39 protein-coding genes and 2 tRNA genes (2 of these 41 only partly in view) are annotated in these 57,671 nt (G+C 53.2%); 18 read left to right on the top strand and 23 right to left on the bottom strand.

Annotated elements, in window-relative coordinates; all coding sequences use genetic code 11:
• Positions 1–301 carry the 3' end of a TIGR04211 family SH3 domain-containing protein gene (locus RG807_RS00745; RefSeq protein ID WP_309043139.1) on the top strand. Its footprint begins 371 nt before the window's first position, so only the last 301 of its 672 coding nucleotides appear in the window; the start codon falls outside the window, past its left edge; the stop codon is at positions 299–301.
• Positions 302–306: 5 nt separating this feature from the next.
• Positions 307–597, top strand: a complete 291-nt coding sequence (locus RG807_RS00740) for a PilZ domain-containing protein (protein ID WP_309043138.1) — start codon at positions 307–309, stop codon at positions 595–597.
• A 16-nt stretch (positions 598–613) separates the two neighbouring features.
• Here RG807_RS00740 and rraA read toward each other — a convergent pair whose 3' ends face one another.
• Both rraA and ppsA read right to left on the bottom strand, forming a co-directional pair.
• Positions 614–1,093: a ribonuclease E activity regulator RraA gene (gene rraA / locus RG807_RS00735; protein ID WP_309043137.1), complete on the bottom strand. Its 480-nt coding sequence runs from the start codon at positions 1,091–1,093 to the stop codon at positions 614–616.
• 42 nt (positions 1,094–1,135) lie between these two features.
• The gene (gene ppsA, locus RG807_RS00730; protein ID WP_298447869.1) at positions 1,136–3,508 is read right to left on the bottom strand and encodes a phosphoenolpyruvate synthase; all 2,373 of its coding nucleotides are present in this window, start codon (positions 3,506–3,508) and stop codon (positions 1,136–1,138) included.
• A 224-nt stretch (positions 3,509–3,732) separates the two neighbouring features.
• On the opposite strand from ppsA, the gene ppsR reads away from it, so the two are divergent.
• The gene (gene ppsR / locus RG807_RS00725; RefSeq protein WP_309043136.1) at positions 3,733–4,548 is read left to right on the top strand and encodes a posphoenolpyruvate synthetase regulatory kinase/phosphorylase PpsR; all 816 of its coding nucleotides are present in this window, start codon (positions 3,733–3,735) and stop codon (positions 4,546–4,548) included.
• A 55-nt stretch (positions 4,549–4,603) separates the two neighbouring features.
• Here ppsR and RG807_RS00720 read toward each other — a convergent pair whose 3' ends face one another.
• Complete coding sequence (locus RG807_RS00720) at positions 4,604–7,528, bottom strand: insulinase family protein (RefSeq protein ID WP_309043135.1); 2,925 nt, start codon at positions 7,526–7,528, stop codon at positions 4,604–4,606.
• 102 nt (positions 7,529–7,630) lie between these two features.
• Here RG807_RS00720 and RG807_RS00715 point away from each other — a divergent pair, with 102 nt between their 5' ends.
• The 3 genes from RG807_RS00715 (at position 7,631) to RG807_RS00705 (ending at position 10,708) form a co-directional block, all read left to right on the top strand.
• Positions 7,631–8,092 carry a hypothetical protein gene (locus RG807_RS00715; protein ID WP_309043134.1) on the top strand — a complete coding sequence of 154 codons (462 nt, stop codon included), beginning with the start codon at positions 7,631–7,633 and terminating at the stop codon, positions 8,090–8,092.
• A gap of 113 nt (positions 8,093–8,205) precedes the next feature.
• Positions 8,206–9,555 (top strand): MORN repeat-containing protein, encoded by a 1,350-nt coding sequence (locus tag RG807_RS00710; protein ID WP_309043133.1) that lies wholly within the window; start codon positions 8,206–8,208, stop codon positions 9,553–9,555.
• Positions 9,556–9,616: 61 nt separating this feature from the next.
• A complete protein-coding gene (locus tag RG807_RS00705; protein ID WP_309043132.1) occupies positions 9,617–10,708 on the top strand; it encodes a response regulator in 1,092 nt (363 codons plus the stop codon).
• On the opposite strand, the gene RG807_RS00700 is transcribed toward RG807_RS00705, so the two are convergent.
• A complete protein-coding gene (locus RG807_RS00700; RefSeq protein WP_309043130.1) occupies positions 10,668–11,273 on the bottom strand; it encodes a nucleotidyltransferase family protein in 606 nt (201 codons plus the stop codon). The genes RG807_RS00705 and RG807_RS00700 overlap by 41 nt on opposite strands.
• A 182-nt stretch (positions 11,274–11,455) precedes the next feature.
• Here RG807_RS00700 and RG807_RS00695 point away from each other — a divergent pair, with 182 nt between their 5' ends.
• A complete protein-coding gene (locus tag RG807_RS00695) occupies positions 11,456–12,304 on the top strand; it encodes a 6-carboxytetrahydropterin synthase (protein WP_309043129.1) in 849 nt (282 codons plus the stop codon).
• 237 nt (positions 12,305–12,541) lie between these two features.
• Here RG807_RS00695 and RG807_RS00690 read toward each other — a convergent pair.
• The 3 genes from RG807_RS00690 to gltX form a co-directional block, all read right to left on the bottom strand.
• Positions 12,542–12,617, bottom strand: a tRNA-Glu gene (locus RG807_RS00690).
• An 8-nt stretch (positions 12,618–12,625) separates the two neighbouring features.
• Positions 12,626–12,701, bottom strand: a tRNA-Ala gene (locus RG807_RS00685).
• 113 nt (positions 12,702–12,814) lie between these two features.
• Positions 12,815–14,296 carry a glutamate--tRNA ligase gene (gene gltX, locus RG807_RS00680; RefSeq protein WP_309043128.1) on the bottom strand — a complete coding sequence of 494 codons (1,482 nt, stop codon included), beginning with the start codon at positions 14,294–14,296 and terminating at the stop codon, positions 12,815–12,817.
• A gap of 185 nt (positions 14,297–14,481) precedes the next feature.
• Between gltX and RG807_RS00675 the strand changes: the two genes are divergently transcribed.
• Positions 14,482–15,408, top strand: coding sequence for a zinc ABC transporter substrate-binding protein (locus tag RG807_RS00675; RefSeq protein ID WP_309043127.1), 927 nt, complete (start codon positions 14,482–14,484; stop codon positions 15,406–15,408).
• Here the strand turns inward: RG807_RS00675 and RG807_RS00670 are convergent.
• A complete protein-coding gene (locus RG807_RS00670; RefSeq protein ID WP_309043126.1) occupies positions 15,385–16,299 on the bottom strand; it encodes an AEC family transporter in 915 nt (304 codons plus the stop codon). The genes RG807_RS00675 and RG807_RS00670 overlap by 24 nt on opposite strands.
• 232 nt (positions 16,300–16,531) lie before the next feature.
• Here RG807_RS00670 and RG807_RS00665 point away from each other — a divergent pair, with 232 nt between their 5' ends.
• A complete protein-coding gene (locus tag RG807_RS00665; protein WP_309043125.1) occupies positions 16,532–17,710 on the top strand; it encodes a trans-sulfuration enzyme family protein in 1,179 nt (392 codons plus the stop codon).
• Here the strand turns inward: RG807_RS00665 and RG807_RS00660 are convergent.
• Genes RG807_RS00660 through RG807_RS00650 form a run of 3 tightly spaced genes read right to left on the bottom strand, consistent with a single transcriptional unit; the run spans position 17,705 to position 21,222 of the window.
• Positions 17,705–18,079 carry a DUF488 domain-containing protein gene (locus tag RG807_RS00660; protein WP_435404644.1) on the bottom strand — a complete coding sequence of 125 codons (375 nt, stop codon included), beginning with the start codon at positions 18,077–18,079 and terminating at the stop codon, positions 17,705–17,707. The genes RG807_RS00665 and RG807_RS00660 overlap by 6 nt on opposite strands.
• An 18-nt stretch (positions 18,080–18,097) precedes the next feature.
• The gene (locus RG807_RS00655) at positions 18,098–19,240 is read right to left on the bottom strand and encodes an L-lactate dehydrogenase (RefSeq protein ID WP_309043124.1); all 1,143 of its coding nucleotides are present in this window, start codon (positions 19,238–19,240) and stop codon (positions 18,098–18,100) included.
• A complete protein-coding gene (locus RG807_RS00650) occupies positions 19,240–21,222 on the bottom strand; it encodes a putative bifunctional diguanylate cyclase/phosphodiesterase (RefSeq protein WP_309043122.1) in 1,983 nt (660 codons plus the stop codon). Before RG807_RS00650 ends, RG807_RS00655 begins: the two co-directional genes overlap by 1 nt.
• Before the next feature lie 258 nt (positions 21,223–21,480).
• Between RG807_RS00650 and RG807_RS00645 the strand changes: the two genes are divergently transcribed.
• The 3 genes from RG807_RS00645 (at position 21,481) to RG807_RS00635 (ending at position 23,628) form a co-directional block, all read left to right on the top strand.
• Complete coding sequence (locus RG807_RS00645) at positions 21,481–22,194, top strand: succinate dehydrogenase iron-sulfur subunit (protein ID WP_200369324.1); 714 nt, start codon at positions 21,481–21,483, stop codon at positions 22,192–22,194.
• A 118-nt stretch (positions 22,195–22,312) separates the two neighbouring features.
• Positions 22,313–22,714, top strand: a complete 402-nt coding sequence (locus tag RG807_RS00640; RefSeq protein WP_200369323.1) for a PA2779 family protein — start codon at positions 22,313–22,315, stop codon at positions 22,712–22,714.
• A gap of 50 nt (positions 22,715–22,764) precedes the next feature.
• Entirely contained in the window at positions 22,765–23,628 is an 864-nt protein-coding gene (locus RG807_RS00635; RefSeq protein ID WP_309043121.1) for a PA2778 family cysteine peptidase, read from the top strand.
• Here RG807_RS00635 and RG807_RS00630 read toward each other — a convergent pair.
• The 6 genes from RG807_RS00630 to RG807_RS00605 form a co-directional block, all read right to left on the bottom strand.
• Positions 23,625–24,170 carry a DUF5610 domain-containing protein gene (locus tag RG807_RS00630; protein WP_309043120.1) on the bottom strand — a complete coding sequence of 182 codons (546 nt, stop codon included), beginning with the start codon at positions 24,168–24,170 and terminating at the stop codon, positions 23,625–23,627. The two genes, RG807_RS00635 and RG807_RS00630, sit on opposite strands and share 4 nt — an antisense overlap.
• Before the next feature lie 105 nt (positions 24,171–24,275).
• Entirely contained in the window at positions 24,276–24,620 is a 345-nt protein-coding gene (locus RG807_RS00625; protein ID WP_309043119.1) for a YdbL family probable chaperone protein, read from the bottom strand.
• A gap of 44 nt (positions 24,621–24,664) precedes the next feature.
• Positions 24,665–24,820, bottom strand: a complete 156-nt coding sequence (locus RG807_RS00620) for a YnbE family lipoprotein (protein WP_309043476.1) — start codon at positions 24,818–24,820, stop codon at positions 24,665–24,667.
• An 84-nt stretch (positions 24,821–24,904) separates the two neighbouring features.
• The gene (locus tag RG807_RS00615; RefSeq protein ID WP_309043118.1) at positions 24,905–27,580 is read right to left on the bottom strand and encodes an intermembrane phospholipid transport YdbH family protein; all 2,676 of its coding nucleotides are present in this window, start codon (positions 27,578–27,580) and stop codon (positions 24,905–24,907) included.
• Between the two features lie 4 nt (positions 27,581–27,584).
• A complete protein-coding gene (locus tag RG807_RS00610) occupies positions 27,585–28,778 on the bottom strand; it encodes an MFS transporter (protein WP_309043475.1) in 1,194 nt (397 codons plus the stop codon).
• An 83-nt stretch (positions 28,779–28,861) separates the two neighbouring features.
• The gene (locus tag RG807_RS00605) at positions 28,862–29,788 is read right to left on the bottom strand and encodes a DMT family transporter (protein WP_309043117.1); all 927 of its coding nucleotides are present in this window, start codon (positions 29,786–29,788) and stop codon (positions 28,862–28,864) included.
• Positions 29,789–29,902: 114 nt separating this feature from the next.
• Between RG807_RS00605 and RG807_RS00600 the strand changes: the two genes are divergently transcribed.
• Entirely contained in the window at positions 29,903–30,778 is an 876-nt protein-coding gene (locus RG807_RS00600) for a LysR substrate-binding domain-containing protein (RefSeq protein ID WP_309043116.1), read from the top strand.
• Between the two features lie 66 nt (positions 30,779–30,844).
• On the opposite strand, the gene RG807_RS00595 is transcribed toward RG807_RS00600, so the two are convergent.
• Positions 30,845–31,396, bottom strand: coding sequence for a hemerythrin domain-containing protein (locus RG807_RS00595; RefSeq protein ID WP_309043115.1), 552 nt, complete (start codon positions 31,394–31,396; stop codon positions 30,845–30,847).
• A gap of 246 nt (positions 31,397–31,642) precedes the next feature.
• Between RG807_RS00595 and RG807_RS00590 the strand changes: the two genes are divergently transcribed.
• Positions 31,643–32,527, top strand: coding sequence for an alpha/beta hydrolase family protein (locus RG807_RS00590; protein ID WP_309043114.1), 885 nt, complete (start codon positions 31,643–31,645; stop codon positions 32,525–32,527).
• 27 nt (positions 32,528–32,554) lie between these two features.
• Positions 32,555–33,487: a 5'-nucleotidase gene (locus RG807_RS00585; protein WP_309043113.1), complete on the top strand. Its 933-nt coding sequence runs from the start codon at positions 32,555–32,557 to the stop codon at positions 33,485–33,487.
• A gap of 2 nt (positions 33,488–33,489) precedes the next feature.
• Here RG807_RS00585 and RG807_RS00580 read toward each other — a convergent pair whose 3' ends face one another.
• From RG807_RS00580 to RG807_RS00565, 4 genes are read right to left on the bottom strand one after another with little or no spacing between them, the layout of a single operon-like run.
• Entirely contained in the window at positions 33,490–47,292 is a 13,803-nt protein-coding gene (locus RG807_RS00580; RefSeq protein ID WP_309043112.1) for an immunoglobulin-like domain-containing protein, read from the bottom strand.
• A gap of 23 nt (positions 47,293–47,315) precedes the next feature.
• Positions 47,316–48,770: an HlyD family type I secretion periplasmic adaptor subunit gene (locus tag RG807_RS00575; protein ID WP_309043111.1), complete on the bottom strand. Its 1,455-nt coding sequence runs from the start codon at positions 48,768–48,770 to the stop codon at positions 47,316–47,318.
• Positions 48,767–50,896 carry a type I secretion system permease/ATPase gene (locus RG807_RS00570; protein ID WP_309043110.1) on the bottom strand — a complete coding sequence of 710 codons (2,130 nt, stop codon included), beginning with the start codon at positions 50,894–50,896 and terminating at the stop codon, positions 48,767–48,769. Before RG807_RS00570 ends, RG807_RS00575 begins: the two co-directional genes overlap by 4 nt.
• A 15-nt stretch (positions 50,897–50,911) precedes the next feature.
• Positions 50,912–52,699 (bottom strand): TolC family outer membrane protein, encoded by a 1,788-nt coding sequence (locus RG807_RS00565; RefSeq protein WP_309043109.1) that lies wholly within the window; start codon positions 52,697–52,699, stop codon positions 50,912–50,914.
• 369 nt (positions 52,700–53,068) lie between these two features.
• Here RG807_RS00565 and RG807_RS00560 point away from each other — a divergent pair, with 369 nt between their 5' ends.
• From RG807_RS00560 to RG807_RS00550, 3 genes are all read left to right on the top strand, one after another.
• Positions 53,069–53,830: a response regulator gene (locus tag RG807_RS00560; protein WP_309043108.1), complete on the top strand. Its 762-nt coding sequence runs from the start codon at positions 53,069–53,071 to the stop codon at positions 53,828–53,830.
• Positions 53,831–53,848: 18 nt separating this feature from the next.
• A complete protein-coding gene (locus RG807_RS00555) occupies positions 53,849–56,287 on the top strand; it encodes a hybrid sensor histidine kinase/response regulator (RefSeq protein WP_309043107.1) in 2,439 nt (812 codons plus the stop codon).
• Positions 56,288–56,367: 80 nt separating this feature from the next.
• Positions 56,368–56,544: an alpha/beta fold hydrolase gene (locus RG807_RS00550; RefSeq protein WP_309043106.1), complete on the top strand. Its 177-nt coding sequence runs from the start codon at positions 56,368–56,370 to the stop codon at positions 56,542–56,544.
• On the opposite strand, the gene RG807_RS00545 is transcribed toward RG807_RS00550, so the two are convergent.
• Positions 56,531–57,671: the 3' portion of a tetratricopeptide repeat protein gene (locus tag RG807_RS00545; protein WP_309043105.1), read on the bottom strand. Its footprint extends 1,166 nt past the window's final position; the window shows 1,141 of its 2,307 coding nt (coding positions 1,167–2,307); the start codon falls outside the window, past its right edge; it ends in the stop codon at positions 56,531–56,533. The two genes, RG807_RS00550 and RG807_RS00545, sit on opposite strands and share 14 nt — an antisense overlap.

Raw genomic sequence — 57,671 nt, 5'->3', positions numbered from 1 at the left:
ATTGAGTTCGGCAGAATCGACGCTCTCGACCCAGACAGAGGAATTGCAGCAGGAACTCAGACGTATCAAAAGCATAGCTTCAGATTCAATCAATCTGGCTCGCCGAAATCGTGAGCTACTGGAGGAGAATCAGAAGCTGCGCAACGACCTGGAAGTACTAACCGCTGAGAACGAGCGGCTGGAAGCCGGCAAGGAATCTGATTTCATGCTGGTTGGTGCCGGCCTTGTACTTGGAGGTGTTCTTCTGGCTCTGCTTATACCGATGCTCAAACCCACAAGAAAAACTGATAACTGGGCGTGAATTATATGAAGGACTATTCGGAGAAGCGCGATTTTCATCGCATGCAGGTTGAGTCAGAAATAGAGATCACTGATAGCAAAGGAAGAACGTTTGCTGGAATTTGCAGAGATCTCAGTGCTACGGGCATGCAATTGCTTGTCCGAGACCCCGTAGCCGTCGGAGAGGAACTGAGCACGGTGCTACACCCGAGCAACGATCAGTTCCCTCCACTGGAAACAATATGCGAGGTTATCCGTTGCGAACCTGAGGGTGACGGCTTTCTGCTGGGGGCCAACATCAGCGAAGTCACCCGCTAGGCGCACTCCCCTGGCGCTATACCAGGGATTTCTCTGACACGATGATGCCGTTGTTGTCAGCATACACGTAGTGGCCTGGACGGAAGGTCACGCCGTGGAACGTTACTGGCACATCCAGGTCGCCAAGACCGCGCTTTTCACTTTTCCGGGGATAGGTAGCCAGCGCCTGCACCCCCAGATCCGTTTTCCCGATCTCATCAACATCCCGCACACAGCCGTAAATGATTAAGCCTGCCCAGCCATTACTGGCGGCCTTCTCAGCCAGCATATCGCCAAGCAGCGCATGGCGCATTGAGCCGCCACCATCTACCACCATCACACGCCCCTTACCAGGCAGGCCAACCTGCTCCTTAACTACAGAGTTGTCTTCAAAGCACTTTACAGTGACGATTTCGCCACCGAAGGCCTTGATTCCGCCATAGTTATTGAAGCCGGGTGCTGCCACCTCAACTTCCGGAAACTCATCACACAAATCCGGAGTAATAATCGTTGTCACCTTATTGCTCTCCTTAATTGCCAAAGTAAGTGCAAGAAACAGTCAGTCGATTTTTTCGTCTGCGAGGAAGAACCAGGTATCCAGCACCGAATCCGGGTTAAGAGATACGGTATCAATACCCTGATCCATCAGCCATTTTGCAAGATCCGGGTGATCAGATGGCCCCTGACCACAGATGCCAATGTACTTACCTGCCTTTTTGCAGGCCTGGATGGCACTGGACAAAAGAATCTTGACGGCTTCATCCCGCTCGTCGAACAGGTGCGCAATAATACCCGAGTCACGATCCAACCCAAGCGTAAGCTGGGTCAAGTCGTTGGAGCCGATAGAGAAACCATCAAAGTGCTCAAGAAACCTTTCCGCCAGCAATGCGTTGCCCGGCAGCTCACACATCATGATCACCCGCAGGCCATTCTCGCCGCGCTTAAGACCGTTTTCAGCCAGCAACTTGACCACTTGCTCTGCTTCACCCACGGTGCGCACGAAGGGCACCATAATTTCTACGTTGGTCAGCCCCATTTCATTGCGCACTCTCTTGAGCGCGCGGCACTCCAGTTCGAAACAATCACGGAAAGTTTCAGAGATGTAGCGAGATGCCCCACGGAAACCCAACATCGGGTTTTCTTCGTCTGGCTCGTACAAAGTGCCACCAATCAAATTGGCGTACTCATTGGATTTAAAATCAGACAAGCGCACGATGACCTTCTTGGGTGAGAAAGCAGCGGCCAGGGTAGAGATTCCTTCCACCAGCTTATCTACATAAAAATCAACGGGTGAGCTATAACCGGAAATACGCTTTTCTACAGTCTGCTTTATATCCCGGGGCAGACTGTCAAAATTAAGAAGCGCTTTGGGATGCACACCAATCATACGGTTAATAATAAACTCGAGGCGTGCAAGGCCAACGCCTTCATTGGGCAGCGACTGGAAATCGAAGGCACGATCCGGGTTGCCCACGTTCATCATGATCTTGAACGGTATATTGGGCATGGAATCTACGGTATTTTCACGCAGCTCAAAGTCCAGTGCACCTTCGTAAATCAGCCCCGTGTCGCCTTCAGCGCACGAAACTGTTACTTCCTGCCCGTTCGTCAGTACTTCGGTGGCATCCCCACAGCCTACAACCGCTGGTATACCCATCTCCCTGGCAATAATGGCTGCGTGACAAGTACGGCCACCGCGATCTGTAATAATGGCAGAAGCCCGTTTCATAACAGGCTCCCAGTCCGGATCTGTCATATCCGTTACCAGCACATCGCCATCCTGCACCAGATCCATTTCCTTGATGCTGGTAATAATTTTGACAGGGCCTGCACCGATTTTGTGACCAATGCTACGGCCTTCCACCAGCACCGTACCGGTTTCATTGAGCAGGTAACGCTCCATCACGTTTGCAGACGCCCGGCTTTTAACCGTCTCCGGCCGAGCCTGCACGATGTAGATTTTTCCGTCGTCGCCATCTTTGGCCCATTCGATATCCATGGGCCTCTGATAATGTTTCTCGATGATCATGGCCTGCTTGGCCAGCTCTTCAACTTCTGCATCCGTAATGCAGAACCGACCGCGCTCTTCCGGATCTACCTTAATGGTCTCTACAAGCTGGCCCGTGTCCGGCTCTGAGTGATAAACCATTTTGATGGCTTTACTACCCAGGTTACGGCGCAGAACAGCGGGCCTGCCTGCGGCCAGTGTGGGCTTGTGAACGTAGAACTCGTCCGGGTTTACCGCACCCTGCACTACCGTTTCACCAAGGCCATAAGAACCAGTGATGAACACCACATCACGGAAGCCAGACTCTGTATCCAGCGTAAACATTACGCCACTGGCTGCAGTTTCACTGCGTACCATCTTCTGAATGCCGGCAGACAAGGCTACAAGCTTGTGATCAAAGCCGTGATGGACGCGGTAGGAAATAGCACGATCGTTAAACAGTGACGCAAACACCTCCTTGACCGAGGTACGAACCTGCTCCAGGCCAACCACGTTCAGGAAGGTTTCCTGCTGGCCAGCAAACGAGGCGTCCGGCAGATCTTCAGCGGTTGCAGACGAGCGCACGGCTACCGCCATACTCTCATTACCGTCCTGCATTTGTACGTAAGCTTCCTTGAGAGACTCTTCCAACGCATCCGGAAACGGCGTATCAATTATCCACTGGCGGATTTTTGCCCCTACGCGGGCAAGTTCGTTCACATCATTTACATCAAGCGTATCAAGGAGGTTATCAATTTTGTCCTTCAAACCATCCTTAGCGAGAAACTCACGATAGGCATGGGAAGTGGTAGCAAAACCGCCAGGAACGGTTACACCTGCATTGGCGAGATTACTGATCATTTCACCGAGGGAGGCGTTTTTACCGCCTACCCGGTCAACATCGGACATTCCCAGGTGATCAAACCAGATTATGTAATCTTCCAAAGCGCGTCTCCCTCGAATCTGTGTACTGAAGAATAAAACCGTGCCAGCGGCGGCAAGCGTAAAAAGCGGACAACAACCACTGCGGAGTCTCTAACTTGCCGTGTATGATACTGTAACCTTCGGAATTTACCTAGGGAGCCCCTGAGAAAGTACACTGTACGTTGCTGGGAGCCCCTGACAAATGCGCCCCGACATTTCTCCTGACACGGACCCGGAAAAACATCATGAAACGCACAGCCTTCTTCATTTCAGACGGCACCGGCATTACCGCCGAGGCTCTTGGGCACAGCCTTCTGGCCCAATTCGATAAAATTGATTTTGAACGGGTTACCGTACCTTACATAGACGATGTTGAGAAAGCCCGGGACATGGTCAAGCGCATTAACAGTGCAGCGGAAACCGACGGTGCCCGCCCACTGGTCTTTGATACGATCCTCGATAGCTCCATTCGAGAGGTTATCTCTGATGCGCAGGGCTTCATGATAGATATATTCGGGACTTTCCTTAAACCGCTCGAGGCTGAACTCCAATCTTCGTCGTCCTACTCTGTCGGCAAATCCCACTCTATCAATAACGAAGGGGTTTATGAGCGACGTATCGCCGCGGTGAACTTTGCTCTGGATAACGATGATGGTGCACGTACACGACATTACGATGAAGCAGACCTGATTCTGGTTGGTGCGTCCCGTAGCGGAAAAACCCCAACCTGCCTGTACCTGGCACTTCAGTATGGCGTAAAAGCCGCCAACTACCCGATCACTGAAGACGACCTGTCAGACCAACAGATGCCCAATGCTCTGCGGCCGCACAAGGAAAAGATTTTTGGACTGACAATTGAACCAGAAAGACTGGCCACCATTCGTAATGAGCGGAGGCCGAATTCACGCTACGCCTCGATTCAGCAATGCATGCATGAAATTGAAGAGATTGAGCTTATGTACCGGAGGGAGCGCATTCCATTCCTGAATACGACCGCTTACTCCGTGGAAGAAATTTCGACCCGCATTATAGTTACCACGGGGCTTAAGAGAAACCGCTGAAATCTAGCCTGTTGAATTAGCAGGCAGGCCGTTACCGGCCCGCCTGCCCTGCAACTTACAGCTCCTGAACAGCCAGACCCAGGCCTTCAACCAGGGCGCGATTTTCAGACCCAGTAACAACTGCAGTGCTGGCCTTTTCAGCCTGCAGCCAGGTTGTCGCAACCCGCTTGAGATCATCAAGCGTCACTGACAGCACCCGCTCACGGAAACGCGCACGCTGCTCAGCACTGCGCCCAAACAGCTTGTTGTGGAACGCATGTCGCGCCGCACCCGCCGGAGACCGTGGGCGGTCTAGCTGGCCAATCACTCCAAGAATGGATTCCTCGAGCTCCTGATACTCATGCTCGGTCTCCTGAAGCCATATCAAGGCCTTATCGAAGTCTTCGAGGGTTTCGGTCAGGCGCGGATCCCGGTATGAGAAAAAGCGGAAAGTGCCATTCACACTGTCCTGAGATGCGCCACCACCATAAGCACCACCCTTCTCCCGGATAGCCCGGTGCAGATACCCGTTGCGCAAGAAGCCGCCCAGCACCGTGAGTGCCGCCGCATCCGGATGATCAATCGGAACAGTGCTGTAGGCGCGTGCGCAGAAGTTGACTTGAGTGGAGGTCAGCCAGGCTTCGCGGGTTACGAAGTTCACAGGCTCCATGGACCAGCTGGATGAAGCTGTTCCTTCATCGCCTTGCCAGCAGGATTTGAGGTCATCAATCAATGCAGGAAGATGCTCATCCTCACCAATGAGCAGGAATTCGCGAGCCTGCTGGCGAATTCGGTCGTGCAGACTTGCCAACTGCTTACAAAAAGCATCAAGTGCTGCCGGGTCTTTCAGGGACTGATCCAGCTCTTTGGTGCCACGAATACCTGCCAACCCTCCAAGACGGAAACTCAGCCAGGCGCCAGGCCCCATACCCTGGGATGCGGCCCCCATGGCCAATGCGTGGCCACTGCCGGTGACCGACTGCTCCCGACGGGCGCGGATCTGGGCAATAATCTCCCGAATACGGTCTTTTTCATCAAACCGCGCATTGGTGTAGACATCACGGAGCAGTGTCGTCAGCGCTGTTCGGTTTCGGGCAAGCGCCTTACCACTGAATATCACGTAGCCAGAAAGACTCTGAACATCATCAATGCGGCCTTTGGCGCTGAACGACGCTCCAATACCACCGGATTCCGCCGAAATCCGATCCTGCATCTGCAAATAATCCAGATCACCGCAGCCAACTTCGGAAATCAGAGCACCGTAATACGGCAGGAGCAGGAGCTCATCGTCAGTCAGGTCTGGCAGCGGCAGCACAACCTGCTGATAAATCAGCCCATTGGTTCCCCGTGCATAAACCGTTGCTGAAATGTCCCCGTCAAAACGCCCCTCCGGCTCAGGCATTTGCAGGGGCACATCCGTTAGATCCACTTTCGGCAGAATGGAGTCATCATCCTTACGCATCTGCCGCTCTTCCAACGCTTTAGCCCGCTCAACAATCTGCGTGACCTCTTCGCTGGTAAGCTCTGCCTTGCGTTTCGCCAGGGCTTCACGAATAGCCTGCTGACGACGGCCATCCAACTTGTCGTCTGGTCGCAGAGTGAGCGTTACCCGATGCGGGTTATTCATCAACTTGCGACGAATCAGATCGGGGATATATTGAGGATCGCGAATTTTCTCACGCAATGTAGCCAAAACAGGCTCCAGATCAAGCAGTTCAACCGGATCGCCACCGTGAACCATGGGCGCTATCGCACTCATGATCAATTGAAGACCATAAGGAAAGCTGTCTCCGGCAATTTCGCGTTGATGCAATTCCAGCTGGTGAAGAATCGCTTCCAGTCGCTCTTCACTAACGCCTTCCTCAACCACTTTCTGAAGCGTAGTCTCGATCAAGGCTTCCAGATCTTTCAGTTTCTCTGGCTCGCTGCCCTCTATACCGCAAACAAAGGTCATTTCCCTGTTGGAGTCTTCGAGCCCGCACATAGGCGAAGGTGCATGGCCGATATCCGTGGTTTCCAACGCACGCATCAACGGCGATGCGCTATTTTCCAGCAGCACCGAAGACAACAACTGCCCTTCAAGGTTTTCCTGCAGGTCAAAACTGTGGCCCAACAGCCAGCCCATCACAATATGGGTTTTACCGGCGGTATCTTCGCCCTCGGCAACGCCGTAGCCCTGCTCTACACGAACCGGGGCATACATACGCTTTTCATCACGCACTGGCAGTTCGATATCCAGCTTGTCGAATCGTTTGAGAGCCAGCTCTTCGAAGCGTTCGTGGTGCTCATGGGCCGGAATGTTGCCGTAAGTGGCAAAAATGGCGTTACTTGGGTGGTAGTGGTGCTTATAAAAGCGAATAAGATCGTCATAGCTCAGATCAACAATATGATCCGGCTCGCCGCCGCTGTTGTAATGATAGGTCGTTGTCGGGAACAGGTGGCTGCTCAGGTTCTGCCAGAGCTGAGAGGTTGCCGAACTCATGGCGCCTTTCATCTCGTTATAAACAACGCCCTTGTACACCAGGTCAGTGCTTGGGTCATCGGGCTTTTCAAACTCCAGTCGATGCCCTTCCTGGGCAAAATCCAGCGGATCCAGCTTGGAGAAGAACACTGAATCCAAATAAACCGACAGGAGATTATCGAAATCTTTACGGTTCATGCTCGCGAAGGGGTAAGCCGTCCAGTCGCTGCTGGTGAACGCATTCATGAACGTATTCAGGGAACGTCGAATCATCATGAAAAATGGATCGCGTACCGGGTAACGCTCGCTGCCGCACAGTGCCGTATGTTCAAGAATATGGGCAACGCCGGTAGAATCCATGGGAAAGGTTCTTAGCGCCACAAAAAACACGTTTTCATCGTTATCCGCCGCTAGGTGGAGATGACGGGCACCGGTTTTAATATGACGATACTCTTCAACATCAAGATTAAGCGTGTCAATCCGGTGACTGCGAAGCTTCTCAAAAGCCGGGTGGATTGCGTTATCGATCACTGCAGCCATTCAAACTATTCCTGTCGTTAAACAATTGGAGAATGACAGGGTAACACGTAGTATCGGTTATCCTGTATCCGTCACCCTAGCTATAAGGTAGCTGCCAGGATCATGAGCACATTGTCAGGCCCCAAAAAAACAGCCCAGGCTCCCGAAGTTGCCGCTTACTGGGCAGAACGCCGTCGATACCTTGAGCGCATCCGCAAATCCCCTGAGGTGCGACAGCGCTTCTGGCGAGAGGTGGCCATCTACCTGGCGCGCCGCGTGCTTTGGTCGTTTGGCTTCTTTCCGATATTCATGGCGTTCTGGATTCCGCTGGTGCTGTCCAGCTTCAACCCGGTTGTAATGGCGTCGGATTTGATCCCCCTGCTCCAGGACTTTGTGAGCGGCAACCCGGAAGTACAAGCTACAACGCTCAGCACCCTGACCATCGCCTGGGCATCGGTTGGCTTCTTCTTCCTCATGTTTGATTTTGTGCTGACACCGTTCAAGTCGCCTTACGAATATGAAGCCGATGTCTACATGAGGGCGTGGGAGCAGCTCAACCATGACCAGCTTCCGTCTAAAGTGTGATTTGGCCAGCATTCTCGCCAAGTTCAGACACTTTCTGTTACATAACGCCGCTTTCGCTGGGTAAGATGAAGTTGCTCACGAATCTGTAGAATGCAGGATTAAGAGGTTCCGCCATGGTCGATTTCAGACCACTTTTGTTTTTGAATGCACTGGCTCTTATGCTTCTGGTAACAGCCGGCTTTGCTTCTGTTCTAAGTGAACTGCCGGTCGCCGCTGCCCCTCTGCAATCGTTGCGAGATGAAGCGCCAATTAAGCCCGCCAGGAAACCGGTGGAAACGCAAAGCCCACAAACCGTTGCTGAAGCACCTGAAACTGCACCCACACCTGCACCTGCACCTGCACCTGCACCTGAAACTGTTGCTGAAGCGACCGTGGAAGTGAAAGCCGCGCCTGTGGAACAGCCAGGGAGCACCGAGCAATTCAATATTCCAGATCTTCCGGATAAGGCGGTCATGCTTGCCTCGGCCGAACCTCCAGCAGCAATAGCCACCTATACCGCCAAAGCTGAGCCAGAGCAGCCACCAGCCCCGACTACCGGCGCCCTTACACTGCGCTCTAACGTGGCTGGCGACCGGGTTGAAATTAACGGCAAGGATTACGGCGCAACCCGGCTGGATCTTGAACTGGCCCCAGGCAAATACGATATCACCATCAGTAAAGACGGGTTCCGCCCTTGGCAGCAAAGCGTTGCCCTCGATGCTGGCAACGAGCTGACCCTCGTAGGCAAACTGGAAGCCTACACTACCGTCAATTACCAGAACGGGAATTGGCGAGGCGGCATAAAGACCGGCGACGGAACCTATGAAGACAAAGATGGCCTTAAATACGAAGGTCAATTTGTAGATGGCGCTTTCCACGGTTCTGGCACAGCCTGGTACCCGGATGGAACCCGCTATGAAGGTGACTGGGACACGGGCAAGCGTGCGGGCGAAGGCGTATGGCGCGACGCAGATGGCTCACGTTATACCGGGCAGTTTGCCGCCGATTCGTTCCAGGGCCAGGGCACCCTCACTCTTGCCAACGGTGATATCCTGACCGGAGAGTGGTCACAGGGGCGGCTCAACGGCCACGGTTCCCTGACAACAGCCGACGGGATGCTGTACGTCGGCGGGTTCCGCAACAGCGACTTTCATGGGCGCGGCACTCTCACCTACCCCGATGGCCGTCATTACGAAGGCGACTTTTCAAATGGTACTTTCCATGGTCGCGGCTCGGAAGTTTTTGCCAATGGCAAGAAATACGAAGGTGAGTATATTGAAGGCAAGTTCCACGGAAATGGTTTGCTGCGCAATCCGAATGGCAGCTCCATCGAGGCTACATTCCGCCACGGTGAACCCTATGGTCAGGTTCGCCTGACCACGGCGGCAGGTGAGATTTTCACTGCCCGAACAACAGAGCCCGGCGTGTGTTATCGGGACAAAAGCTACAGGGCCACACAGTGCCCGAAACTCGAAGGCTGGTAGCTCTAACAGTAAAACCAGCCCGATAACCAACGCGAATGAAGTAACAGCTTGAGGTAGTAAGATGGCGATCAAGAACGCTCTTCTGGTGGATGACTCCAAGGTAGCCAGGTTTGCCCTGAGCAAACTGCTGGAAAGCCGCGACATGCATGTCAACATGGCAGGTTCAGCTGAAGAAGCTCTGGATTTTCTGGACAACAATGAACATCCGGACGTCATTTTCATGGATCATCTGATGCCCGGCATGAATGGCGTGGAAGCCACCAAGGCCATCAAGAGCAATCCGAATACCGCGAGTATACCAATCATTATGTGTACGTCTCAGAAGTCGTCATCTTTTACCAAAGAGGCGAAAAACTTCGGGGTATACAACATCCTGACCAAGCCAACTCAGCCCGAAGGTCTTGGCCTGGTGCTTGAGCAACTCGCCAGCGACGTAAAAAGCGGAACCCTGCCCCTTTCTCCTCTATCGGAATCAGGGCTTGACGATCTGGCTGTTGGCACGGCCGAAAGCGACTCGCTGGAAATGTCAGCGGAGCCCTCTGATCTTGAGGCTGCCCTCAACGGCAAGAAAGCATCCAACACCGTGCCACTCACAAGCGATCTGATTGAGCAGATCGCCCGCTCAGCGGCCCATGGCCAGGTTAATAACAATCTGCATGAATTGCTCAGCTCGCTGTTTGATGAGCAGTTTGAAAATCTCAAGCGCGCACTGGATGAATCCCGCGGAAAGCAGGAAAGCATTATTGAAGAACGCTTGGGCGCCATGAGTGCAATGCTAGAGGAGCGAACACGACACCTGCGCGATGATGTCGCCGCTGAGGTAAATCTCAGTCTGGGTCGGGAGCTTGCGGATCTTAAAAAGGATCTCTCACGCAACTCAGGCTTTACCGCCAACCACATGGCTGAACTGAAGGATCACATTACCAGCGTACAGACCATTGATACGGAGTTCTGGCAGACGCTGCAATCTGAAGCCATCCAGCAAGCCCACGAAATCTCCCGCGAAACTGCGGAAGACATCGCCCAGCGCACGATCGACTTGTTTGTAGCGCAGCAGCGTTCCGCATCGTCCAGAATCTACACCGTCGGGCTAGCGGTTAGCCTTGGGGTGTTCAGTCTCGGAATTGCGTGGCTTGCAGGGCTCTTCGGTTAAGTTCCTCCCGAGCCCTCACCCAATCTTCCGGCGTGTCTATGTCGTCATGGACACCCGGAATATTCAGACGCGCTGCATTGGCTTCCGCCAATAAGCGACCAGCACCTCGATCACCCTCCAGTGCCAACACGTCAGGCCAAAGCCATCGCGGCAGATAAGCCGGTACGCCCGGGCGCCGGCCATAATCCGCTGCCGCTGGCACCGTGGGAAAACATCTCGCGGCTTCACCCAACGCCTGAAGGGCTCCTATATCCAGCAGTGGCTGATCCACAACCAACACAAACACGCCCTTTGCCCGAGGCCCCAGGCTTTGGATACCCGCCACTAATGAAGCTGCCATACCCTCGTGCCAGCACGCCACAGGGACCCAACGGGAAGGCTGCTGGCGACAGCGAAAACGAATCAATGGATACCAGGCGCCACATACAACACGCACATCGCGGCTAAGCACCCTGGCCTGCCTTATAGCGTTACTCAGTAACGTATCGTTGGGCCCTTCCATGCCTCCCACGTTTAACAGGGCTTTAGGCCGCCCAAGCCGGCTGGAAGCCCCAGCTGCGAGCACAAGTGCCGGAAAATCCTGATCGAAGTCATGGCGAGAGGCAGTTATGATGTCGCTCCTGATAAGGCAATGAACATGAAAAAGAGTGACGAGGTACGTTTTAGTGCAATAACTCGACAAGACACTCACTAAGGGATTTTTGCTAGAATCCCTCCATCAATCAACTATACCCGCCCGGAAATTTAATGAACCATCTGTTTGTAGACAACCTCACCGTTATTGATTTTGCTTACCTGGACCCTGCCCGTGGGTTAGTAGGGGAAAGCTGGATTGCCGACGTTGTGCTGGGAGGTGAGCTTGATGACCAGGGCATGGTATTCGATTTCAGCAACGTGAAGCGCACCATCAAGCGCATCATCGATGAACGCGTAGATCATCGGCTGGTAATACCCCGGGGTTACGAAGGCCTCTCCTGGAACCAAGACACGCCTGACACCTTCACCTGGGCGCTTACCGATGGCAGTCACATCGTCCACCGGTCCCCCGACGAAGCCGTTGTATGGCTGTCTGCAGACCGGGTTATTCCATCGGCTGTCGCCGCCTTGCTCGAGCGGGAATTGCTGGCCGTTCTTCCTTCGAATGTCACTTCAGTGCAGATCAACCTGCGGGAAGAAGTGCTTGAAGGGGCTTACTATCACTACGTACACGGCCTGAAAAAGCATCTGGGCAACTGCCAGCGCATCGCCCACGGCCACCGCTCACCTATTCGGATAGACCGCAACGGCAAACGTGACGGGGAACTGGAACGCTCTTGGGCCAAGTTATGGCAGGATATTTATGTGGGCTCTGAGGAAGATGTCGTACGCCGCCATGTAGAAGATGGCGTGGCTTACATAACCTTCGAATATGAGTCCAACCAGGGTGAGTTTGCCCTGACCCTGCCCGAGGCGCGGGTTTATATGATGAACACAGATACGACTGTGGAATTCATTGCCGCTCACATTGCAGACGCGCTGAAAGCCAAATTCCCATCTGACACGATTCTCGTAAAAGCCTACGAAGGCGTTGGCAAAGGCGCCATAGCTTCCCGCTAACACTGCCTACTCCGAGCACTGACAAGCAGGGAGAGTGTGCCCCCAAAACACGCCGTGAACCCATCCATGGGGGCTTGGTGTTGCCATCCCTGGCAACACACAGTTTTGGGAGCACACTCTCCCTGCTTGCCACCATAGTTTCTGTATTAGCCTTCAGCTTTTTCTTCAGGCACAAAAAAACCGCCCGAAGGCGGTTTTTTTGATGGCTATCCGGTGGACTAAACCGTCAAGCCGTATTGGCGTCCCCTAGGGGGTTCGAACCCCTGTTGCCGCCGTGAAAGGGCGGAGTCCTAGGCCACTAGACGAAGGGGACTAGAAAATTGGTGGAGCCAGACGGGATCGAACCGTCGACCTCAACACTGCCAGTGTTGCGCTCTCCCAGCTGAGCTATGGCCCCAACGGATGCGTATATTAAGGATCCACCCCATGGTCGTCAACCTTTCGCCCCACTTTTTTCAACTTTTCTGAACTTCCCTGTCCATCGCGTTCATTTCTTGGCCAAACTTGTCATTAAGCGCCCAAAGCCGCGTACTCTTTCTCTACTTTCTTGGTTTCTTTCTTGGAGAAACCACCGAGCACTTCCAGAGCGTGGCGCAAACGGGCGCGAGTCATATCCGGGCCCAACATATCCATGGAATCCATAACAGACCAGGAGTTCGGGGTACCGGCAATGGCCACAAACACAGAAAACATGAAATCGCCCATTTTCAGATCCATGGCTTTCGCCAGGAATTTGATATCGGCAAAAATGGTGTCCTTGCTCCAATGACGCTGAGCTTCCAACTTCCACAGAGTGAACTGCAATACCCGTTTGATTTGCGATTCTTCCAGCTTGTTGTGGGTAAAGTTTTCAGGCTTTAAATCCAGCATGCCGGAGAACATAAACTGAGCCATGGGCGCCACATCGGAGAACACCTCTGCCCTGCCCTGGATATGAGGCACCATTGCCTTGAGTGAATCCTTGTTGAACCACCACTGGCTCATGCGCTCGACAAACTGGTCTTCTGTTAGCTCATCGCGCAGCCACTGGCCGTTAAGCCAGCGCAACTTCTCAACATCAAAAACCGGCCCGCCGAGGGATACCCGCTGAATGTCGAAATTACCGATCATCTCATCCAGAGTGAACTTTTCACGCTCATCCGGCATGGACCAGCCCATTCGGCCAAGGTAGTTGGTTACGGCTTCCGGCAAAAAGCCCATGCGCTCGTAAAAGTTGATACTGGTGGGGTTTTTGCGTTTTGAGAGCTTGCTCTTATCCGGGTTACGCAGCAGCGGCAGATGGCAAAGCACAGGCATATCCCAACCAAAATACTCGTACAGCAGCTTGTGCTTGGGCGCAGAGTTAATCCATTCTTCGCCACGCAATACGTGGGTAATTTCCATTAAGTGGTCATCAACCACGTTGGCCAAATGGTACGTCGGCATACCATCGGACTTCAGCAGGATTTGGCAATCCACCTGCGCCCAGTCGATCTCAATAGTGCCCCGGAGCATGTCATCAATTTCGCAAACACCTTCATCGGGCACTTTCATACGGATAACATAGGATTCACCCGCATCCAAACGGCGCTTGATCTCTTCCTGGGATACTTCAAGGTTTCCCTTGATGCCCGGGTTCAAACCTTGCGCCTTGCGATCTTCGCGAATGGCATCCAGCTCTTCAGCCGTGCGGAAGCAATAGAACGCATGACCCGCCGTTACCAAGTCTTCAGCGTACTGAGCATAGGAGTGCTTGCGCTCTGACTGACGATAAGGACCGTGGGGCCCGCCCACATCGGGACCTTCATCCCAGTTGAGGCCGAGCCAGCGCAGAGCCTTGAGAATATCCTGCTCGGATTCCGCCGTACTGCGAGCCTGGTCGGTATCTTCAATGCGCAGGATAAACTTGCCACCGTGCTGTCGGGCAAAACAAAGGTTAAACAGGGCCACGTAGGCGGTACCAACGTGTGGGTCACCGGTGGGTGATGGGGCAATTCGGGTACGTACAGTCATGGAACCTTCCTGAAAATCGGTGGCCGTTTGATTAGCCAGGCATTATACCGGGCCGGGCATTATTTCGCATGAGTGCAAATCGTATCATTGGGCTGGCGCCTCGAGACACAACAAGATTTTGCGATGACATCACGAACAGTGTTACATTATAACATTACCAACCAGCTTCAGGATTCCGACCTAACATGCACGCCAAAATCATAGCCCTGGCTCTAATGCTGACAACCAGCACCTTGTTTTATTCCGACAACACGCTTGCCGAGACTCGCATTCTTACCTCCATCAAGCCACTGGAACTTCTGGTGCGTGCGATAGCCACGGAAAACATGCATGTAAGTACATTGGTACCGCCAGGCGCCAGCCCTCACAACTACTCAATGACACCGTCAAAGCGCCGAGCACTGGAAGATTCCGATGTGGTTTTCTGGGTAGGGCCTAAAATGGAGACGTTTCTGAATCGCCTGCTGACGGGTAGCGAATTTGGCGGACGCTCGATCACACTCATGGAGCACGATGAAGACAGCGAACACGCTGACAGTGCAGATAGTCATGATGAACACAGCCACGGGCATGACCATGGAGATGGTGAAGACCCTCATATCTGGGTGGACCCACACATGGCGCTAACCATGGCAGAGACCATCCGGGATACCCTGGCCCAACGGAACATGGCAGACAAGCCTGCCCTCGATGCCAACCTGGAAGCATTCAGAGCATCAGTGACAGCCAAAGAGCAGCAGATCCGGAAGCAACTGGAGCCCTTGCGGGACACCAGCCTGTTTGCATACCACAGCGCCTTCACACGGTTCGCAGAACACTACAGCCTGAATGTAGAGGGCGTGCTTACACTCAACCCCGAGCTGTCACCGGGTGCCCGGCACATCGCACAAGTGCAGAGCAGCCTGCGCCGTGCGAATCATCCCTGCCTGCTAACGGAGCCGCAATTCAACCGGCAGTGGTGGCGTTCCATCACCAGTGGGCTGGATGTGACATTCAGCACCTGGGACCCGCTGGCCACGGAGATAGCTGCAACCCCGGAGGGTTATGTGTCCTTCCAGCAAAGCATTGCCGATGCCGTGCTCAAATGCCTACCAGAGAATGCTGAGCATTAAAGGAATAGACACCATGGCCAAAAGTGTCTGGCCACTGATGATACCTGCCATCAACGGTGCATCGCCGCCCAACTGCCGTGCCAGGATATAGGCCGAGGTCGCTGTTGGCAGAGTGGCCAGCAGTATCGCGACTTGCACCAGGGTGCCATCAAGGCCCAACAGAAGGGCCAAGCCTGCGGCCATAAACGGGAACAGCAACAACTTTAAAACAGACGACACTACAAAAGGCACGGAAGCGCCTCGCAGGGCTTTTAGTTGAAGCCCTGCGCCAACGGTCATCAGCCCCATAGGCAAGGCCAGGTTGCTTAGCGGCTCAAGTGTTCCTGCGAGGAGCGGATGAAAGTCAATCTCGAAAAAGCTCCAGGTCACACCGAGTACCGACCCTATAATCAGTGGGTTTGATGCAATGGCGCGCACCACAGGCCCCAGCCGGGCCGGGCCGTCGGTTGCCACAATCGAAAACATCAGAATGCACAGCAAATTAATCAGCGGCACCATGACCGCAACGGCAATGGCCGTGAGGGACAGACCATCATCCCCAAGTAACATGCCGCCCGCTGCTAGCGCCACGTAGGAATTAAACCGGATAGCCCCCTGGTACACCGAAGAAAAAACCGGCCCATTCCAGCGCCAGAAGAACTGTACAATCACCAAAAGCAACGTCATCGCCAGCAGCATGGACGCGATAAGTAAGGCAGTATCACCATAGGCCGAGGCGGGTAAACGAGCTTGCCCGAGTTTGAATACCAGCATGGCGGGAAAGAGCACGTAGTAGGTAAAGCGTTCAGCCTGAGGCCAGAATTCAATCGACGGAAATGCCCAGCGCCTGAACAGGTGCCCTAAAACAATCAGCGCAAAAACAGGCACGAGGGCCTGAACCATAACCGGCATACCGAATACTCCAGCATCAAAACTGATAAATAAGCATCTATCCCGAACTTTTTACCGGGAAACCGCCGAGCATATCAGATGACTAATAACCCGTCCCGAAGTGGTTATTTCTATAACACTCTATGCCCACGGTCATCTGTCCCAGTAGTCAGCGCGAGCCATGCCTGCGAGAATAATTCACACGACACCGCCCACTTCCTTTTAAAACCATAGCCAGCTTGAGGGACAGCCCATGCAAAAAGGTTCAGAGCACGGTAAAGCAACCAGAATCATCCATAACCGCCGCCACAAGGATGGCTTTGGCAGTCCCTACTCGCCGATTTATAACACCACCACCTACCGGTTTCCGGATACAGCAGCGCTGCAAGAGGTCATTGCAGGCCGTGCGCCGGGTAACCTGTACACCCGTTGGGGAAGCAATCCATCCATTCAGGAGCTGGAACAAGGCCTGGCCAGCCTTGAAGAGACAGAAGATGCGCTAGCCTTCGCCTCGGGGATGGCCGCCATCTCGGCAACCCTGTTTGCCCATGGCCGAAACGGCATTGTATGCGTTGGCGATCTTTACGGCGGTACACAGGAACTGCTGACCAAGCACATGGAACCTCTAGGCATTCCCGTTACCTTCCTGTTACGGCATGAACCCGATCAGCTGGCCCGCGCACTGAGCAACCCCGACATGTTGGTGTACTGTGAATCGCCGGCCAATCCGACGTTGAGCATACTGGATATTCAGCAGCTGGCGCAGCAAGCACATGCCAAGGGCGCCCTGCTTGCAGTAGACAATACCTTTGCATCGCCGGTGAACCAACGGCCGTTAAACCTGGGGGCAGACCTGAGCCTTCACAGCGCAAATAAATTCCTTGGTGGGCACAGCGACATTACAGCAGGCGCAGTCATGACCTCTGCGGAACGAATAAAGCCCATCGCCCAGTGGCGTAAAAACCTCGGCCAGATTCTCGCACCAGAAACCGCTGCTCTACTCTCTCGCAGCCTCAGAACCCTGCCCCTGCGGGTAAAGCAACACAATGAGAATGCTTTGGCGGTTGCCCGCGCGATGGAAGGCCACCCGGCCATAAAACGAGTGCTCTACCCAGGCTTGCCTGACTTCCCGGGTCACAACCTGGCGAAGCAACAAATGGACGGGTTTGGCGGCGTGCTGACGATAGAGATCAAAGGGGACCGGGAACAAGCGGTAAAAGTTGCGGACAACTTGCAGGTTTTCTTGCTGGCCACCAGTTTGGGCGGCGTGGAAAGCCTGGTTTCCCAGCCCTGCGCCACAAGCCATCATGGCATCAGCCAAGAGGAGCGAGAGCGCCGTGGTATTACCGACGGCATGCTGCGGCTGTCTGTAGGGCTTGAAGACGCTGAAGACCTGGTAGCAGACCTTCAGCAAGCCCTTGGTAAATTATAAATCGCCGTTATCGAGAAAGTCGCGAAGGGCTACAGCGTTGTTGTGCTCTGTATCCTTTGCGGCGAATACCAAGGTTATGCGTTTGTGCTCATTCACAATCGCTTGCAACTCCTTCAGAGCCTCAGCCGTATCCCCTTCCTTCGCGGCCTTCAACTCCTTCAGGTAGCGCTGCCGAAACTCTTTCCACTTCTCAGGGTCGTGATCAAACCATTTTCGCAGTTCAGTGGAAGGCGCCAACCCTTTTAGCCAGGCCTCGATATCTGCGTCTTCCTTGGCAACGCCACGGGGCCATATCCTGTCGACCAGAATGCGTGGGCCGTCAGAACGTGCGGCGTCTTCGTAAGCTCTCTTGATTCGAATATCCATCATCAAGCCTCCGTTTATCGTTCAGACAAGATCATCCGGGCTCAACTGTTCTACCGAATTCTTGCCTAGCAATGCAAGAGTCAGCTCCACCTCATAACGGAAGTTTTCCAGCATTCCAGAAACCGCTCCCTCACCACCGGCTGCTAGTGCATACGCCCATGCGCGGCCCACCAGACAGGCGTTCGCGCCAAGGCAAAGCGCCCGCACAACATCCTGACCAGACTGTATTCCGCCATCAAACAAGATCTCGGTTTTTCCGGATACGGCTTCTACGATGGAAGGCAGCGTCGAGATGGTTGAAGGCGCACCATCCAGTTGTCTCCCACCATGGTTGGAAACAACAATGCCATCGGCGCCAACATCTACCGCCGAACGGGCATCGTCAGGATCCATAATCCCTTTGATAACCAGTTTGCCCGACCAGTGCTGGCGTACCCATTCGAGATCCTTCCAGGTAACCGACGCATCAAACTGCTGGTCTACCCATGCTTTGAAATCTTCAGGATTGCGGCCCGAGGGCACGGCATCAGACAGGTTGCCAAACGTTAGAGGTTTGCCCTTGATGGCAACATCCCAAAGCCATAGGGGATGGGAAAGCAAATCAGACAGCTTTTGTATCTTGCCCCAAGACGAGAGGCCGCCATTCATGCCGTTACGTATATCTCTATAACGTACGCCAAGTTTGGGAAGATCCACTGTAAACACCAGAGTTGAGTATCCGGCTTTGTGTGCACGATCAAGCAAGGCTTCCGAGTAGCCCCTGTCCTTCAAGACATACAGTTGAAACCAGTTAGCCGCAGTGGCTGCCGCGGCAACCTCTTCCAGCGAACAAATGGACACGGTGCTGAGGCAAAAGGGCACGCCAGCTTTTTTCGCTGCCCGTGCTACCTGAACCTCTCCCCTGCGGGCGAGCATGCCGGCCAGACCAACTGGCGCAAGAGCCAGTGGTAAAGAGGTATCCTGGCCCAGTATTCGTGTAGCAGCAGAGGCAGCAGACACGTCCCGCATGACCCGTTGGCGGAAGTGCAGCTTTTGGAAATCCCCCGCATTTTCCCTGAGGGTCTGCTCCGAAAAGGCACCACCGTCAAAGTAATCGAACATCATTCGCGGCAGTCGCGCTTCCGCGATCTTGCGGTTATCCATTGTATTTGCGGGCGTAATCATTATTTTACATATTCTCCGGCAGACCATTCAGGATAAGGCCGCCACTGTTTTTTCCAGGCTGCTATTTTCTCTGGTTTCATGGGCCTGGCAATGGCGTAGCCCTGAGCATGATAGCAACCAAGGCGAATCAGAAGCTTCCCGTGTTCCATGGTTTCTACCCCCTCCGCCACCAACTTTTTGTCGAACGCATGAGAAAGGCCAATTATGCCTTTGAGGATTGCTCTATCGTCACCATTCAACAATGCACTGCTTACAAAGCCCTGGTCTATTTTCAGGGTTCTGACAGGTAGCTTTTTGAGGTACGAAAGTGAAGAGTAGCCGGTACCAAAATCGTCCAATGAAAAGGTTACCCCAAGGCTTTCGCATTCCCGAATAATACTGCCTGCCTTATCAAGCTCACCAAGAGCAGCTGTTTCAAGTATTTCCAGATCCAGTCTTTGCGGGGCAACATGTGGGTATCTGGCCAGCGCCCCGGCCAACCAGGATGCAAAATCCGGGTGCTGGAGATGTACCGCAGCAATGTTCACACCCACATCCAAAGCCAAGCCTTCACTATCCCAAACCGTCATTTGCCTGAGCGCCTGGCTAATAACCCACTCACCTATGCTGATCATCAGTGGGTGATACTCCAATGCTGGCAAAAATTGCATTGGGCTCAAGGTACCTTTTTCCGGGTGCTCCCACCGAATCAGCGCCTCAACACCTATTACTCCGCCAGTTCTAAGACAGACCTTGGGTTGGTAGAGCAACCTGAACTGATCGCCTGCAAGCCCGGCACGAATGTCCGCCAAAAGCCGCTGGCGCTCAACTGACTGGCGCTGTGCGTCTGCATCCAGAAACAGCCACTCACCTTTTTGTTCCTGTTTGGCGCGAAACAACGTGTGGTCAGCCTGCCGCAAAAGCGTATCCCCATCATCCGCGCCGTGATGGGGAAATCGGACAACACCAGCGGTGAATGCCATGCTCACACTGCCACCATCAAGCATGAACGGCTGCTCTGCCGTTAGTCTCAATGCCTTTAGCTGGGCTTCTACTTTTCCGCTATCGGCCAAAAGCACAACAAATTCGTCTCCACTGATCCGCGCGAGTTTCCCAGCTTTGCCAATTGCATCCTTCCAGCGCCGGGCCAGCAAGCCAAGCAGTCGGTCGGCAGATTCTTCGCCAAAGCGGGCGTTCACTTTGTGAAAATTATCCAGATCAATAGAGATCACAGCGAAGGATTCTGCCGGCAGATGTTCCTGCTGCATAACATGCCGGATCTCCCGGAGTATTCCATTACGATTCATCAGCCCTGTAACAGGATCCGAATACGCGAGAAACTGCAACTGCTCTGCATGCTCTGACGCTTGTTTCTCGAGTGCGGAATTAAGGTTGTCGTGATGCAAGCGAGCGAGTTCATCCTCAGCTCTGAGCCGCGCCATTTTTTCACGCATCAATTGCATGGCGCTGGCAGCCAGCTTTTCGTAGATTTCCAACAAGGCCGAAACCATCACAGACACCGCACCGCTCAGTTCGCTATCAACTTCATTTTTGGCTTCTGATAAAGGAACACCTCGCTCCACCGCTTTGATGGTGAGAGCCATTCGGCGATCAGACTCCAGAATATGAAATGCCAGCCATCGGGTCAGGTAGGAGAACAAATCGCTCATGACTTTCTCCCCTGGCTCATCACTGGAGCGAAACATCTGGATCTGAACGAAGAACAGTTGATGGCCATCGTGGTGGTTTTGCACCATTTCCTGCTCACCGAGAGTAGCTTTCCAGATTTCCTCCTCAGCCTTGAAATGGTAAGCGGCATAAGAAAGCAACTCATCGAGAACATGGCTAACTTCAAGCTCGGAGGTGCTGGATGCGAAATGCCAGGCAAGCCTGTTAACTATTTCAACAAGCACCTTGTGCTGCTCATCAATTGTTTCAATGCCCGTTTCAAAATTCCGGTTCCATGGGAAAATTTCGAAAACGGCAGCGTCTGCTTCAGACATGATCAAGAGCCCAAACTTGTTTGATAGGAACTGCCCTAAGCATAGACTAAATTGCGGCCATTCTTTTCATCATCACCACTAAAATGAATAACATAGACAACCGCAATGCGCTGGATCATTCCCGAGTCGTACAAATTGATATATCCGTAGGTGAAAGCTACCTGCCTCTGCTAGAACTTTGGACGTTAACATCACTTGGAGCGCGCTTAACCGGCAGTTGGCCCTTCGCGCTTCAGCGAGGCAACGAGGGATAACGCAATGGAAACTATCACCGTCCAACTCTATCGCTACAACCCGGAAACTGACAACACGCCCTATGTGCAGGATGTGGAAGTGGATGCCAGTTACCGCAACCGCATGGTACTGGACGTTCTTGAGTACCTGAAAACGGTCGATCCCACGCTTTCTTTCCGCCGCTCCTGCCGTGAGGGTGTGTGCGGCTCGGATGGCCTTAACATTAATGGCCGCAATGGGCTTGGCTGCATTACCCGGGTGGCCGATGTTCTTGGCAAGTCGTCCAAACTGGTCATCCGGCCACTCCCCGGCATGCCAGTTATCCGTGATTTGGTGGTAGACCAATCCCTGTTTTTCAAACAATACAAAAGCATTCAGCCCTGGTTAATAAACGACCAACCGCGACCCGCGATCGAGCGACTCCAAAGCCCGGAAGATCGCGCAAAACTGGATGGTTTGTACGAATGCATTCTGTGCGCCTGCTGCTCATCCGCCTGCCCCTCCTGGTGGTGGAACCCGGAAAAATACGTGGGACCAGCGGGGTTGCTACAAGCCCACCGGTTTTTACTGGATTCGCGAGACACAGCAACGACTGAGCGCCTGGCAAAGCTGGAGGACCCGTTCAGCGTATTTCGCTGCAGGGGAATTGGTAACTGCACAGCTTATTGCCCGAAGGGGCTCAACCCCATGAAGCAAATTGGCCGGATCAAGACAATGCTTGTTCGTCACCAAATCTAAACCGGAAGTTAATGCATGTTAATCTGATTTTAACGGCAAATGGCGCGCAAATGCTTACACTTATGCTCTGACTGATCCAGAATCAATATCCAAAGCAACAACTAGCAGGAGCAGCCTGATGCAAGCCATAAGATCCTACACCCAGTCCGTTTCCGCCATTATGGCGTTGGTAATGATACTGAGCTCTATGTGGGCAATTCCTGCCTCTGCCAACATTGTTGGTACCGGCGAACTCTTGACTGAACAAAGGGCTGATATCGACCGAGAAGCTCTGATGAGCATGCTGGAACGCGAAGACGTAAAAGGCGCGCTTGCCAGCATGGGCGTGGGCGAACAGGAAGTACGAGAGAGAATTCAAAGCCTCACCCCCTCTGAGCTTGCAGACTTTAAACAGCAGCTTGCCGAAGCACCGACTGGTGAAGGAGTTGTAGGAATAATCGTACTGTTCCTGCTGGTTTTCATTATTACAGACATGCTGTGTGCAACGGATATCTTCCCGTTTATTAACTGCATTCGCTAAACATCACCTCCATGCATACTTTCCGGCCACATTCGGCCCGGCTACTATTGGTGGCGCTCCTGGGGGTTATCCTCTCAGGCTGCGCCAGCCAACCAAGATGGCCCGATGCCTACGAAAAAGCCACGCTTACCAACGTACCCTTTCATCCTCAAGAGCTGTATCAGTGTGGCCCTGCTTCTCTTGCGATGATGCTCAACGCCCAGGATGTGCAGGCAACCCCCGATGAATTGGTAAGCAAAGTCTACCTGCCTGAGCGCAAAGGCGCGTTGCAGGTCGAGATGGTGGCAGCGGCTCGCCAATACGGCATGCTGGTTTATCCGCTGAAGCCGGAATTGGACGTTGTGCTAAAGGAAGTTGAAGCTGGGCACCCGGTTCTGGTTTTGCAGAACCTTCGTTTTGGATGGTGGCCGCAATGGCACTTTGCCGTGGTAATTGGCTACGACAGCAAAAAGGAAGTGCTGATACTGCATTCCGGAACAGAAGAGAATTACCGCCTGCCCGCCAGCGCTTTTATGGCAACCTGGGATCGCTCGGAGCGATGGGCACGGGTAATGCTGCCGCCAGATCAGTTGCCTGCGACGGCGGAGCCGTTGGAATTCCTGATGGCAGCCCACGATCTGGAAACGACCCAGCAAACAAACGCTGCAAAACTTGCCTACAGCACCGCAGCCAAAACCTGGCCCGATCAACCTGCAGCCTTGCTTGGTTCGGGTAATCTGGCCTACCAGCAAGGCCATTGGTCAGAAGCGGAAAAATACTACCGCGCCATGACCGAACAATTTCCTGATATTAGTGCTGGCTGGAATAATCTGGCTGAAGCCTTGTCCAAACAAGGCAGAGAAGTAGAGTCTTCTGCCATGCTGAACAAAGCCCAGGAAACGAAGGGACTTGCAAAAAAGCCGAGTGCCGATTAACCGGTCTCGGTGGAATTATCCACGCTGGGCTCTTTGCCTAAAAACAGCTTCTCCAAATTCAGCAAGCCGTCCTGAATAAGATTGAAGCCTTCATCGATTTCCGCACCCAGGGTGTCGTTCATCATACCCAAAGCGACTATCTGTTCTCGTGCTTCAGCATAACCTTTCTCGATACCCGCGCGGGCCTGGGACATCAAATCTGTAAGCTTCTCCAAATCTGCACCACCGTCTGCTTCTGTTTGCAGTCGGTTCTGGACAAATCCGAGGATCACACTAGCGACATCTGAAGCAGTGGGTGGCTGCGCCTGTGCAGCGTACTTATCTGCCCCGGATACAGCCTTGTTCTGACCGCCCATGGCTTCCTGAAGTCGCTGCTCCATACGCGCCCGCATCACATTGATCGCATCGGCAGGTGTACGGATGGTCGCCTGCTTTTCGGTTCGAGTCTCGGCGGCTACGCGATTTGCGGGCTTGGCTTCGGTGGGGCTCGTATTCACTCGACCGGTTACATCCGGCCCGCGACCAATGATTGGCGCTACCATAACCTTAACCTCGTGCATGGGCTTATGTGTAACGGTTAACGGCAGGCGCGCGCCAAACATTAATATCGATTGGTTATATCGCACCCACCCCGTAACGAATACCTTCTATTTCTTTAGCCAGCGCTCACCCACCAGGATGAACTGTCCAGCCGGTGTTTTGTCCACCGCTTTCTGACCCGCCACCGTCTCAACTTTAGTGACCGCGATGCCGTGCTTTGCAGCAATTTCTTTATACGCTTCACGCCGGGCATCGTTGATCGCACTTACAATCTCCTTAGCCTTCTGGTCAGAGCCTACAGCGGCCAAATAGCCTGCCGGTGTTTCCCCCACAAGGCCTTGGCTTTTTGCAGATTCGAGGGCGTTTTTGGCTTCATCCAAACTCATTGCCATTGCCGGCAACGCAAGACAGAAGGCTAAAATCAGGGCACTGAATCGGGCAAATAATGTCATGGTTAACTCCTTCATCATTCGTTTTGTACAAAACACCAAGGCGATCAGAACAGGCCCTTTTCACTGAATAACTCATCTACGTCTTTATCAACTTTCACATAAATTTCATGCTGAATTTTTACGTTCAAGTTCACAGTAATCGGCTCCTTGGGCGCAGCCACCTGAACGGTTGGAGTGCAGCCCAGCAATAAGCTGCCCATCACCAGACCCGCCACCAAGGCAAATGCATGTTGGGGAAACCTCGAACCAAATTGCGTCATATCGATGTACTCCTTTGTTACCCTTCACTCTAACAGGTCATCTGAATCCCGTTCGCGCTTCTTCAGTAAATTTTTAACCCGTTCCGCCACAGCATCGCTCACTCGGCCGCTTAGCTGCAGGCTGGTTAGCAGCGCCGGTATATTCTCTTCCAGGTTGATGTTCAGCACTACAGGCTGGCCTTGGCCAACTTCCGGGCTATTGCCTTCAAGGTGGAGCTCCAATATCAGAGTGCCGTTCTCATCGTAATCGATACCACTATCGAGCACAGAGTAACGGAAATCCTCCAGTGCACGCGCAACCAGCTCCATGGACTCACTTTGGCTGGCAAGTGCCTTTAGCCTCTCCGCCGTCACCTCCAGCCGTCCGCCTGGCTTAAGTGCATCGATTCGACCCTTTTCCACCCGAATGCCGGTAGCAGGATCAAACAACACCGGTACTGTTCCACTGAGGATGCCTGTACCTGCCAGCCCTTCTGCCGGGTAGAGCTGTAATAGACGAGCAAGACTAAGTTGATGGAGCTCAACGGGAATCGTCACTGGCGCCTGCGCCAAATCCCAGTGTCCGGGCTGAATGTTTACTTCTCCACCCAAAGCACCGGTGCTGGCCTGCCCCAGAGTCATCACCCCTGCCGCAAGATGGGCCAGAGGCGCTTCGTAATGGCCAGCCAAGCGCACTGGACCAACAGGCAAACCCGGGTTCACTTCTTCTACAGCCAGCTCCGTTGTTGCTACTTTAACGCGCTCGTTTTCAAGAACGAACTCAGTGGCGCCGTTCATGTTGGCCCACGCCGTGCGGTCGTATGTGCCACTCCAGTCCGCAAACACCAGCTTTCCCGCCAATCGCATTGGGCCATTTTGGGATCGCTCATACTTGGCATTCGCACTGACAGTGCCGCCGGATACAAGCATGGGCTCTGGCCATGCTGTAAATATGCGGGACAATGCCTCAGCTTCGCTTTCACCGCTCACACGAGTGCTAGCTTCAAGGGATAATGGCCCGTCATACGGGAATGTTAGATTGAGATTTACGGATGCCCCGGCTTTGGCCTTCAGCAAGCCTTTAACATCGGTACGGTCAAGTGTGGCATTCACATCGCCATCCAGCTGCCAGGACTGCGATTGTAACTGCGGATGCCGGATCTGTTTTGCCTTGATGCCCAGCGGCCCAATCAAAGACAGCTGGCTCAGCCCGCCCTGCTCGCGACGGTAACCTGCTTCAAGTGCCGCTCCGGACAAGTCCACACGCAAGCCATTTAGCTGCGTACCATCAGCTACGGCTGCCGTGCCGGAAAGCGGCTCAAGTTTCTCAGCTTCCACGAATGCGGGCTCTCCGAATTTCAACGCGGCTGCACGGGTGTCCAGCCAACCTGTCAGCGACGCCTCTACTTTGGGTTTGGTCAACCGCCAGCCGGCCACATCAAGTTTTGACAGTGCAGCAGTGACATGCGTGCGCCCTAACTGCACCTGCCATGGAGAGCTTGTAGCCACAGCCAGATGGGAGTTTATGGCAAGGTTTGCACCCCCTTGACTGGTCACCGCGAGATTTAGCGGTAGCAAAGCAGGCTCTGCCCCGGCTTGGGTAGCAGCAGCGCGGGCAGACGCTGAAGGTATAGTCTTTGCTGGCCGAACGGAGAGTTCGAGAATCTCCGGGCGCATCCATTGCGGTATGTTTTTGATCCAGGGTGCTGGATGGCTCAACTTAAGGTCCGCCTGCAGGGTTTCGGGCTGCCAGATGCCCTCATCAACCGTCAATGCAACCTCTGCATTGCCACTGACTGTTCCAACACCGGGTGCCGGCCAAGGTTGCGGCAGTCGTGCCTGCACCTTCACGCTGCCCGTCGCTTTGGCCAAAAAGGTTTCATCTCCGGGACCCTGTAGTTGCCAGCTGGCAGATGCAGAGCCGGTCTCTGGCTGTTCCGGCCATTGCTCCAAGGGTAGGCTCTGCCAGGCTTGGAGCCAAGCCAGCAACCAATCTGTCCGGGGTAAGTCCGGCACATCAACAGAACCCTGCCACGACACCAGACCATTGGCGTTCCGGGGAGTGTAAGCCGAACGCGCTACAAGATACCGCACACCATCAATCGATACTTCTGCTGACAAGTTCAGGCTATCGCGCCCAGCGCTGTCGAGAATCGCCAACAAGGCAAGCTCATGGCCTTCATGGTCGAGTTGCACCTGGGCCTCAGTGACCTGGGTCTCATGGGAATTGGTCAAGGCCAGACTACCTGCCAACGGGCAGCGGCCTGTCTCACATGGCAAGGTCACGTCAAACTGCTGTACGCTTACTTTCGATGGCAGCAAAGCCAGCAATTCCGGCTGCCACTGGATTGGCTGTTGCTGTTGCGGTGCCGTGTCGGACTGAGCTACTGGTTTAGTGTACAAACCGAGCCTCAGGTACTCCGCGGTCAATTTAGTTAACTGCGGCTGCCATTCACCTTCCCACGCCGGCCAGCGCCAACCCAGTGACAGCTCCCGGCCACGCAAAGCAAGATCCCTCTCCGGAATGGACTGAGTTAGTGTGAGTTCGCGAACAGATACACCACTGAACGACAGATCCAGCCCCTGCCACTCCAGAGATTCGATTCCGTTCTGCTCCAGAGCCTGATTCCAGAAGTGACGAGCTGCCAAAATGCCCATCAGCATAGAAAGCACGACTACTGCAAACAGTCCCCAGGCAACTGATTTCCAAGTAATTCGCATTTTATTAGCCCGCTGGATCGATACGCCGATTCTGGAGGCGCCTAAGTGAAATGGCAACAAGAGCAATTAGCAGCCCCGAAACCCCGAATGCGACCCCAAAGCCACTCACACCAAGTAACACTCCGAAGAATAACGGTGCCACAAAATGAACAGCCCGATTGACCATCAACCGCATGCCAAGCGCGCCCGATCGTTGCTCCGCCCCCACACTTTCAGCCAGAACCACCATGGAAAGAGGCTGCGTAAGACCTCCTCCAAAACCCACAAGCAGGGCCACAAGTGCAATAGATGGAGCACCGGTTGCAAATCCTAAATATGCCAAGCCAATTGCCACACCGCCCAACGCGATGGTTGTTGCATTTCCGCGCCCTCCTACGGCATGGATAATCCTGGGAATAAACGGCCGTATAACCATCGACACGCCTGCCCTCAAGCTAACCAGCACACCAATCATCACAGCGCTCATCTGCAAGCTATCGAGGTACACAGGTAAATAGCTTCCATAAACACCCAGGGTAAACATGCCGGCCACCGTAATGGCGATAGACACCTGAACACCGATATTGGTCCGCGCCAACGTTGCCTGCGCACGAAATCCGGTTTGCTTGCCAGTAGCTCGAATACCCCTGGTGGCATCGCCCGTCAAAGCAAAGCCGGTGAGCGCGCCCAACAAGGCAATTCCCGCCATCACCAAAAATAGCTTATCGACACTACCAGCCCACTCAATCCATGCTCCAGCAATCAAGGGCCCAACCACCTGCCCGCCAGATAACCAAGTGGAGTACCAACCAAAGTAGCCCTCAAGCTTTGGCCCAGTGGCCAGAGAAGAAATAATCGTTTGCGCAGACAACACCATCTGCAGATGCGCCAGCCCGATCAATAGCTGGCCACCAATCAGCCCGTAGTAACCAGGTACAGCCTGCATCAGAAGCAAACCCGCAACCATTACAAACGCACCGATCACTAGTGTGACCCGGCCACCGTGGCGAGTAACCGCGCCGCCCAAAGGAATGGCCAACAAAAAAGGAAGCAGATATTGAGAGCTGAGAATAACACCCAGCATTAGAGGAGAAGCGCCCAGTTCCAAGCCGTACACCGGAACTGTCACCAGCAGCATTGAGTAAACAACAAAGCAGAATGTGAGAGATACGCACACTGCCGTGAAGTTTTGGCCGGCATCATCAGCCGGCCGTCTCAGAATAGTTTTGCGCGTTGGTTTGTTAATACATCACCGGACAGTCGTACAAGTAGATCCACCATCCGTATTCTATTACGTTTATATCAGTATTTCAGAGCAGGCTCGCGGGCCTTCATAGTTGCCACAAATGACCCGACAACCACGAGCGTAGCGGCTAGCGGTAACCGCCAATCTGGCGCTGCAACTCCCGCAATAACCAGAAAACCAGCAGCCAGTACGGGCACACCATAGGCCAGGCTGCCAACCAACGCCGCTGGCCCGCTCCTGAGCGCCACATCCCACGCCAGCATGGCAAGTCCATATGGCCCCACACCAAGGCCAATACCAACCACAAGAGCCAGCCCAGTGGGCAGCCCAAAAGCTGTCCCTGAGAGAAGATCCGCGATTGCCGCTCCTGCAGCCGCCAACAAGAACAGCCTGGGCATTATTGGCGCAATAGCAACCGGTGCCGCCTGGCAAATCCAGGAATAAAGTGCCCAGCAGCATGCCGCCATCAATGCCAGACCATACCCCAACACGTACTGGGTATAGCCTTCACTTCCTGCGCCCGGTGAGAGCAACACCGCAGCACCGGAGAACGCGATGAGCGCTCCACACAGCACTGGAAGTGGTATCCGGCGATGAAAGAGCCACTGACTGATCACAATAAACATGATCGGCCAGGTGTAGGTAATCAACGCTGCCTCCGCTGTCGGCGCCATGCCTACGCCTGTCAGATAACCACCTATAGCGCCCAGTATCAGGACGGGTAGCAAACCATAAACTGCCAGTTTCCAATTGAGCGTTAGAGCCGCCTGTGGCGCCTGAAGACCGCGCCTCCGGCGTTTGCGAATACTAGCCGGTAACGCGACTACTGCTGCACTAAGCAGTGCAATGGTTGTGAGCTGAAAAGGCGGAACCGAACTGGCCAGATCGACCAACAGGGGCGCGCCGGCCCAGAGCACAACGGCAAAAAGGGCGGCAATGATACTGATATAAAGTGGGCGAGAAGGATTGATGATCGCATGCACCGTCGTGGCTCCTTACAAGGTTGGTGGATTTGATTCGACACTGACATGCTATACAATCCTGATTCATCACAAAAACAATGCTTTTTGATGGATAGCATCACAGGAATTGATTAATTGAGAAATCGCATTCTGGACCTCAACATGTTGCTGACTCTGGTGACCATTGCTGACACCGGCACAGTTACCGCTGCGGCAGAACAGCTGTCCTACACGCAATCCACTGTGAGTATGCAGTTAAACCGTTTAGAGGCTGCCGTTGGGGTTCCGCTCCATGAGAAAGATGGGCGGCGGATCAGATTTACTCCGGAAGGACAGAAACTGGTGGGTTACGCTCGCAAAATGCTGGAACTGAACAATGAAGCCCTCGACGATGTCCAGCAACAACAGATATCCGGAGAGCTGAACCTCGGCATTCCTGAAGATTATGCCTTTCTTCTCACATCGGTATTGTCCCACTTCAACCGGCAATTTCCCGCGGTGCAGTTACAGGTGACCTGCAGATCAAGCGTCGAGTTGGTAAAACAGGTGCAGGCTGGCAGCATGGATTTGGCGGTCGTCACCCGTCAGGCTCGATCGCCCGGGGGCGAGGTCATCCGGCGCGAACCCTTAATGTGGGCAGTAGGCGCCACCGCTCAGCCATCGTTACTGGACCCAATCCCGCTGGCACTCTACTCCCCCGGCGCAGATGTGTTCCGTGATGCTGCTGAGCAAGCTTTGGCCAGTGCGGGACGGGATTGGCGAATGGCTTACTCCAGCCAATCCATGACGGGGCTCATGCCGGTCGTGGCTGCCGGTCTTGCGGTGGTTGTGGTGACACGCAATATGCTGACGCCACATCTTCGGGTACTGGATGAACGCAACGGCATGCCACCACTGCATTCGGTTGATATAGCTCTGCACCGCCCACCCGGAAGACCCTCAGAACCCGCGAAACAGCTGGCTGAGCTCATCCGCAACCACCTGTCCACAGATGAACAAACCCTGAACTAATAGATACTCAGCACGCTCACGCCATAAGAATGACGGTCACAGCGCGCCACTATGACATCGAGCCGATCAGGAAAATGGAGAAGGGGCTTCCTTAAATTCCTCATACAATTCAGGATGATCGTCCTTGAGGCGTGCCAGGTTAGCTTGCGCTCCTTCTGGCAACATTTTGAGCAGGCTTTTCTGTTCTTCCGGCGACAGTTTCTCACGGAAGAATGGGAACAGCAGTTCTCGTTCCGCACGGAGATAGGCACCGTGAGCATCAAGGTAAGCCTTCAGATCATCGGCAAAGCGGTCCATCGGCACTACCGCATCCAGCAGAATCATATCAATGTTCTCTGAAAGCATATTCAGGCGATCCCGCAACGCTTGGTAATCTTCAGCAAGCTTCTGACCTACCTCACCCTCTTTGAACTTTTTAGCCACCAAGTGCTCGCTGTACAGCCTTTCCAGCGGCTTAACAAAGCTTTCCATGTATTCGAGTATGTAATCCACAACCTCTCTAATAAGATGAAAATCCGGGCGTTCGCCCTGGGTCAGGGATTCATACCTTAGCAAGAGTACGTGCAGCAACCGGGCCATGTTAGCGTGGTCGTGGCGTATTTGATTAAGCGTCGCCATGTATAAGCCTCCTTATGATGGTAGCTCGTATTATAGCTATCTTTTCTAAGACCATATTGGCTCCTTCGTTATTAGATTGCCAGCGCCCGCGACTATCCAAGCCACTTGCTACGAAATCCACACCGAGCCCATCAGCATCCATGGATGCTCTCTCAGGCTAGCTCATTAACTTAATTTGCCAACATGCCATCTGTTTGAGCACTATTGCACCCACGCTTTGAAAACCCACCTCAGGTAGACGCAGTAATGAACCCGCCTCAGACTCATAGCATCACCACAAGCGCCGGCCACAACCTGACAGCGCGGCTATTTACAGCCGACAGTGCGGAGGTGCGGGGTATTTGCGTGCTTGCGCCGGCAACCGGCGTAGCCCAGTACTTGTACGACGACTTCGCCCGCTGGCTGAACACCCAGGGCTTCCATGCCCTGACGTTTGACTATGAAGGCATGGGGCTATCGGTAAATGGCCATGTAAAAGACAGCAAAAGTGACAAGCTGAGCTGGGGCAAATACGACTGCCCGGCAGTTCTGGCATTCGTTAAAGAGAAATTTTACGACCTGAAGCTAGTGTGGATCGGCCACAGCGTCGGCGGCCATATGATTGGTTTTATGGGCCATAACCCGGATATCGATCAGGTAATTACCGTTGGCTGCGGAACAGGCACCTGGTGGCATAACTCACTACCCACTAAGCGCATTGCATGGTTCCTTTGGTACATTCTTGTACCCACGGTTGTCCCAATCATGGGTTATTTCCCCGGTAACCGCCTGAAACTCATGTGCGATATGCCGAAGGGCGTCATCATGCAGTGGCGCCGCTGGTGCCTGAATGAAGAATACTCTGTCGGCTGCGAAGGAGACTGGTTGCGGGAGCGGTTTGCCAGTGTACGCACACCTATTACAGCCATTGAATTTTCAGATGACGACATGATGTCGCCCACCAACGTTAGAATGCTGCACGATTTTTTCACTAATGCACCTCAGCAGCATATTCGCGTAACGCCAGAAGAGATTAACCAGAAGCGCATCGGCCATATTGGTTGGCATAGAAAGCGTTATGAGGTGTTGTGGGAGAAGGTGTTTGCGCCGGTGTTGCCAAGCTATGAGAGCGCCAAAAAAGCTGAGTCCTGACGCTAACCAGCAAGGAACTTTTTGCCCATGCCCTACCCCATAGAAGACAAACTCGTGATCGCGGTGGCCTCAAGCGCCCTATTTGATTTGTCGAAGTCTGACCGTGTGTTTCGTGAGCAGGGGGAAAAGGCCTACCGGAAACACCAGGAAGCCAACCTGGACAAGCCTTTACGCAAAGGCGTTGCCTTTCCTTTCGTGAGGCGGTTTTTGAGCATAAACCAGAAGTTCCCAGAGCAGTGCCCGGTTGAAGTGGTATTACTCTCGCGAAACTCTGTGATCACAGGCAAACGGGTATTCCACTCCATTCATCACCATGGCCTGGATATTACCCGCGCGGCATTTCTCGAGGGCAAATCACCCTACGCCTACATTCCGGCATTCAATGCCTCGCTGTTCTTGTCTGCGAACGCTGGCGATGTATCCCAAGCGATCGACTACGGCTATGCGGCTGGCACTGTGCTGCCAAGCAAGGTGGTGGATGATGAAGCGGATACAGAGCTTCGTATAGCGTTCGATTTTGATGGTGTGATTGCAGATGACGCTTCAGAGCGGGTCTACAAGGCCGGCTCGCTGGAAGACTTTCAGGAACACGAAACCTCCCGCTCGCAAATCCCCCACAGCCCAGGCCCGCTGGCGGATTTGTTCCGCAAGCTTTCACACCTGCAAAAGCTTGAGGACCAGGCATTAACGGACGACCCGGCTTATAAGCGAATACTGCGAACAGCCATTGTGACTGCCCGCAATGCCCCTTCCCACGAGCGGGTGATTACAACGCTGGAACATTGGGGCGTGGACGCCAATGAGGTTTTCTTCCTGGGCGGAATGAAGAAAGACCGTATTTTGAACGTGCTCAAGCCTCATATGTTCTTTGATGACCAACGATCTCACCTGGAATCTGATGCCGGGGATATTCCTATGGTGCATATTCCGTTTGGGGTGGCGAATGTAGACGCCACCTGAGCTCAGTCAACCATGGTTATGCTCGTAATCTGGTCTGAAATACTCAAGGATGCGCCGCTGGCTATATCGGTGTAGACCAGATAGCCGTTGCCGTTGTTACCGGCTTTTGTCCATTCGCTGTTTTGCAGGAATACGGAGTCATCTCCGTCTCCGTCGATTTTCAGTGCATTGCGGCTATCAGTTATGTCCAGAACGTCCTGAATACTCAGGCCTGCCCCGGACTCTCCTATCTGGTTTGAGCCAGAACTCGTCATATCAAGGATTTCGATATTCTTTAGTTTAGCGAAATCGCCATTCGCACCAGAAAGGTCTTCACCGAAGCGCAACTGAATGGTGTCATTACCACCCCTCCCGTCAACCAAATCACCTGTCCAGAGCAGATTATCATCACCAGTAGTTGGCAATTTGTCGGAAACGTTTATTTTAGCAATTCCTGTTGTCGAGGCAGAAACACTACCCCCACTGCTGCCATCTGAAACCAAAATCTCTTCGGTCCAGGCTTTTACGCCAATATCCTTGGGACCATTGGTTCCCAGTTGCTTAAAACCCAGATTGCCCAATTCATCCTGGGTCAGGCCGGTGATGGTATGTGTGTTATCCGAAAAGCTGATTCGGCTTGCATCCAACTCGACACCCTTCGCGTAAAACAGGGTTTTCTCACCATCTGGAAAACCTGTCAGCTCTACTGTTGTCAATTCCCTGTGGCCGTCTTCAGCGTAACCGGGCTGCCCTGCATCTCCAGCATCACTAACTGCGGGGTCCTTCATGGCGGCGTTCAGGTTCAGTTTAATGATATCGCCAGCCTCACCAAAACTCAGAGTCGGGTTCAACTCCAGCCCGTCAGCTATCGGTCTAACCTCTAAGTCAAAAGACAAATCCGAACCCGTCGAATCCAGACCGGCTTCACCACTCATCACAGTTATAGTGAGTCCATTCAGTGAGCCGCTCCAGTTTTTAGGTGGCAGCACCGCAATATAACCAGGCAAACCCTGGGCTCCATCGGCCACGGGGATTGACCAGATGTTATTGCCATTGCTGTCCTTGCCCGCATTATTTGCCAATCCGGCGTTACTAGCGTCACTGCCAAACAGCACAGTAAAGCCAGGTGGTAAGCCTTTAATAAACGCAGAATCAATCATCTCATCAGGATCTTTAAGCCCCGCATCACTGAAGATCAGCTCGGTGGGTGTTTCAACGGATTGCTCCTGTATCTGCTCACTTCCTTCAGCAGTGATTGTCCCTATAAAACCACTGTTAGTGGGCTTGATTTCCAACATCCCGGAACCCTGAGATATTTCCGTATTGGCTGCGCCATCTTCTTTATGGGCAATCCAGGCATCCACTGTAAGGCTTCCCGTTTGAAATGGCTGTCCTGAGTCGGGCCTGAATATCAGTTCTGGCGGTTGGCCATCAGGTTTCAGGGCGATTTCATACTGATTGCCACTAACCGGAGTTATTGGATCGCCGCTGGCATCCAGCAACTGACCAGCCAGGCCGTTGCCCAACTCTATTACTATCTTGCCCCCTTCAATCGTGGAGGAACCGGCATCTGCCTCATTGCTCAGGCTGATATTCAGTGAAACATCCTCTCCTTCCCCTACGGGTTCGGCCTGCACAGTCACTGTGGTTGGATCAGTAACCGGGATTATGTCAACGGTTTGCGTAACCTGTGCCTGCTTGCTCATCCCCTGAGCATGAGCGGCGACCGTGATATCTAATGGTAGGCCGCCAGGCAGATTGTTGTTATTGGTGTGTTCTGGCGCGTGAACCTGAATATCGTTCAATAAGCCCTCAAGCGTTGTGTTTGCATTATCGCCTGCTCCCACTGTGGCTGTATGAGTCCAGAGCACTATGTTTTCTCCGTTCTCCAACACCTCGGTACGAGCCAGTTGGCTACCGCTGGCATCTTTAAACTCAACACCATCCCCCGGCTTACTCCGCAGAGTGACCGTAAGCTGATACTCGTTCTGGTTACCTCCCGACAAGCCTCCACTAACCTGAGTAGCCAGTGCAAATGCATTATCTTCGGTTTGATCGGTGGGCTCAGGAGTCAGGGACACTTCAGGCAAAGCCACCCCCGTGCCAGTACCCGTTTGAACAACATCCAGGTTAATGCTGATGTCTGCGCGCTTGGATGTTTCAGCGCCGGTGTCTTTACTGTATCCAGTAATAGTTATCGGGGAGTTAGCTGTGCTGGCATTGCCGGTAACCTGGAAGATTATATCCTGAGTCAAGGTTTCGTTAGTGAAGGCTTTATTGGTTGAAACCAGCCACTGGCCGGGGCCAACCTGAACAGCATTTTCTACACTCACACCGTCGGGAACCCCATTAACCACAAGGTGAGTGAGCTGCTCACTGCCATCAATATCTTTCGCATTGCCAGCCGCAACATCTGCTTGCTGACTAAGATCAACCTTAACTCTGACCGCTCCGGAGCCGTTTATAGTGGCGGTTTGGCTACTGTTGTCGTAGCTGAAGCTATCCCCGGCACCGACAACACCGGTAACGTCGTTCACGCTAGCCTCAATATCGTCCGTTACGGCTTTGACAATCAGGTCGTGGCTGACTGATTGCCAGACTGACTCTGTGATCAAGGTATTATCAGAAGACGTATCGGTTACCTTGTACTCAACGCCGATTGCCTGAGTGCCGCTGAAGTTCGGCCCGGTTTTGACATAAATACTTTCAACCGCGGCTTTGCCGGAAAACTCGTAGAATCCCCCGACCGGTGTTAACTCGGTTACGCCAGCGGCATCGCTGTATAAGGTCACGCCGGGAACTACAGCAATTTTGATCGCGCTGATAAATTCATCCGTATCACCATTCTGGTGAACTGCGCTGAAATCCACCTTGCTAATAGTGTCTTCCTTCACATCGGAACTAATACTCAGCGTAGCTTCCGGGGTAGGCGTCACCTGAAAGCTTATATTTTTCGGCGTAAAGAAGGTTTCCGAATCGTTGTCGTTTTCCGTTACCACCGGCTGGGCGGTGAATTCGACTGTGCCACTGAAATTGGTAGGTGTTTGAATCTTTACTTTCGCAAGCTCTGTTTCACTGATAACCCAAAGCCGCGTTTCTCCCTCGCCGCCCAGCGAGCTACCAGCGCCAATCAAGGTGAAACCTTCGGGCAAATTACTTATGCGCAGGGTGACGGTTTCAGAACCATCTGCACTGGTTTCGCCAGACTCAAGAGCGGTAACAAAATCACTTAAAGGTATAGTGTTGGGCTCAGTTACCGCGCCATCGAGTGCGTTTTCGTCGTAAACCTTATTGGTTTCAGTAACAAACTCGGGCTCATCTGGCACACCTTTCACTGAGATATTGATGCCCAGTTCCTGCGTGAGGCTGCTATCGGCGGTGCTGGTTATGCTCTGAGGCTGCCCGGTTTCATCTATATAATTCAGCACATCAACTGATTGCGCTTCTACTTTGAGATTGATTGTCTGATTGCTGTCTTTTGGCGGTGTCAGGACTGGCTGATTGCCAGCATCAAAATCATTAATCGTTACCTCGAAACTGCCGGCACCAGCGGTTACGCTCAGGCCATCGATACCACTGCCATCAAAGTTTTCACTGATAGTGTATTCAGTACCTTTATGGGTATAGGTAATAGTTGCACCATCAGGAATATCTTTAATGGTGACGTTAAAGGTTTCACCTTTGTCACTGCTGCTCGGCATAATTTTAAGTTCTACCGGCACATCCTCATGAGTTGCTACCCGGGCATCAACGGAGAGCGTCACCTGATCGGCCTCTGGCGTCAGAATAATGTTTGTCAACCAGGACTCACCAGAAACAGCCATATCAGTAGCCGTATCGTCGTCTTCATCGTAATCAATAGTGCCAGCCTGCACTTTTATTTTGACTACACCGCTGTAGTTTTCCGGCCCCTTAAACTTAACTGAATCCAGATATTCCACCGGAATTTTCACTGGCTCCCCGTTGAATACAACCGTTTGCAGAGTACCGGAGCCGTCAACGTACTGAAAACTCGAGCCGTCAAGTTCGCCACCGGTTACGTTTGCCTGAATGTTATTGTTCTTCACCTGAAATGGCGTGAAAACGGCAAAGGTATCCTCACTGCCCGTGCCGCCAATAACGCCGGTGCCTTTCGGGTTAGAGCCTTTACCATCTTCATTCGCCCAACCCTCACTTAGAGCAAATGTAGGGTTTGAAACTGTATCAGTGCCGAGCGTGAGCCATTCGTCTTCGGCACCCGGTGTTTTGTACACATGGCTGCCATTCATCGCCAGGTCGGGTGTGCCATTGCTGTCGGTATCGCCAACAGGCCCAGCACCAATGACTTCAGCCACTGGCGTCACCTCAATAATCAGCTCATGCTCCCACTCCTTCGCTTCGGGATTTCCACTCTGGGTATTGGCTCCCGCTTCTTCAGTGGTCACATACACCTTCATGGTGCCATCCAGAGAACTGTGTGCAGGAGGTTTGATGGTGAACTGTTTAATCTGGCTAAGCGTGTATTCGCCAGTACCTTCGCCAACGACCAGTTCAAGGCCTCCGCTCGCGGCATTACCACCTGAAGGAACAGTTACAGGGTTGCCGGTATGGTCGAACAACGTCCAAGTATCCGGGCCGGTACTGCCCTCATTAGGTAGATCCGTAATGCGCACCTTCGATATGGTCTCGCTGCCATCGGTATCACCAAGCATCAGCTTGCTGAGGAAAGCAACCTGCGTGTCTTCTGGCGCTGCTTCCGGGTTATCAAGGGAAACATTATCTGGCTTGGCGTACACCCGAAGTTCCAGATCGACACTGACCGATTCAGTCCCAATGCCACCGCTGCTGTCATCATCAGTGTCCTTAATAATCAACTTGATGGTGGCAGTAATCGGCAGACTGTTTGAGTAGTCTTCAGGTGGAGTGATGGTAAAACCCGGGTTGCCATCATCCTTGGTGCTCAGGTAGTCGCTTTCGGGCATGGCAATTCCACCAGCCGGATTGGCGGTATATGATTTGCCATTGATGGTTACTACTGTGCCTTCTGGGAGACCAGTGATTTCATAACCAAAAGACTCTGAGCCATCGTCATCTTTAAATGTCTCACCCAGCACGTTTTGAAGATTAAGGACGGTATTGCTGACGGAAGGATCATCGCTCTGCTCATTGATGGCCGCAATGATCTTACCGTTAGTGCTAACAGTGGCTGCAGTGACTGAAAGACTGACAGCACCAGCGTTTTCTGGATCAGCCGGTGCTGTCAAATTGATTTCTGGCACGTCAGTTACTGCCTGAACATCTACGGTTATGGTTTGGGTGTTGTTAGCGCCATTTGTGCCGACGACATCGGTATCAGCAAGCGGCTTCCCGGTGTTATCCACCTCATAGCTATCCACGCTCACGGTAACATCAAAGTTCTCATGGCGATCATCAGCCGGCCTAACCTCAATTGCTTCGTACTCGGATTGAGTCAGATAATTAACATTAGTCGTTGGCAGACCAGTGGAGAGATGCAGGTCGGTGTCCGCATCTGTGTCGCCAGAAGTCTTAACAATAACAATGATGTAGCTGCCATCACCACTAACTGTCAGCGGCGTGCCGTCACCTTTGGTAAGCACTGTGCCTGAAGGAGCTGAATCTCCTGAGCCAACCGCGGAGGGTGTTAATGTGATCGCGCCCAAGCGTTCAGGGTCATCTCCAATGGTCCCAGCCCCATTCTGGTCATTGTTATCCGTAACAACAGGTATTTTCAGGCCGAGCGCTACGCTGGTGTCTTCATTGGTTTTCAATGTTACTGCAGGCACATTTTCATCAACCGCTCCGCTGGCATGGGGGATGTCGGGCGTGTCGGATTGAGGAGTAACGGTTACGACAACTGTATAGGTCTTTTCATCGTTGTCCGTTTTCGTGGTGTAGGTAAAGGTGTCCTCACCACTGTAATTAGCCTTGGGCACATAAGAGATAGTGCCATCAGAATTGACTGTGGCGATGCCATGCTCAGGTTTTACAGTACCATCGCTGCCATCGCCTATGGTCGTATTGCTGCTCGTGGCATCAGCGTTGGTATTAAAGGTATTCTCAGGATTAGCGGCCCGAGTTGAATCTTCATCAACAACTACATTTTTAGGCGTTGTGGTGCTTGGGTTGTCATCTACTACGCTAACAGTGAACCGTGTTTCCGCAGAATCCCCATCTCGATCGGTAACAAGAACACCCTCAAACGGTATATCCAGCGCCGAGAGCACATCACCATATTTACTTACATGATCCAAAGCACCGTTCAAGGTTAACTGGTAGCCCGGATTACTTGGCACATCTACGATACTTACCGTGAATATCTTATCGGCTTCAGCTCGGCCCGAACCACGATAAGCAATAATCGTGTGGCCATCCGAAGAAAGATCAAACTCCAAAACAACGCCCGATTTCAAGCCCAGCGCTTTTAACCTCTCGATAGTGGAGTTTGCGCCCGTGTCGGTAAAACGAACATCACCCGCCGCATCGGCACCAAAATCGATGCCAAAGCGCACTATGTCGCTGATGGTCTTGCTCGCGTCACCCTCACTGCCAGCTGGCAGATTTGCCTCATCAAGAGTTACCCCACTTGTAATGACATTTACTGCCGGGCCGTCATCCTGGAAACTGAAACGATCACCAATAACGACGGAATCAACCGCAGTATCGCCATCACCGTCAGTAACAGTGGCTGTCAGGCTGATCGATCCGTTAGCTATAGTCACCAGATCACTGGCTGTGGCTGTGTCACCATGCAGCAGTGGTCGGGTTTGCTCTAGGGTGATTTCACCGGTGCTGGCATTCACTTTTATAGTGAAGGCAACATCTGCTGTGCCCTCTAAAGTGCCTTTAATCACATTGCCATCCAGTTGTAGCTCAATGGCCTTGCCTGTAGCCGTGTCTTTGAGCCCGGAAACGGCAGAATTTACGACGAGTCCATAAACAAGACTCGCGCTTGCAGCAGCCCCATCAGTACCAAATGTATGGGTGAAAGCATTAGCAAGATTGGCAGAAGCAGGTGTGCCTATAGCAGATTCTGTTACTTGAATGTCTGCCAAGGCATTGCCGGTTGTGTTAACTGCAGGTACATCATCAATCACCAGCACGCCCAGGTTGCTTGCCGCACCAGTAATCGAACCTGAACCACCAATTCCATCAGCAGTTACACCAAGAGCGATGTCTTTCGGCAGCTCATTTTTACCTGCGCCGTACGCATGCACTTGGGCATTAGTTAACTCGTAGCTGTAATCGATGTCCCAGGAAGCATCAACACCGTTGGCTGTTGCCGATGCTGTAAAGCTGGTTAAAGTCAGTTCGCCATGACCGGCGATGGTGATTGTTTGTGGCAGAGCCTGTAAGTCAGCGAGAGAAATAGTTGTACCTGCAATCTCTATGCTTTCAAGCCCTGTGGGTGCAGCAACGCGCAAGATTCCATAGGCGGTTTCAGAGTTATCTGTCGCATCGCTTAAGCCTTTTTCAAATACGGTGATGTGACCTGTTGCTGCACCGTTACCATCAACGGCAATAATGGTGGGTGCGTCCAATATGTTGGAAGTAGCGCTGTTGTTACCGCTATCAACCTGTAGTTTTTCAAAACCCCTATCAATCCCATCGTTATCTTGCACACTGTCGATAATAACTGTCAGTGACTCGCTGAGTTCTGCAATACCATCTGAATTGGTAACTACGTTAAAACTTGTGCTTGAATTACCGACGCCAATGGCGATGCTTGCAGGCAAGCTATCAACATCGGCTGCACCGGCTGTCCCCGTCCAGTCCAGGTTTATAGTGACGTTTTTTCCTGCCGCAACGGTGACAGGGTCACCGATTTTATCGACAAGATTAACGGTATAGGTGAGCGTACCGCCTTCAAGAACCGCGCTTTCATCAACAGAGATTTGTGCGTAAACAGGGTCGATCGTGTCGCTAACAACTGTATTGACAGCTGTGCTATCAAAGGCCAAGTTTTCAAACGCACCGGCCGCGCCCGCACCGGCTTCAGTAACGCCCGTTATGGCATTGGTGACAGTCTCGCCATCGATGTAGACGTCATCACTTTGAACAGCAATATACAGAGTACCTGTACTGCTACCGGCGGCCACCGTGATATTGCCTAAGGTGGTGGCAACTGTAATGGTGCTGTTTGAAACAACAGCATTGCCGTTCGCGTCTTCCAGGGTGACTGTATATACCAAGTCAGCCGCACCTTCGGTGACAAAGGCTTCGCTAACGCTCAGCGTGGCGGTGACGGTATCTGTGGTATCACTGACGAGTGTATCGACAGCCGTGCCATCGAACGTCAAATTTTCAAATGCCCCAGCCGTGCCAGCATCGACTTCAACAACGGCAGAAATCGCGTTACTGATCGTTTCAGCATCGATGTAAACATCATCTCCCTGAACCGGAACAGCCAGCACACCAAAGCTGTCGCCAGCCTTGATGGTAATGGTGCCGAGTGAGGTAGTTACCGTGACATCGTTATTGGCTGTCACGGCATTGCTAGCCACATCTTCCAGCGTGACGGTGTACACCAGGTTACTAGCTTCACCTTCATCGACAGCAGTTTCACTGACAGTCATCCTGGCTGTAACCGCATCAGTAGTGTCTTCTACAGTTACCGTAGATTTGGCGGCGGTATCGAGGCTTTCGTAGTTACCGCCGGTATGAGCTATGATGGTGTATTCGAGCGTTTCGCCATCAAGGTAGGTATCATCACTATTGGGATTAGCGAAGGTGACACTACTGGTGGTGGTACCTGCCACAATAGTGATTTGTTCGCCGTTACTCAGCGTCAACACCAAGTCACTGCCCTCCGGCGCATGGTCGACCGTGGCACTGATTGTAATATCGCCACCTTCAACAACAGTGCTGTCATTCAAAGTAACGGTCGTGGTATCAACCGTATCCTTAACGGTAACCACTGCTTTATCGGAGATATCCAGGCTTTCGTAGTTGCCACCGATGGCGCCAGTGATGCTGTACTCCTGTACCTCGCCATCCGCATAAGGTGTGTCTGCTTTCGGATTAGCGAAGGTCACGCTGCCCATGGTGTCGCCCACAGCAATCGTAATCGTTTGGCCATTGCCCAAGGTCAGCACCAGGTCGGTATCCTGTGGCTGATGGTCAACCGTGGCAGTGATGGTTATGTCATCACCTTCATCGACTGTGACGTTGCCCAAAGAAACCGTGGTGGTATCGATGATGTCTGCAATCGTCAGGTCAGTGCTATTATCAACAACAGTCAGGTCTTCAAAATTTCCGCTGTTGCCGCTTGCAGTAATGCTATTAACACCTAATACAAAATCCGGCTCTATGTAGACATCAGAGCCAGGGTAGCCACTCAAAGCAACAGCTGAGCCAGTCAATCCCGAACCCCAACCAAAAGTGACAGAGCCTGTGGTCGCGCCTGCCGAAACAGTAATAGTTTCAGTTTGGCCATTGCTCAAGTTAATGGTGAAATCCTGGGCAGCTTGCGCTGGGTTATCCAGATTAACGGTGTAAGTGATCGCACCGTTGTCTTCATCACCATTGCCAACAGAGGTTAGTGTGGCGGTTGTGATGTCGATAGAGTCGGCAATTGTCAGCTCGGTGCTGTTATCTACAACCGCCAGGTCTTCGAAGTTGCCGCCATGACTCAGAGCCACAAAATCTGTAACTGTCAGATCAAAATCAGGCTGAAGATAAGCATCACTATCTGGATAGCCAGCCAACGGTTGTGTACCCGCAGCTACGCCTGCGCCCCAGCCAAATGTGATGGACCCTGATGTATTGCCTGCTGCTACTGAAATATTTGCCGTTTGGCCATTGCTGAGGGTAATGCTGAACAGTTGGTTAGCTTGTGGAGCATTGCTCAAGTCGACGGTGTAGGTGATCGAGCCATTGTCTTCATCACCACTGCCAACCGAGGTCAATGTGGCCGTGGTGGTGTCGATGGAATCGGAAATCGTCAGGTCGGTACTATTATCAACAACAACCAGGCTTTCGAAGTTGCCACCAGTGCCGCTTGCCGTAACGCTATCAACTTCCAGTACAAAATCCGGCTCCTGGTAAACATCCGAACTCGGGTAGCCGTTTAAGCCAATGGCAGTGCCGGTCAAGCCTGTGCCCCAGCCCAGGGTAACCGAACCTGAGGTTGCGCCTGCCGCCACCTGTATGGTTGCAATCTGGCCATTACTCAATGCAACAGTGAAGTCCTGATCACCTTCGGTGGCGTGATCCAGGTTCACCGTGTAAGTAACAGAACCATTGTCTTCGTCACCGCTGCCAGCCGAGGTCAGTGTGGCCGTGCTGGTGTCGATGGAATCGGAAATCGTCAGGTCGGTGCTGTTATCAGCAACCACCAAATCCTCGAAATTGCCACCGGTGCCACTGGCAGTAATGCTGTCAACGCTGAGAACGTCGTCTGGCTCCAGGTGCACATCGGAATCCGGGTAGCCAGCCAACTGAACGGCGCCCGCTACCAGGCCAGAGCCCCAACCAAAGGTCACAGAACCGGTGTTGGCGCCAGCCGCTACGGTAATGGTTGCGGTTTGGCCGTTGCTTAACTCCAGATCGAAAGCCTGGGCACCTTGCGGGGCATTATCCAGGCTGATGGTGTATGTGATGGAGCCACTATCTTCATCACCGCTACCTACTGAGCTTAATGTTGCGGTGGTGGTATCGGTGGTATCGCTAATAGCAGTACTAACAGCTGTGCCATCGAACGTCAGGCTTTCAAACGCCTTCGGATCACCGGCATTCGCTTCAGCAACTGAAGTAATGGCATTGCTGACCGTTTCGCCATCAATATAAACATCGTCACCCTGAACTGGCACAACGAGCACACCAAAGCTGTCGCCCGCTTTAACGGTAATGGTGCCCAGTGAGGTGGTCACCGTCACATCGTTGTTGGCAGTCACGGCATTATTGGCCGCATCTTCCAGCGTGACGGTGTAGACCAGGTTATTCACTTCGCCTTCATCAACAGCCGTTTCGCTAACGGTCAACTTGGCAGTAACCGTATCTGTGGTGTCGTTAACGGTCGTTTGTACTGGCGTATTGTCGAAGGTGAGGTTTTCAAATATTGCTGCGCCACCCAAACCGTTTTCAACGATGTTGATGATTTGGCCAGTGATCGTTTCGCCATCCAGGTAAACATCGTCGCCCTGTACAGGTATATTCAGGGTGCCTGCAGAGTTGCCTGCGCTGATGGTAATGGGGCCAACGGTCGTGTTTACCGTAATGTCGTTATTGGCTACAACGGGGTCGCCATTGATATCTTTGAGAGTAACGCTGTACTGCAAATCAGTCGCGGCGCCCTCATCCACGTTCGTTGCGCTAACGGCCAGTTCTGCGGTAACCACAACGCCATCGGCAGGGTTGCTGTCGGAGCCTGTGCTGGTGTTGCCTGCCGGGTCTTCAATTTTGACGTTGAGTTCGACTTCTGTATCGGTGGGGCTTACGGGTAGCTCAACCTTGATACCGTTGTCGATATCGCCTTGGGTGATTTCGTAATCGGTGATCGGGTCGCCTTTGCTGTCCAGAATCGGGTTACCGTCTTTATCGGTAGCCGTTATTTTGTCGCCCGGGGATGTAGTGGCCGGGTCAAACGTGATTTCCCCTTCGATTTTCCCACTGCTGAAATCACCGGCATCGTATTTACCGTTGGTGCCTGAGCCAGGCTCGAGTTCAACGGTTACGCCCGGCGTGATGTTATCGACGGTCTTGCTGTCATCTGTGGAGCTGGTATTGCCCGCAGGGTCAGTTACCTCAACGTTCATCTCAACGTTGGTCTGACCATCCGCTACAGGAATATCAACAGTAATGCCGTTATCAATATCGCCTTGGGTTACCGGGCGTTCGATAATGACGTTACCGTCTTTGTCGGTGATTTTTACCGTATCGCCAACCGAGGTGTCAGGATCGAAGGTCACCGTGCCGGTTACTTTGCCGTCTTTGGTGTCGTCGTCGTTATACTCACCGTTTGAACCTGAACCAGGCTCAAGAGTCGCGGTCGCGCCCGGGGTGGTGTTATCAACAACCTTGTTGTCCGAGCCGGTGCTGGTGTTGCCAGCCGGGTCGGTAATATCAACATTTAGCTCGACGTCGGTTTGGCCCGGATCTACAGGCACTTCGACGATAATGCCGTTGTCGATGTCGCCCTGGGTGATTTCGTAATCGGTGATCGGGTCGCCGTTGCTGTTCAGTATCGGGTTACCGTCTTTATCGGTAACCGTAATTTTATCGCCGGGCACGGCGGTGTTGGGGTCGAAGGTAATGGTGCCTTCCACTTTGCCGTCGTTGGTGTCGCCGTCGTTATACTCGCCGTTCGGGCCGGAACCAGGCTCCAGTTCCACGACCAGCCCCGGGGTAACGTTATCAATCAGGTTGCTATCGCCCGTGCTGCTGGTGTTGCCGGAGGGGTCGGTCAGCTTAACGTTCAGTTCAACATCGGTCTGGCCTTCGGTAACAGGCACATCCACCTGAATGCCGTTATCGATATCGTCTTGGGTTACGGGGCGTTCAATAATCACCTTGCCGTCTTTGTCGGTGATCTTGACCGTATCACCTGGCTCTGTGGTGCCGGGGTCAAAGGTCACTGTGCCGGTAACCTTGCCATCCTTGGTATCGCCGTCGTTGTACTCGCCATTGGGGCCGGAGCCCGGCTCAAGCTCCACGTCTGCTGTAGGCGTGATGTCATCCTTCGGGTTTTTGTCGAAGCCTGTGCTGGTGTTACCTGCAGGGTCAGTTACATCAACGTTCAACTCAACGTAGGTCTGGCCAGGCGCTACGGACACATCCACAACAATACCGTTATCAATATCGTTTTGGGTTAGCACATAATCGGTGACTGGGTCGCCATTGGCGTCGAAAACCGGGTTGCCGTCTTTATCTGTTGCAGTCACCTTATCGCCGGGAAACGTGTTGTTCGGGTTGAAGGTAATGGTGCCGCTGACTTTGCCGTCGTTCAGGTCGCTACTGTTGTAGTCACCATTAGGGCCAGATCCGGGCTCAAGCTCAACGTTAACGCTTGGCGTTATGTCATCAGCCAAATAGGGGCGCTCTGTACTTTCAGAAACAGGCGTGCCGTTTGGTTCAACGCTGTTAACGGTCGCGTGAACCTTATTATCTTTTGCCAACTCACTGCCGGGCACATCCACTTGCCAGGTTTTGCCATCGGCATTCACTGTAGTGCTGTATAGCTGGCCATTCACGGTTACGACTACGGTATCACCAGGCGATACGCCGCCACCAACCTTGCCTGTTAGCGTAATAGCCTGCCCCGATTCAGTGGCATCTACTATGTCGTCACCCGTAATCGCATCAATGGAGATGCTCAGCTTTGCGAGCTTGGAGCCACTCTCGGGATAGTTTTGCTCATCGTATCGGGTGCCATCGCGTTCGCTGCTCCGCACAAACTCCCGCTGCGGCAAACTCAAACCAAGCGGGCGTAAGACTTCCTGAATTCGTGCAACGGTAACCGGCGTGTAGCCATCCGCTTCGATGATTTCTCCGATGCGCACCAATTGCACAAAGCTATGTCCTTCAGACGAAGTGCCCTGACCAGACGCTGCAGGGGAAGGTGCTGCCGGCTGCTCACTGCTCTCAATAGGAGCAAGGCCTTCAGTTTGCTCGATAAGCGCCCCTCTTTCTTCTGCGGTAACTTGCTGCTCACCCAGGAAGGTCAACTGCTGGTTGTCACCAAAATCCAGGTCGATACGGGCACCCTCTGCCATGATCAGGGTTTCATCAACCGCCAGCTGATCACCTACTTCCAGTGCACGGCGTTCGCCGTTGGCGTTTTCAGCCCACGCTTGCCCGACCAGGGATACAACAATTGCCAGAGTAGTCATAAGGACCTCAAAATAGTGTTACTTCAGCGTTCGCTCAAAGCGTTTGCTTTGGCGCGCAATAATGGTTTTAGCAAGTAAGATAAAATGGTTTTTTTGCCGGTCATGATGTCCAGCTGTGCGGTCATGCCCGGGATAACGGATAAATGCTGCGCCGAGTCTTTTTCGGTGGTTAGCGCGCGCACAAGATAGAAAGTATTGTCGCGATCATCTGTAATCGTGTCGGCACTTATGTGCTCGATGGTCGCGGCAAGCCCGCCATAGATTGAAAAATCGTAGGCGTGGAGTTTGATGGTTGCCGGCAAGCCGGGGCGCAGGAAGGCTATATCTTTGGGTGCTATTTTGGCTTCTACCAGCAGGCGGTCATCGGTGGGAACAATTTCAACAAGGGCATTCCCAGGCTGAACAACGCCGCCGATGGTATTCAGCAGCACACGCTGCACCGTGCCATTCACCGGCGAGCGAATTTCCGAGAGCTTTACCTTGTCGGCCAGCCCGGCAACGCTCTTGTTCAGGCTATTTAGCTGCGAGCTTGCGTCACTGAGTTCTGCGCGCCACTGGTTGCGAGTGGAAGATTCAACCTCCAGCAACCTGGACTCTGCCTCTTGAATACTGGCTTTTACCTGGCGAACACGGGCAGCGGCCTGCAGGCGCTCACCATTTGCGGCGGCCTGATCCCGCTGCAAACGCAAAATCTCTATCTCTGATACCGCACCCGAAGCCAGCAGTGGCTGCGTTGCCTGTAGCTCTCGTGTCGACATGCCATAAGACTGCTCCGCCGCAGACACCCGAGCCTGTGCCTCGCTCAGTTCCTGTTGCCGTTGAGCAATTTGTTCCTGGGCAACCGATAAGCGCTCATCCAGTTCTTTCAAGCTGGCTTTGTAATAGCCTTCTTCCTGCTGCAACACCTGTTCCTGCACGGGCGTTAATGCTTCGCTGTAATTCAGTTCTAACGGCTCGCTTTGGATCAGCGCCTGTAGCCGTTTCACTTTGGTGGCCAGTGCAAATGCCCGCACACTGCCTTCCTGATAACTGGCCACAAAGCGCGTTGGGTCTATGCGCACCAGCAGGTCGCCCTTGCTCACTCTGGCGCCCTCGTCTACAAATACCTCTTCAATGACACCGCCATCGGCGGACTGAATAACCTGTAGCTGCCGCGATGGAATCACCTTGCCCTCACCCCGGGTGACTTCATCTAAGGGTGCAAATGCAGCCCAGATAATCAAAACAATAAACGTCAGTGCAATGCCGTACAGCAGGCTGCGGGCGCGAAGGGTGCTTTGCTGCTCCATGGCCTGATCTGCATCCGCAGGCCAGTGTCGTGAATTGCTGCGAAACGCGGAAAAAAATGGCCGGAACAGGCGATTTATAAAGCCTTTACCCCGTGCCCCAACAGCATCCGCCTTGCTCAAGCGCTCAAATGCCTGTTGCTCCAGCGCTTTCTGTTCCGCTTTCTCAGCAATCCTGGGGTCGATGCTCATTGCGCCCCCCTCTGAATGCTGCCCTGCTGAAGTGCCTGAAGCACGGTTTGCTTAGGGCCATCCGCAACGATTTTCCCGGCATCCATAACAATCAGGCGGTCGACCAGATCCAGCAAGCTGGTGCGATGGGTTATCAGCAATACGGTTTTGCCCTGGCCGAACTGGTTCAGGCCTTTGCTAACGTGATTCTCCAGCGTGCTGTCCATGGCGCTGGTGGGTTCATCCAGCAATAAGATACTGCTATCCGCCATCACCGCGCGGGCCACGGCTATTGTCTGGCGCTGCCCGCCGGACAAGCGATTGCCAGCCTCCCCTACCTGCATTGACAAGCCATCTGCATGGTCACCCACGAGGCCCTTCAGGCCGGACACATTGATGGCCTGCAACAGGCGCTCGTTGTTGGGGTGTTCTATGCCCAGGGTGACGTTGTCGTAGACCGTGCCGCTGAGTAACTGGACGTCTTGCGGAATATAGCCAATGTTGCGGCGCAGTTCGGCGGGGTCGATCTGGCCGATATTCACGCCATCCACCAGCAGGGCGCCAGAGGTTGGGCGATACAAACCCAGTATGAGCTTTTCCAGGGTGCTCTTTCCTGAGCCCACACGACCAAGAATGCCCACCCGCTCGCCAGCCCGAATGTGCAACGAAACCCCTTTCAAGGCATCCCGCTCTTCACCGGGATACTGGAAGGACACATCGCGCAGTTCAATTTCGCCGCGCAGTTTGCCGCGGCTGATCAACTGTTTTCCGGGCTCGCGATCCTGCTCGGCATCCATAATCTGTTCAACGGCGGTCATGGCCGTCGCTGCCTGATGATACTGGGTAAGCAACGAAGCGGTTTGGGACACCGGCGCCATGGCACGGGATGACAACATGTAAGCCGCAATCAGCCCGCCCTGGCTCATATCACCGTTAATAACCAGATATACACCGGTGATAATCATCACTACCGACACCACCTGCTGTATCCAGGAAGCCCCGGCCCCGACCGACATACCCAGCATGCGCTGTTTGCCGGAACAGCCAGACAAAAACCGGGTGGATTGCTCCCAGGCACTTTGCATACGGCTGCTGGCATTGAAGCTTTTCAGCGTGGGCGCAGCCACCAGGCTTTCCACCAGGCCGGAGTTCCGCTGGGCACTGGCCTGACTCATGGTTTCCGAGAGTTGATGCATGGTTGCCTGCACCGAGAGCGCGTACAGAATGATGATCGTGGCACCGATCAGTACCGGAATGATCATCACAGGCGAAATCAGGGCGATGATGGCCACGAATACAAGGAAAAACGGCAGATCAATAAGTGCCGTCACCGTCATGGAGCCGATAAACGAGCGCACGGATTCAAACGATTGAACGTTGGCCGCAAAGGAGCCCACCGAAAGTGGCGCATGCTCAAGGCGGGTGCCGAGAATGCGCTCCATAATCCGGGCAGATAAGGTGATATCCGCACGGCTTGCCGCCAGCTCAACAAACCAGCTGCGCAGCAAACGCAATGCAAGATCGGCGCAGATAATAATCAATGCACCAAGGGCAAGCACCCACAGGGTATCCGTGGCATGGTTAGGCACCACCCGGTCGTATACGTTCATTACGAACAGGGGCATGGTCAGGGCAAACAGGTTGATAAAGAAGGCGGCGATCAGGATGTCCCGGTACACCGGCCGGTTTGCCTTGATAACACTCCAGAACCAGTGGCCCTTATCAACCGCCGAGCCAGCACCTGTTTTACGCTGATCCAGACGAAAATCCGGCCGGCAGTAGAGCGCAATGCCGGAGTAGCTTTCCTTGAGTTTAGCCAGCTCCAGCTGCTCGATTTCCATATCGACATCTGGCAGCCGCACCTGTGCTGTCTGGCCCTGAAGATCGATACTGTCCAGCACGCAAGCGCGATTGCCTTCAAGCAAAATAACGCAGGGAAGCAACAGACTGTTCAGGCGCTCCAACGGCTGCCGCACCAGCTTTACCTTCATATCGACCCGCTCCGCTGCGCGGGCAAATACTGAAGGCGACAAACGGCCGTCTACCAATGGCAGGCCAGCGATCAGCGCATCGTGGCTGATCGTGGTGCCATTTTCCGCGGCAAGCCATAACAGGCAGGCGCTTAAGGGGTCATTTGTCTGATCCATAACGGCCTTTTACATTCACCTTCTTGTGTGAGTAACGCGCACCTCAACACGGCGGTTCAGCGCCCTGCCCTCAGCCGTGTCGTTGGTTGCATTGGGCTGGTAAGACCCTGCGCCCGAAACCAGCATCACCGTGTTATCAACGCCGCTGTCGATTAATGCATCACGCACAGCTATGGCGCGGGCCAGAGACAGTTCGCGGTTCAGCGCGTCGCTGCCAGAACTGTCGGTGTGGCCAACAATGTTGATGGATTTAACCGTGTCACGCTCCAGCAAATGACGGGCGAACTGCTGCAAGCGAGCCATTGCTTCTGGCTTGAACTCGGCGCTGCCAATATCAAACAGGGTGTCGCTGCCAAAGCTTAGAACCTCTTCGGTATCTGCTGTTTGCAGGAAGCGGTCGAAGCTTCTGTCGCCTTCACCCGGAAGGGTGCAGTAGCGGCTGGAACCGGGATTCACTGAGCGATTGATATCACCCAGGTCTGGCAACTCCTCACTGTTCACATTCAAAGTAGTCAGCAAGCGCCCCATGCTGTGAAGGGTTTGCAGGCGATTGATTTCCAGATCATAGGAGCCGTTGATATAGGCGCGTTCGGCCTGGAAAAGCTCGTTTTCAGAATCGAGAACATCCAGCAAAGAACGCCGCCCGATATCGAACTGTTCGCGATAAGCTGCAAGCACACCCGTAGCTTTCTCGCGATGGGACTCGAGAGAGTCCAGCTTCACCTGAAGGTTAAGCACATCTCCGTGGGCAATGGTTGCCGTTTGGCGCAAATCAACGCAGGTTTTATCCCGCATGCTCTCTGCCTGGCTAATCCGGCGATCTGCCGCACGCTCCGCAGCCCTGTCACTGCCACCGCGGTACAAGTTATAGCGTGCACGCAACTCAATTACCGTATCGTCCCCGTAGGAGTGTGGGTCGGTACGGGTATCGAAGCTGTTGTTGTTTTTATAGGTGCCATGACGAGCACCCAGCTCGAGTGTGGGATACCTGCCTGCTTTCGCCTCGCCAAAAGAGGCCTCAGAAGCCTGAATCTCCTCGAAGGCGGCAAACAGCGCTGGGTTATTGGCATATACCGTAGTAAGAACCTGCCACAACTCCCCCGGTACAAGTTGTGACTGCACTTCAAAGGGGCTTAGCTCCTCAGCTGGAAAACGGCCAACCAGGCGCTGAAAGCGAGCGGTAACACTCTGCAGGTTTGCAATTTCTGTCATCAGATTGGAGCGGGCAAGCGACAATCGCCCATCAATCTGCTGCAGGTCTGCCCGGTTGCTTACGCCCCGCCCGGCGCGATTACTTACATGACGCTGCACACGCTGGTGGTTGGCAACGTTTTGCTGAGCAAGGGCAACCAGTTCCCGGTGCCTGAGAACGCTGAGATAAACCTCACTGGCCTCCAGCGCCTTGGTTTCAGCCTCGTCCAAAAGCTCATAATAACGAGCCCTGCTATTGTGCTCCGCTCTGGCTACAGCATTGCGCACCCGAAACCCATCGAACAGCATTTGTGTGAGCGACACTTCCGCATAGTTGCGGTTATAGCTGCCACGACCATCATAATTTCGGTCGCCAATACCGCCGGCGGCATTTACATCTATAAAAGGCAGATATCCGCCAAATGCCTCCCGCTGGTCAAAGGTAGACGCCTGAAACGCATTCAAACGAATTTGCACCTCTGGGTTGGTTTCCAGAGTTTCCTTCACAACGCTCAACAAGTCGTCTTGTGGCATTGTTGCAGCCGCAACAACTGCGGAATAACTCAAAGAAACGGCAAGTGCTAATTTTGCGAGAGAGGGAGTTCTAGCCATAATATCCTCAAGGCCGCCGATACAGGCGAGGGGCCTGGAGCGGATGTGATCAGTACGCTGGCTTTATGAGGGAATGGGCAGAAGCTTGGCGTGCGCGAGCGAAACCGGAAGCTCGGAGCACACCTGAGCTTGAAAGCTCCATCCCAAAGCAACGAGTTATTAGTGTCAGAATGGCCTGATCGTATACCTTGCACAGCAGAGAACCTGTGATAGCGCGGCAAAACCTGTTCTCGGAGGGAAAGTTTTATCCACTTGCCGCCAGTTGATTGCACACACAGCCCATTACATACTGTTGAATCTGGAGTGTAAGCATGGGCACAATACAAAGGCGCCCGCGGAGCCGGGCAGCAGCAAACCAGAAGGACAGAGATGGAGACGCTGGAACACAGGCGAATTTTGATTGTGGACGATGAGGAAGCAGACCGCATGCTGCTCTCTGCTTACCTTCAACGACACGGTTGCCAGATATTTTATGCCCAAGATGGCCTTGAAGGCATCGAGAAAGCCCGCGCCCTGCAGCCCGACCTGATCCTGATGGACTCAGAGATGCCTCGCTGTAATGGCCATGATGCCTGCAAAATAATCACTCAAGATCCGAGAACGCGCGACATCCCTGTTATTTTTATCTCCGGTATGATCTCGCCCGAGCATCGCATCAGAGGACTGCTTGCGGGTGCTGTTGACTACATCAACAAGCCCTTTGATTTTAATGAGGTTAAACTGCGCCTGGCCATACACTTGCGGCACAAGCCCGCCGTACAGGCCAGCAAAGACAAGCCCAAACCCGAAACTGTTTCGGCCTGCAACCGGGATGTTATTGTGTTTCATTCAACACGCACTCACCTGCTGAAATCATTGTCTGCAACACCCACAATGAAAGAGTTGGAAAAGCTGACAGGAACCAACAGCAAACACCTGAACACAGCGTTCAAGGCATGCGCCGGCGTGACTGTGTACGAGTATCTTCGAGAAGAGCGCATGAAGGAAGCCCGGGAGTTACTGCAACGCACAAGCTTGTCAGTAAAAGACATTTCACTTCAGGTTGGGTTTAACGACAGTGGTAATTTTGCCACGGCATTCAAAGAGCGCTTCGGGCTAACGCCCAGAGAATTTCGACAGCAACACAGTTGACTTCAGGGAAGATATTTTTTGAACTATAACCACCGGATAAGCGCTCTTACTACAATTATCGCCTCGCTATTTATAGTTCTTTCATCCGCTGCACTGGCAAACACTACGCCCAACCAAAGCCCGGTTATAGACCTGGCAAGCACAGCGAATAGCCAAGAACTTATAGGTGCGATGCTGGCAATTCCCAGGCTCAGTAACGTTCAAAGCCTCAGCAGCGCTCTGATGCACACCGATTGGGTTCGTCCCGACGAAGACAACCTAGACGCACCTCGTCAACACAGCACAATCTGGCTAAAGGCCTCGGTACATAACAGTAATGAGAATTCACTCATACGCTGGCTGGTATTAGAGCCATGGAGAATGAACCGGGTAGACGCTTATTTTCTCGACCCAAACACTCAAAAAATCCTCTGGCAGAAAACCACAGGGCTTACTGTTTCTTTACAGGATCGCGCTGTAAACAATGGTAAAACTATAATTCCGGTGCACCTCAACGCAGGCGAAACCCAACAACTGTTTATTAAGATTTATAGTGACAGCCTTCCCTTTGTCAGCGTAAAAAGCTGGGATCCTGTCTCTTATTCACAGAGCATCAATCAAAACTGGATATTCCAAGCCGCACTGTTTGCAGGCATTCTCACTCTACTGGTGGTTCTGATACTCCAGTTCAACGCTGGTTTTTTATTGACCGGTTTATGGCTGTTATCCGGATTTATTGTGGAAGCTGAAAAAGACGGTTTTTTCAGCAATTACTTGCTGACTTTTCTCGAAAGCTATTCGATAAACCTGAGAGTTTCAGCAGCGGCATTCACATCACAATTATTCCTGGCCACTTCAGTGTTCCTGCTGGGCTTCAACAAGCATCGCTTGTGGCGGGTGTTTCTCATCTTAACGGCCGTATCAATGCCCATCATCGCCAGCCTCACTTTTGTGCTCGATGGTGTCGCTATCAGGCAACTGGTCACTGTGATTATGATTGCGTACCTTGGGGCCTGGTTGTTCCTGGTAACGCCTGTTTTGCGCACCTCTCGTTCAGAGCCAGCAAAGCTATTGCTTTTGCTACTGCTGTCCATCTATTGGACCACCACCACGCTCGCGCTGCTAAAGTACATCTTCAACTTTGACTACACCACTGTCTCTACATTTACACGAATTTCTATCGAAATTATGGTCGCAGTTGCTTTAATACTGACATTCAATTGGCAGCAAAAAAGCCGACTGAGCACCGCTGAGAAAACGCTAAAAGCACAAGAGTCTGAGTACCTGCGCACCTTGGAACAAGCAGTCGCAAGCCGTACAGAAGAGTTAAACACCGCTCTTGAAACTGCCAAAAAGGCCAGCACGGCAAAGGTGAATTTCCTGGGCCAAGTCACCCACGATTTAAGATCTCCGTTAACCGCCATTCTGGGTTATGCCCAGCTCCAGGCGGGTGGGGCTGTCAGTGCCGAAAAGGCGACTCAGGTCATCCAGGACCGCGGGCTGTATATGAAAGACCTGATCGACGGCTTGGTCGATTATGCCCATGACATCACGGTAGACGACAACGAGCTGCAAGACATTTACCTGATCGCCTTTATCGACAACCTGGTTAATCACTCCCACATAATCGCCAGCAAACAAAATAACCGCTTTCAGCTTAAAATTGAAACTGACCTCCCAACAGTGGTTCGCTGCAGTAGCAAGCAATTGCAGCGTATTTTGCTGAACCTCCTGGATAATGCAGCGAAATACACCAGCGACGGCAACTTTTCACTATCGGTTGCTGTCGCGGACACTTCAGGCCAGGAACAGATGCTGATCTTTCGAGTAAGCGACACCGGCCGGGGTATACCAGCCGACGATCTCAAAAAGATCTACACCCCTTTTTACCAAAGCTCGGAGAGCAACCCCGGGGCTGGCCTTGGCTTGGCCATATGCTTTGAGCTCACAGAGAAACTGGGCGGCACTCTTGAGCTGGAAAGCGAGCCTGGAAAAGGAACTACAGCCACCTGCACCATCCCCTATATCGCTGGCGATGAGCAGTTAGCAGTGTCATCTCTTGCAGCCGTAAAGGATCTATTGCCTAAATTTGACGCACAGGGCCAACTGGCCTGGATTGTGGAAGACTCTCAAGCGGTCAGGGAATTACTAAACGAGGAGTTCTCTGACATGGGGTTTGAGGTGACGCTCTTCACAACGGCAGAAGCATTTATAGAAGCCGCCGCCAGCCCTAGCGACATCCCCTCAGTCATTATTACTGACTACCGCCTACCGGGTGCTTCTGGCGCAGATGTGCTCCACTCTGCACGCTCCCAATGGCCAAGCGTGCCAGTAGCTCTGCTCTCAGGCACACAAAACAGCAACCCACGGCCAGAAGAATGCGACTCAGAGCGCTTTAACGCGTATCTATCCAAACCCGTCGATCGGTTGGAACTGCGTATGAAAGTGTCCGAACTCTGTAATCTGTTGTCAGAGTGACGCCTGGATAGACGAGTTCTCAAAAACTCACTGTGTGATCGTGCCCGGGCGCAAAGCCTCAGTACGTTATAACCCTGAAAATGATCGAAGCCCGGGTTCCCCTGGAGCTTGCAGACAAGTGGATGGCAGATATCCCGAAGGCGAGGCTGATTGTCTACCCCACCGCAGGGCATATCCCCATGGAGGAACTACCGGAGCAAACGACCAGAGATGCGTTGCTGTTTCTGCGGGGTGACTTGCACCTTACCTGGAAGTAGCATGTTCCAACCTTTGCACCACATTGCGGCTGTATGAGTCATCCGGGTACAGCTCCAACATTTTCCTGGCGAACCCGAGAGACTGCTTTAGCTCTCCCTTCTGCAGGTGCAAATGCACCAGGGCGTTGAGCACATTGTAATCCGAGGGGTGGGCCTGCAAGCCTGCCCCAAGCACGCGCTCAGCCTGCGCCCACTGTTGTTGGCGAACCAGAATCAACCCGTAGTTGTAGGCAACCCGTGGGTTCTCGGGGTTAAGCTTTAACGCCAACTCAAAGCTGCGAAGTGCCTCCGCGTCCTGGCCTTCCTCCACCAAAACCAACGATAACAGGTAGGCCAGGTACCCTCGGTCGGTGTCAGGTATTTGTTCAGACTGGCTCCCGGCGCGCAATGTTTCCATTGCCAGCGCCTGCTTGCCAACCTGACTGGCCAGCGTGGCCAGAGCCACACGGGCAGGTGAGAAGGTCGCATCCAGCTCAAGTGATTTCTGATACTGCGCGATCGCCTCGTCTGTTTTCCCGGAACGCCGCAAATAATTTGCCCAATTAAAGCGGGACCCGGAAAGTGCAGACAGGCTTTCGAGACGCTTTTGATAATCCGAATCCAATTCATCAAAGCGCTTTCGCTCTGCCTCAGACAACCCGCTCAAATCTGCGCCAGCCAGTGCTGAAAGTGCCTGATCCTGAACCGCCTTGGGCTGGTCAGCACCAAGCAGCGACACCAGTACTTTCAAGTTATCGCCAACCGGTATCTGAGCAAAGGCTCCTGCAGAATAGGCGCGCACAAGTGGCTCCTTATCAAACAGCCCGGAACGCAGAAAGAATCTTGAATCACCACCGATGGTGCTCAGGTGTTCTGCTGCGGTTGCTCGCACTATCGCGGGCTCACTGGTCTTCCTGATCAGAAGCCCCAACCGGTTCATGGCATCCATTTCGCCGGCACGGAAAGCCTGAAGAGTGTCTGCAAAGTGCTCTGGCTTCTCACTATCCGGATACCACTTTTTCAGAATGCCCACTGCCCACTGGGCAGATTTGTCTTCGTGGCAACTGTTGCAGGCGTTCGGGCTACCAGCAGTGACCGTCAAATCCGGCCTGGGTATACGGAAACTGTGATCACGCCGTGGATCGACC

Origin of the sequence: Marinobacter sediminicola, from assembly GCF_031157525.1 — a bacterium.
GTDB lineage: Bacteria > Pseudomonadota > Gammaproteobacteria > Pseudomonadales > Oleiphilaceae > Marinobacter > Marinobacter sediminicola.
This window is presented reverse-complemented; position numbering and strand designations above follow the sequence as displayed.

Coding starts and splice junctions, on each gene's coding strand:
- RG807_RS00740 (WP_309043138.1), top strand. CDS start 307: ATGAAGGACTATTCGGAGAAGCGCGATTTTCATCGCATGCAGGTTGAG.
- ppsR (WP_309043136.1), top strand. CDS start 3,733: ATGAAACGCACAGCCTTCTTCATTTCAGACGGCACCGGCATTACCGCC.
- RG807_RS00720 (WP_309043135.1), bottom strand. CDS start 7,528: ATGGCTGCAGTGATCGATAACGCAATCCACCCGGCTTTTGAGAAGCTT.
- RG807_RS00715 (WP_309043134.1), top strand. CDS start 7,631: ATGAGCACATTGTCAGGCCCCAAAAAAACAGCCCAGGCTCCCGAAGTT.
- RG807_RS00710 (WP_309043133.1), top strand. CDS start 8,206: ATGGTCGATTTCAGACCACTTTTGTTTTTGAATGCACTGGCTCTTATG.
- RG807_RS00705 (WP_309043132.1), top strand. CDS start 9,617: ATGGCGATCAAGAACGCTCTTCTGGTGGATGACTCCAAGGTAGCCAGG.
- RG807_RS00695 (WP_309043129.1), top strand. CDS start 11,456: ATGAACCATCTGTTTGTAGACAACCTCACCGTTATTGATTTTGCTTAC.
- gltX (WP_309043128.1), bottom strand. CDS start 14,296: ATGACTGTACGTACCCGAATTGCCCCATCACCCACCGGTGACCCACAC.
- RG807_RS00675 (WP_309043127.1), top strand. CDS start 14,482: ATGCACGCCAAAATCATAGCCCTGGCTCTAATGCTGACAACCAGCACC.
- RG807_RS00670 (WP_309043126.1), bottom strand. CDS start 16,299: ATGCCGGTTATGGTTCAGGCCCTCGTGCCTGTTTTTGCGCTGATTGTT.
- RG807_RS00665 (WP_309043125.1), top strand. CDS start 16,532: ATGCAAAAAGGTTCAGAGCACGGTAAAGCAACCAGAATCATCCATAAC.
- RG807_RS00660 (WP_435404644.1), bottom strand. CDS start 18,079: ATGATGGATATTCGAATCAAGAGAGCTTACGAAGACGCCGCACGTTCT.
- RG807_RS00655 (WP_309043124.1), bottom strand. CDS start 19,240: ATGATTACGCCCGCAAATACAATGGATAACCGCAAGATCGCGGAAGCG.
- RG807_RS00650 (WP_309043122.1), bottom strand. CDS start 21,222: ATGTCTGAAGCAGACGCTGCCGTTTTCGAAATTTTCCCATGGAACCGG.
- RG807_RS00645 (WP_200369324.1), top strand. CDS start 21,481: ATGGAAACTATCACCGTCCAACTCTATCGCTACAACCCGGAAACTGAC.
- RG807_RS00640 (WP_200369323.1), top strand. CDS start 22,313: ATGCAAGCCATAAGATCCTACACCCAGTCCGTTTCCGCCATTATGGCG.
- RG807_RS00630 (WP_309043120.1), bottom strand. CDS start 24,170: ATGGTAGCGCCAATCATTGGTCGCGGGCCGGATGTAACCGGTCGAGTG.
- RG807_RS00625 (WP_309043119.1), bottom strand. CDS start 24,620: ATGACATTATTTGCCCGATTCAGTGCCCTGATTTTAGCCTTCTGTCTT.
- RG807_RS00620 (WP_309043476.1), bottom strand. CDS start 24,820: ATGGGCAGCTTATTGCTGGGCTGCACTCCAACCGTTCAGGTGGCTGCG.
- RG807_RS00615 (WP_309043118.1), bottom strand. CDS start 27,580: ATGCGAATTACTTGGAAATCAGTTGCCTGGGGACTGTTTGCAGTAGTC.
- RG807_RS00595 (WP_309043115.1), bottom strand. CDS start 31,396: ATGGCGACGCTTAATCAAATACGCCACGACCACGCTAACATGGCCCGG.
- RG807_RS00590 (WP_309043114.1), top strand. CDS start 31,643: ATGAACCCGCCTCAGACTCATAGCATCACCACAAGCGCCGGCCACAAC.
- RG807_RS00585 (WP_309043113.1), top strand. CDS start 32,555: ATGCCCTACCCCATAGAAGACAAACTCGTGATCGCGGTGGCCTCAAGC.
- RG807_RS00580 (WP_309043112.1), bottom strand. CDS start 47,292: ATGACTACTCTGGCAATTGTTGTATCCCTGGTCGGGCAAGCGTGGGCT.
- RG807_RS00575 (WP_309043111.1), bottom strand. CDS start 48,770: ATGAGCATCGACCCCAGGATTGCTGAGAAAGCGGAACAGAAAGCGCTG.
- RG807_RS00570 (WP_309043110.1), bottom strand. CDS start 50,896: ATGGATCAGACAAATGACCCCTTAAGCGCCTGCCTGTTATGGCTTGCC.
- RG807_RS00565 (WP_309043109.1), bottom strand. CDS start 52,699: ATGGCTAGAACTCCCTCTCTCGCAAAATTAGCACTTGCCGTTTCTTTG.
- RG807_RS00560 (WP_309043108.1), top strand. CDS start 53,069: ATGGAGACGCTGGAACACAGGCGAATTTTGATTGTGGACGATGAGGAA.
- RG807_RS00550 (WP_309043106.1), top strand. CDS start 56,368: ATGATCGAAGCCCGGGTTCCCCTGGAGCTTGCAGACAAGTGGATGGCA.